This window comes from Kitasatospora sp. NPDC059646 (assembly GCF_042734615.1).
Classification (GTDB): domain Bacteria; phylum Actinomycetota; class Actinomycetes; order Streptomycetales; family Streptomycetaceae; genus Kitasatospora.
This window is the reverse complement of sequence record NZ_JBHWDS010000027.1, coordinates 1-56,759: the sequence shown is the minus strand read 5'-3', so window position 1 is coordinate 56,759 and position 56,759 is coordinate 1. Positions and strand designations below refer to the sequence as shown.

At 75.3% G+C, this 56,759-nt stretch carries 49 protein-coding genes and 1 pseudogene (1 of these 50 running past the window's edge); 24 read left to right on the top strand and 26 right to left on the bottom strand.

Annotated features, from left to right (window positions below; translation table 11 throughout):
• On the top strand, positions 1 to 383 hold the 3' portion of the coding sequence (locus ACFV1L_RS20360; protein ID WP_380367674.1) for a class I SAM-dependent methyltransferase. The gene continues 283 nt to the left of window position 1, outside the view; the window shows 383 of its 666 coding nt (coding positions 284–666); its start codon lies off the left edge, out of view; it ends in the stop codon at positions 381 to 383.
• Between the two features lie 42 nt (positions 384 to 425).
• Here ACFV1L_RS20360 and ACFV1L_RS20355 read toward each other — a convergent pair whose 3' ends face one another.
• Entirely contained in the window at positions 426 to 1,532 is a 1,107-nt protein-coding gene (locus ACFV1L_RS20355; protein WP_380367672.1) for an LLM class flavin-dependent oxidoreductase, read from the bottom strand.
• A 378-nt stretch (positions 1,533 to 1,910) separates the two neighbouring features.
• Between ACFV1L_RS20355 and ACFV1L_RS20350 the strand changes: the two genes are divergently transcribed.
• Entirely contained in the window at positions 1,911 to 2,621 is a 711-nt protein-coding gene (locus tag ACFV1L_RS20350; RefSeq protein WP_380367670.1) for a lytic polysaccharide monooxygenase, read from the top strand.
• 111 nt (positions 2,622 to 2,732) lie between these two features.
• Here ACFV1L_RS20350 and ACFV1L_RS20345 read toward each other — a convergent pair whose 3' ends face one another.
• The 5 genes from ACFV1L_RS20345 to ACFV1L_RS20325 all read right to left on the bottom strand — a co-directional run bounded on the left by ACFV1L_RS20345 (position 2,733) and on the right by ACFV1L_RS20325 (position 7,313).
• Positions 2,733 to 4,175: a cytochrome P450 gene (locus ACFV1L_RS20345; RefSeq protein WP_380367669.1), complete on the bottom strand. Its 1,443-nt coding sequence runs from the start codon at positions 4,173 to 4,175 to the stop codon at positions 2,733 to 2,735.
• 41 nt (positions 4,176 to 4,216) lie between these two features.
• On the bottom strand, positions 4,217 to 4,834 hold the full coding sequence (locus tag ACFV1L_RS20340) for an ATP/GTP-binding protein (RefSeq protein ID WP_380367667.1): 618 nt from the start codon (positions 4,832 to 4,834) through the stop codon (positions 4,217 to 4,219).
• Positions 4,815 to 5,168, bottom strand: a complete 354-nt coding sequence (locus tag ACFV1L_RS20335; protein WP_380367665.1) for a DUF742 domain-containing protein — start codon at positions 5,166 to 5,168, stop codon at positions 4,815 to 4,817. The genes ACFV1L_RS20340 and ACFV1L_RS20335 overlap by 20 nt, the downstream gene beginning before the upstream one ends.
• Positions 5,169 to 5,301: 133 nt before the next feature.
• Positions 5,302 to 5,709 (bottom strand): roadblock/LC7 domain-containing protein, encoded by a 408-nt coding sequence (locus tag ACFV1L_RS20330; protein ID WP_084223303.1) that lies wholly within the window; start codon positions 5,707 to 5,709, stop codon positions 5,302 to 5,304.
• Positions 5,706 to 7,313: an ATP-binding protein gene (locus ACFV1L_RS20325; RefSeq protein ID WP_380367663.1), complete on the bottom strand. Its 1,608-nt coding sequence runs from the start codon at positions 7,311 to 7,313 to the stop codon at positions 5,706 to 5,708. The genes ACFV1L_RS20330 and ACFV1L_RS20325 overlap by 4 nt, the downstream gene beginning before the upstream one ends.
• Positions 7,314 to 7,869: 556 nt before the next feature.
• Here ACFV1L_RS20325 and ACFV1L_RS20320 point away from each other — a divergent pair.
• Complete coding sequence (locus ACFV1L_RS20320; protein WP_380367662.1) at positions 7,870 to 9,477, top strand: CehA/McbA family metallohydrolase; 1,608 nt, start codon at positions 7,870 to 7,872, stop codon at positions 9,475 to 9,477.
• A 38-nt stretch (positions 9,478 to 9,515) separates the two neighbouring features.
• On the opposite strand, the gene tyrS is transcribed toward ACFV1L_RS20320, so the two are convergent.
• Positions 9,516 to 10,925 carry a tyrosine--tRNA ligase gene (tyrS, locus tag ACFV1L_RS20315; protein ID WP_380367661.1) on the bottom strand — a complete coding sequence of 470 codons (1,410 nt, stop codon included), beginning with the start codon at positions 10,923 to 10,925 and terminating at the stop codon, positions 9,516 to 9,518.
• Between the two features lie 430 nt (positions 10,926 to 11,355).
• On the opposite strand from tyrS, the gene ACFV1L_RS20310 reads away from it, so the two are divergent.
• A complete protein-coding gene (locus ACFV1L_RS20310; RefSeq protein ID WP_380367659.1) occupies positions 11,356 to 12,036 on the top strand; it encodes a DUF5995 family protein in 681 nt (226 codons plus the stop codon).
• Between the two features lie 104 nt (positions 12,037 to 12,140).
• On the opposite strand, the gene ACFV1L_RS20305 is transcribed toward ACFV1L_RS20310, so the two are convergent.
• The 6 genes from ACFV1L_RS20305 to ACFV1L_RS20280 all read right to left on the bottom strand — a co-directional run bounded on the left by ACFV1L_RS20305 (position 12,141) and on the right by ACFV1L_RS20280 (position 18,511).
• Positions 12,141 to 13,580 (bottom strand): GuaB1 family IMP dehydrogenase-related protein, encoded by a 1,440-nt coding sequence (locus tag ACFV1L_RS20305; protein WP_380367657.1) that lies wholly within the window; start codon positions 13,578 to 13,580, stop codon positions 12,141 to 12,143.
• Positions 13,581 to 13,783: 203 nt separating this feature from the next.
• Positions 13,784 to 14,413 (bottom strand): hypothetical protein, encoded by a 630-nt coding sequence (locus ACFV1L_RS20300; RefSeq protein WP_380367655.1) that lies wholly within the window; start codon positions 14,411 to 14,413, stop codon positions 13,784 to 13,786.
• Between the two features lie 80 nt (positions 14,414 to 14,493).
• Positions 14,494 to 15,138 carry a response regulator gene (locus ACFV1L_RS20295; protein ID WP_380367654.1) on the bottom strand — a complete coding sequence of 215 codons (645 nt, stop codon included), beginning with the start codon at positions 15,136 to 15,138 and terminating at the stop codon, positions 14,494 to 14,496.
• Positions 15,129 to 16,307, bottom strand: a complete 1,179-nt coding sequence (locus ACFV1L_RS20290; protein WP_380367652.1) for a sensor histidine kinase — start codon at positions 16,305 to 16,307, stop codon at positions 15,129 to 15,131. The genes ACFV1L_RS20295 and ACFV1L_RS20290 overlap by 10 nt, the downstream gene beginning before the upstream one ends.
• A gap of 468 nt (positions 16,308 to 16,775) precedes the next feature.
• Positions 16,776 to 17,471 (bottom strand): DedA family protein, encoded by a 696-nt coding sequence (locus tag ACFV1L_RS20285; protein ID WP_380367729.1) that lies wholly within the window; start codon positions 17,469 to 17,471, stop codon positions 16,776 to 16,778.
• A gap of 206 nt (positions 17,472 to 17,677) precedes the next feature.
• Entirely contained in the window at positions 17,678 to 18,511 is an 834-nt protein-coding gene (locus ACFV1L_RS20280) for a transglycosylase SLT domain-containing protein (protein WP_380367650.1), read from the bottom strand.
• Positions 18,512 to 19,146: 635 nt separating this feature from the next.
• Between ACFV1L_RS20280 and ACFV1L_RS20275 the strand changes: the two genes are divergently transcribed.
• From ACFV1L_RS20275 to ACFV1L_RS20265, 3 genes are all read left to right on the top strand, one after another.
• Positions 19,147 to 20,085, top strand: coding sequence for an AEC family transporter (locus ACFV1L_RS20275; RefSeq protein ID WP_380367649.1), 939 nt, complete (start codon positions 19,147 to 19,149; stop codon positions 20,083 to 20,085).
• A 99-nt stretch (positions 20,086 to 20,184) separates the two neighbouring features.
• Positions 20,185 to 21,684 (top strand): SDR family NAD(P)-dependent oxidoreductase, encoded by a 1,500-nt coding sequence (locus ACFV1L_RS20270; RefSeq protein ID WP_380367647.1) that lies wholly within the window; start codon positions 20,185 to 20,187, stop codon positions 21,682 to 21,684.
• Positions 21,681 to 22,154 carry an NUDIX hydrolase gene (locus ACFV1L_RS20265; RefSeq protein ID WP_380367646.1) on the top strand — a complete coding sequence of 158 codons (474 nt, stop codon included), beginning with the start codon at positions 21,681 to 21,683 and terminating at the stop codon, positions 22,152 to 22,154. The genes ACFV1L_RS20270 and ACFV1L_RS20265 overlap by 4 nt, the downstream gene beginning before the upstream one ends.
• Positions 22,155 to 22,182: 28 nt before the next feature.
• Here ACFV1L_RS20265 and ACFV1L_RS20260 read toward each other — a convergent pair whose 3' ends face one another.
• Positions 22,183 to 22,935 carry a DUF6348 family protein gene (locus ACFV1L_RS20260; RefSeq protein WP_380367644.1) on the bottom strand — a complete coding sequence of 251 codons (753 nt, stop codon included), beginning with the start codon at positions 22,933 to 22,935 and terminating at the stop codon, positions 22,183 to 22,185.
• 178 nt (positions 22,936 to 23,113) lie between these two features.
• On the opposite strand from ACFV1L_RS20260, the gene ACFV1L_RS20255 reads away from it, so the two are divergent.
• Both ACFV1L_RS20255 and ACFV1L_RS20250 read left to right on the top strand, forming a co-directional pair.
• Entirely contained in the window at positions 23,114 to 24,748 is a 1,635-nt protein-coding gene (locus ACFV1L_RS20255) for a hypothetical protein (protein WP_380367642.1), read from the top strand.
• A gap of 255 nt (positions 24,749 to 25,003) precedes the next feature.
• Positions 25,004 to 25,543 carry a hypothetical protein gene (locus ACFV1L_RS20250; protein ID WP_380367641.1) on the top strand — a complete coding sequence of 180 codons (540 nt, stop codon included), beginning with the start codon at positions 25,004 to 25,006 and terminating at the stop codon, positions 25,541 to 25,543.
• Between the two features lie 164 nt (positions 25,544 to 25,707).
• Here ACFV1L_RS20250 and ACFV1L_RS20245 read toward each other — a convergent pair.
• Positions 25,708 to 26,555 (bottom strand): annotated as a pseudogene (locus ACFV1L_RS20245) (IS5 family transposase).
• A 58-nt stretch (positions 26,556 to 26,613) separates the two neighbouring features.
• Between ACFV1L_RS20245 and ACFV1L_RS20240 the strand changes: the two are divergent.
• Positions 26,614 to 27,210 carry an O-methyltransferase gene (locus ACFV1L_RS20240; RefSeq protein ID WP_380367639.1) on the top strand — a complete coding sequence of 199 codons (597 nt, stop codon included), beginning with the start codon at positions 26,614 to 26,616 and terminating at the stop codon, positions 27,208 to 27,210.
• Between the two features lie 7 nt (positions 27,211 to 27,217).
• On the opposite strand, the gene ACFV1L_RS20235 is transcribed toward ACFV1L_RS20240, so the two are convergent.
• A complete protein-coding gene (locus ACFV1L_RS20235; RefSeq protein ID WP_380367638.1) occupies positions 27,218 to 28,303 on the bottom strand; it encodes an LUD domain-containing protein in 1,086 nt (361 codons plus the stop codon).
• 150 nt (positions 28,304 to 28,453) lie between these two features.
• Here ACFV1L_RS20235 and sigJ point away from each other — a divergent pair, with 150 nt between their 5' ends.
• A complete protein-coding gene (sigJ, locus tag ACFV1L_RS20230; RefSeq protein WP_380367636.1) occupies positions 28,454 to 29,392 on the top strand; it encodes an RNA polymerase sigma factor SigJ in 939 nt (312 codons plus the stop codon).
• 4 nt (positions 29,393 to 29,396) lie between these two features.
• Here sigJ and ACFV1L_RS20225 read toward each other — a convergent pair whose 3' ends face one another.
• The 3 genes from ACFV1L_RS20225 to ACFV1L_RS20215 form a co-directional block, all read right to left on the bottom strand.
• Complete coding sequence (locus ACFV1L_RS20225; RefSeq protein WP_380367634.1) at positions 29,397 to 30,629, bottom strand: PP2C family protein-serine/threonine phosphatase; 1,233 nt, start codon at positions 30,627 to 30,629, stop codon at positions 29,397 to 29,399.
• A 133-nt stretch (positions 30,630 to 30,762) separates the two neighbouring features.
• The gene (locus ACFV1L_RS20220) at positions 30,763 to 32,430 is read right to left on the bottom strand and encodes a PP2C family protein-serine/threonine phosphatase (protein ID WP_380367632.1); all 1,668 of its coding nucleotides are present in this window, start codon (positions 32,428 to 32,430) and stop codon (positions 30,763 to 30,765) included.
• Between the two features lie 91 nt (positions 32,431 to 32,521).
• Positions 32,522 to 33,037 (bottom strand): DinB family protein, encoded by a 516-nt coding sequence (locus ACFV1L_RS20215; RefSeq protein WP_380367631.1) that lies wholly within the window; start codon positions 33,035 to 33,037, stop codon positions 32,522 to 32,524.
• A gap of 130 nt (positions 33,038 to 33,167) precedes the next feature.
• Between ACFV1L_RS20215 and ACFV1L_RS20210 the strand changes: the two genes are divergently transcribed.
• From ACFV1L_RS20210 to ACFV1L_RS20170, 9 genes are all read left to right on the top strand, one after another.
• Entirely contained in the window at positions 33,168 to 35,027 is a 1,860-nt protein-coding gene (locus ACFV1L_RS20210; protein WP_380367630.1) for a tetratricopeptide repeat protein, read from the top strand.
• Between the two features lie 456 nt (positions 35,028 to 35,483).
• Positions 35,484 to 37,745, top strand: coding sequence for a hypothetical protein (locus tag ACFV1L_RS20205; protein ID WP_380367628.1), 2,262 nt, complete (start codon positions 35,484 to 35,486; stop codon positions 37,743 to 37,745).
• A 1-nt stretch (position 37,746) separates the two neighbouring features.
• The gene (locus tag ACFV1L_RS20200) at positions 37,747 to 38,982 is read left to right on the top strand and encodes a hypothetical protein (RefSeq protein WP_380367626.1); all 1,236 of its coding nucleotides are present in this window, start codon (positions 37,747 to 37,749) and stop codon (positions 38,980 to 38,982) included.
• Positions 38,979 to 41,591, top strand: a complete 2,613-nt coding sequence (locus ACFV1L_RS20195; protein WP_380367625.1) for a GTPase-associated protein 1-related protein — start codon at positions 38,979 to 38,981, stop codon at positions 41,589 to 41,591. Before ACFV1L_RS20200 ends, ACFV1L_RS20195 begins: the two co-directional genes overlap by 4 nt.
• Before the next feature lie 67 nt (positions 41,592 to 41,658).
• On the top strand, positions 41,659 to 43,248 hold the full coding sequence (locus tag ACFV1L_RS20190; RefSeq protein ID WP_380367623.1) for a hypothetical protein: 1,590 nt from the start codon (positions 41,659 to 41,661) through the stop codon (positions 43,246 to 43,248).
• Positions 43,249 to 43,285: 37 nt separating this feature from the next.
• Positions 43,286 to 43,411 carry a hypothetical protein gene (locus tag ACFV1L_RS20185; protein ID WP_380367621.1) on the top strand — a complete coding sequence of 42 codons (126 nt, stop codon included), beginning with the start codon at positions 43,286 to 43,288 and terminating at the stop codon, positions 43,409 to 43,411.
• Positions 43,412 to 43,504: 93 nt separating this feature from the next.
• Complete coding sequence (locus tag ACFV1L_RS20180; RefSeq protein WP_380367727.1) at positions 43,505 to 44,176, top strand: VWA domain-containing protein; 672 nt, start codon at positions 43,505 to 43,507, stop codon at positions 44,174 to 44,176.
• A 5-nt stretch (positions 44,177 to 44,181) separates the two neighbouring features.
• Positions 44,182 to 45,144, top strand: a complete 963-nt coding sequence (locus ACFV1L_RS20175) for a protein phosphatase 2C domain-containing protein (protein WP_380367620.1) — start codon at positions 44,182 to 44,184, stop codon at positions 45,142 to 45,144.
• A complete protein-coding gene (locus ACFV1L_RS20170) occupies positions 45,141 to 46,481 on the top strand; it encodes a protein kinase (RefSeq protein WP_380367618.1) in 1,341 nt (446 codons plus the stop codon). Before ACFV1L_RS20175 ends, ACFV1L_RS20170 begins: the two co-directional genes overlap by 4 nt.
• Before the next feature lie 18 nt (positions 46,482 to 46,499).
• Here ACFV1L_RS20170 and ACFV1L_RS20165 read toward each other — a convergent pair whose 3' ends face one another.
• Both ACFV1L_RS20165 and ACFV1L_RS20160 read right to left on the bottom strand, forming a co-directional pair.
• Positions 46,500 to 46,841, bottom strand: coding sequence for a hypothetical protein (locus ACFV1L_RS20165; protein WP_380367616.1), 342 nt, complete (start codon positions 46,839 to 46,841; stop codon positions 46,500 to 46,502).
• A 29-nt stretch (positions 46,842 to 46,870) separates the two neighbouring features.
• Positions 46,871 to 48,376 carry a hypothetical protein gene (locus tag ACFV1L_RS20160; RefSeq protein ID WP_380367614.1) on the bottom strand — a complete coding sequence of 502 codons (1,506 nt, stop codon included), beginning with the start codon at positions 48,374 to 48,376 and terminating at the stop codon, positions 46,871 to 46,873.
• Between the two features lie 217 nt (positions 48,377 to 48,593).
• Here ACFV1L_RS20160 and ACFV1L_RS20155 point away from each other — a divergent pair, with 217 nt between their 5' ends.
• Entirely contained in the window at positions 48,594 to 49,022 is a 429-nt protein-coding gene (locus ACFV1L_RS20155; RefSeq protein ID WP_380367612.1) for a DoxX family protein, read from the top strand.
• A gap of 95 nt (positions 49,023 to 49,117) precedes the next feature.
• On the opposite strand, the gene ACFV1L_RS20150 is transcribed toward ACFV1L_RS20155, so the two are convergent.
• Complete coding sequence (locus ACFV1L_RS20150; protein WP_380367610.1) at positions 49,118 to 49,942, bottom strand: SAM-dependent methyltransferase; 825 nt, start codon at positions 49,940 to 49,942, stop codon at positions 49,118 to 49,120.
• Positions 49,943 to 50,344: 402 nt separating this feature from the next.
• Between ACFV1L_RS20150 and ACFV1L_RS20145 the strand changes: the two genes are divergently transcribed.
• The 3 genes from ACFV1L_RS20145 (at position 50,345) to ACFV1L_RS20135 (ending at position 54,398) form a co-directional block, all read left to right on the top strand.
• Positions 50,345 to 50,899, top strand: coding sequence for an RNA polymerase sigma factor (locus tag ACFV1L_RS20145; protein ID WP_380367608.1), 555 nt, complete (start codon positions 50,345 to 50,347; stop codon positions 50,897 to 50,899).
• Positions 50,896 to 51,510, top strand: coding sequence for a hypothetical protein (locus tag ACFV1L_RS20140; protein WP_380367606.1), 615 nt, complete (start codon positions 50,896 to 50,898; stop codon positions 51,508 to 51,510). The genes ACFV1L_RS20145 and ACFV1L_RS20140 overlap by 4 nt, the downstream gene beginning before the upstream one ends.
• Before the next feature lie 197 nt (positions 51,511 to 51,707).
• Positions 51,708 to 54,398, top strand: coding sequence for a glycosyl hydrolase (locus ACFV1L_RS20135; protein WP_380367604.1), 2,691 nt, complete (start codon positions 51,708 to 51,710; stop codon positions 54,396 to 54,398).
• Between the two features lie 57 nt (positions 54,399 to 54,455).
• On the opposite strand, the gene ACFV1L_RS20130 is transcribed toward ACFV1L_RS20135, so the two are convergent.
• The 4 genes from ACFV1L_RS20130 to ACFV1L_RS20115 form a co-directional block, all read right to left on the bottom strand.
• Positions 54,456 to 54,965: an SRPBCC family protein gene (locus tag ACFV1L_RS20130; protein ID WP_380367603.1), complete on the bottom strand. Its 510-nt coding sequence runs from the start codon at positions 54,963 to 54,965 to the stop codon at positions 54,456 to 54,458.
• Between the two features lie 117 nt (positions 54,966 to 55,082).
• Entirely contained in the window at positions 55,083 to 55,844 is a 762-nt protein-coding gene (locus tag ACFV1L_RS20125; protein WP_380367601.1) for a 4'-phosphopantetheinyl transferase, read from the bottom strand.
• Positions 55,845 to 55,904: 60 nt separating this feature from the next.
• The gene (locus ACFV1L_RS20120; protein WP_380367600.1) at positions 55,905 to 56,099 is read right to left on the bottom strand and encodes an acyl-CoA carboxylase subunit epsilon; all 195 of its coding nucleotides are present in this window, start codon (positions 56,097 to 56,099) and stop codon (positions 55,905 to 55,907) included.
• Between the two features lie 55 nt (positions 56,100 to 56,154).
• Positions 56,155 to 56,759 (bottom strand): carboxyl transferase domain-containing protein (locus ACFV1L_RS20115; protein WP_380367598.1); only part of this gene is annotated, 605 nt, incomplete at its 5' end.

Here is a 56,759-nt window from a genome sequence, read left to right as displayed (position 1 = left end):
GCGAGCTGGCGGCCGGGTGCCCGGCGAACCGGGTGACGGTGCACCAGGCGTACGTGGAGGAGTTGGCCACCGACCGGCGGTACGACGTGATCGTCTCCGGGCTGCCGCTGACCAATTTCACGCCCGCGCAGGTGGACCGCATCATGGCCCGCTACCTCGAACTGCTGCACCCGGGCGGCACCTTGACCTGGTTCGCCTACCTGGGCACCCGGCGCGCCCGGGCGCTGGTCGCCACCCGGGCCGAGGTCCACCGGCACGCCGCGGTGGAGCGCGCGCTGGCCGTCCACCTGCGCGGCCGGGCCACCGAGAGCCGGACGGTGCTGGCGAACCTCCCCCCGGCCCGGGTCTGGCAGTTGCACACCGAAGGTCCCGGAACCGCCTAGCCTGTCTTCGAACCCGCGCAGGCAGGGGTTCGAAGACAGGCCCTAGCGAGCGGCGAGCAGGGCGCGGACCCGGGGCACGACCTCCTCGCCGACCCGGTAGGCCTCCTCCAGGTGCGGGTAGCCGGAGAGGACGAACTCCTCGACGCCCAGGGCGTGGTACTCGGCGAGGCGGGCGGCGACCTCGTCGTGCGAGCCGACCAGGGCGGTGCCGGCGCCCTCCCGGACCAGGCCGATCCCGGCCCACAGGTTCGGGGCGACCACCAGGTCCGCGGCGGTGCCGTGGCCGTGCAGGGCGGCCATCCGGGCCTGGCCGGTGGAGTCCATGGCGGCGAACCTGGCCTGGCTGGCCCGGACCGCCTCCGGGTCGATGCCGGCCAGGATCCGGTCGGCCTCGGCCCAGGCCTGCTCGGCGGTGTCCCGGCTGATCACGTGCACCCGCAGCCCGTACCGCAGGGTGCGGCCGTGCGCGGCGGCCAGGGCGCGCAGCCGTCCGATCCGTTCGGCGATCGCCGCCGGCGGTTCGCCCCACAGCAGTTGGACGTCGGCGCGGCGGGCGGCGACCTGCTCGGCGGCGGGCGACGCGCCGCCGAAGTACAGCGGGACGGGATGCTCGACGGCCGGGTCGACCAGGCGGGCGTCCTCCAGGTGCAGGTGGGCGCCGTGCTGGTCGACCCGCTTGCCGTCGAGCAACTCGCGCAGCACGCCCATCAGTTCGTCGGTGCGGGCGTAGCGCTCGTCGTGGCCGAGGTGGTCGCCGTAGGCGCGCTGCTCGGCGGGGTCGCCGCCGGTGACGACGTTCAGCCGGAGCCGGCCGCCGGCGAACCGCCGGAAGGTGTCGGCCTGTTGGGCGATCAGCGTGGGGCTGGCCAGGCCGGCCCGGAAGGCGATCAGGAACCCGATCCGGCTGGTGTGCCGGGCGAGTGCCGCGCCGAGGATCCACGGGTCGACGCAGCCGAGTCCGACCGGGGCGAGCAGCGAGAGGAATCCGGCCTGTTCGGCGGCCGCGGCGACCTGGGCGAGGTAGCCGACGTCGGCGGGTCGCCGGGTGGCGGCGCCGGTGCGGGCCTGGACGGCGGTGACGCCGCCGGGGTCGCGGCCGTCCCCTCCGGTGGGCAGGAACCAGTGGAACACAGGGGCGTGGGCGGGCAAGGGCTCGATCCTCTTCTGCGCAGGGGGCGGGGCACGGCATGGCCGGGTACGCGGGGGCGCCGGCGCGGACGGTCGCGCCACGGGGCCGGGGGTACGGGGTCGCTCAGGACGGGCGACAGGCAGCGGAACACACCCGGAGGAGGTCGATGTGCCCCCGGGTGGTCAGGAAGAGTCGCTGCGGCACGCCCGGAAGCTACCACGTCCGCACCGCTGAACGGGTGGTGAAACGGGTGGCCGTCCTGCGAAACCCCTTGACCGCGCCCGGGACACCGCTATCGTCTCCCTCGGCATCCGGTCTAGACCTATGGCCGCCTCCCCGGCCGCCCCATCGGCCGTCGGGAGGGATCGCCCTGACCCCACATCAGGAAAGGCACGGAAATGAAGGCAAACAGAAAGGTGACCGCCGCGATCGGCGCGCTGGTCGCCCCGCTGCTCGGGCTGACCGTCTCGGCCGGCACCGCCAGCGCCCACGGCTGGGTCACCGACCCGGCGAGCCGGCAGGCGCAGTGCGCCAACGGCGTCGTGGTGTGCGGGCAGATCAAGTACGAGCCGCAGAGCGTCGAGGGCCCGAAGGGCCTGTTCAGTTGCAGCGGCGGCCACTCCGAGTACGCCGAGCTGGACGACGACTCCAAGCCCTGGCAGGTCGCCAACGTGACCTCGACGCAGACCTTCAGCTGGCACCTGACGGCCCGTCACGCCACGGCCAACTGGCAGTACTTCATCGGCAGCCAGCTGATCGCCCAGTTCTCCGGCAACAACGCCCAGCCCCCGGCGGACGTCAGCCACCAGGTGAACTTCGGCAGCTACACCGGCCGCCAGAAGGTCCTCGCGGTGTGGAACGTCTCCGACACCGCCAACGCCTTCTACTCCTGCATCGACGTCAACATCGGCGGCACCGGCGGCGGCAACCCCGGTGGCGGCAACGGCAGTTGCACGGCCGCAGCGTGGGACCCGGCCCGGGTCTACAACGGCGGCGAGACGGTCTCCTACGGCAGCCACAACTGGCGTGCCAAGTGGTGGACCCAGGGCGAGCAGCCCGGCTCCACCGGCCAGTGGGGCGTCTGGGAGGACCTCGGGGCCTGCAAGTAGCCCCGACCGGCCCCGGCCGGGACGAGTGGCCCCGACCGGCCCGGGACGCACGACCGCCCGGCGGCTCCCTGTGGGGGAGGGCCGCCGGGCGGTCGGCGCGTCGACGGGGCGTCAGCCCTTGAGCTTCGTCATCAGGTTGCCCCAGAAGCCGCGGCGCTGCTCCGGCACGGCGCGCGCGGGCGCGGCCGGCGGGACGGCCGCGGCGGGCGGGGGGTAGGCGGCGGCGGGGGTGGAGACCACCGGGGCGCTGGCGGTGGTGGTCCGGTCCTGCGGCTGGAGCGCGCTGCGCGGCGTGAAGCGGGCCGGCAGCTCGGTCAGGTGGCGCGACATCCAGTTGCCGCGCCAGACCAGCTCTTCCTCCGGGATGGAGAGTTGGAGGTCGGGCAGCCGGGTGAGCAGGATGTCGATGCCGGTCTCGGCGATGGCCCGGCCGATCTCCTGGCCCGGGCACTCGTGCGGGCCGCTGCCGAACGCCAGGTGCGAACGGTTGCCGAACAGCGGCTTGTTCAGGTCGGGCCGCACCGCCGGGTCGGCGTTGCCGGCGGCCAGGCCGATCAGCAGCATGTCGCCGGCCTTGATGTGGCGGCCGCCGAGTTCGGTGTCGCCGGTCGCCCAGCGGCCCGGGACCAGCATGAACGGCGGGGAGTCCCACAGGACCTGGTCGAGCGCGTCCGGCAGGGTCATCTGGCCGCCGGACAGGTGGGCGCGGAAGCGGCGGTCGGTGAGGACCATCTTCAGCGTCTCGGAGATCAGGTTGATGGTGGTCTCGTTGGCGGCCAGCAGCACCGAGCGCAGGTGCTGGAGCACCTCGTCCTCGGTGAGGCCGGACTCGTGCTGCATCAGCCGGGTGACCAGGTCCGGGCCGGGCTCGGACCGCTTGCGGTCCATGGTGCGGCGCAGCGACTCGACCACGTACTCGTTGGAGGCGACGGCGGTCTCGGTGCCGCGGACCAGGTCGCGGGCGGCCTCGACCAGCCGCGGGCCGTACTCCTCGGGCATGCCGACGAGCTGGGTCATCACCAGCATCGGCAGGTGCTCGGCGAACTGGGAGACCAGTTCGACCCGGCCGGTGGCGCCGAAGTCGGCGATCAGCTGGTCGGCGAAGCGGGTGACGTAGCGTCGCATGCCGCGCCGGTCGAAGCTGTTGAGGCCGTCGGTGACGGCGGTGCGCAGCCGGCGGTGCTCCTCGCCGTCGACGAACGAGCAGGTCGGCTGCCAGGCGATCACCGGCAGCACCGGGGAGTCGGGGGCGACCCGGCCCTCCTGGAACTCGGTCCACCGCCGGGAGTCGCGGGAGAACCGGGACGGGGTGCGCATCGCGGTGAGGTTGGCGGAGTAGCCGAGCACCAGCCAGGCCGGCAGGTCGCCGTGCAGCAGCACCGGCGCGACCTCGCCGTGCTCGGCGCGCAGCTTCTCGTACAGGCCCGCCGGGTCGGCCTCGGCCTCGGGCCCGAACAGCCGCCGCAGGTCGTCCTGGTCGAGGGGGGTGGCGCCGTGGGCCGGGCAGCCGGGCGGGGGGACGGCGCCGTGGTACGTGCGCTCTTCGGGGATCACGGAGGTCTCCGGGGGAGGAAGGTCGGGGCGGTGAGGGGGCGTCAGCCGACGGGCTGCGCGGCGAGTTCGTACAGGTAGCGCATCAGCGCCATCAGCACGTCTCGGCTGGACTCCCGGGAGCGGGCGTCGCACTCGACGATCGGGACGTGCGGGGGCAGGTCGAGTGCGCCGCGCAGTTCGTCGAGCGGGTAGGCGGGCGACTCGGGGAAGGAGTTGACCGCGACGACGAACGGCACGCCGCGGTCCTCCAGTCGGCCGAGGACGTCGAAGCTGACCTCCAGCCGGCGGGTGTCGACCAGCACGACCGCGCCGAGGGCGCCCTCGAACAGGCCGTTCCACAGGAACCAGAACCGTTCCTGGCCGGGGGTGCCGAAGACGTACAGCACGAGTTCGTCGCTGATGGTGATCCGGCCGAAGTCCATCGCGACGGTGGTGGAGCTCTTGCGTTCCACCCCGGCCAGGTCGTCGATGCCGACGCCGGCCTCGGTCATGGTCTCCTCGGTGGTCAGCGGGCGGATCTCGCTGACCGAGCCGACCAGGGTGGTCTTGCCGACCCCGAAGCCGCCGACGATGACGACCTTGACGGCGGTGGCCACCGTCGCCGGGAGCAGTTCGGCCTCGCGCGGCCCGCGCACCGGCTCAGAGCCGCTGAAGTCCATGGATCACTGCCTCCAACAGGGAAAGGTCGGGAAGGGTGGCCAGCGGGATGGGCGCGCGGGCCTCGATCTTGTGGTCGGCGAGCAGGTCGGCCAGCAGGACGATGACCAGGCTGTTCGGCAGGCTCAGGTAGGCGGAGATCTCGGCGACCGACAGCGGCGAGCCGCAGATCCGCAGGATCGCCGCGTGCTCCGGCTGCATGGTGGGCACCGGCCGGGACCGGGCGACGATCAGCGTGACCAGGTCGAAGGTCGCCGCGGCCTGCTGTCGGTCGCGGCCCCGCGTGATAACGAAGAGCCTCTCCGGGCCGCCCTCTTCCCAGTCCTGGTTGCTCATCCCCGCACCTCGTTGTGGCCGGCGTCCGGTCGGCGCGCCGGCGGCGTTCCGGTTGTCGGACGATCCGTCCGACAGTCCGTCTGACCGGCTGCTAAGCCGCTCATCTGAGGGTCCGTCGGGTGGGATCCCCGACTCACGCGAACTGCTCGCCGGTCCGGGCCGGCGTGGTGAGGTGCTCGCCGATCCGGGCGACCAGGTCGCGCATCCGCTGTCCGACCAGTCCGGCGTCCACGCCCTCGTCGGCGAGGACCGCGAGGTAGGCCCGGGAGCCGGCCGCCATCAGGTAGAAGAAGCCGCCGCCCACCTCGATCACCACCAGCCGCATCCGGCCGTCACCGTGCGGGAACTCGCTGCCGACGGCGTGCGCCAGGCTCTGCAGTCCGGCACAGGCCGCGGCCAGCCGGTCGGCGGTGTCCGGGTCGGTGCCGTGCTGGGCCAGCCGGAGGCCGTCGGCCGACAGGACGATGGCGTGCCGGGCGTGCGGGACACTCTCCGCGAGGTCCCTGAGCATCCAGTCCATGTTGGTCCGTTGCTGAATCACTTCTCGCCTTTCCCTGCTGAATCTTCACTGGCGTGGCGGCCGGTGGACGGGGTGCCCGGTGCCGCGCCGTTCACCCCTTCGGTGAACGCGGCCAGCCACAGGCCGGGCTGGACCGGCTCGGGGGCGGGTGCGGGGGCCTGTCGCGGCCGGGGCGCCGCCGGGGCGCTCGGGCGCAGCGGCGCGGCGTGACGGCGGCGTTGCGGCAGGCCGTTGGCGGTGCGCTCGGTCACCACCGGGTAGTCGTCCTCGGCCGGGGACGGCGCGGGCACGGTGCGCTGGTGCGTCGCGGCGGACGGGAAGGCCGCGGCCGCGGCGAAGCCGCCGGACGGGGTGTGGGTCGCGGCCGCCTCGGCCGGTTCGGTCCACAGCCGGTTCTCCGGCTCGGTGGGGTGCTGCTTGACCGCCATGGGGTGCTCGGTGGCCATCCGGCCGATGCCGTGGGCGCGGCTGGGCGCGGGGGCGGTGGTGATGTACCGCTGCGGGACGATCAGCACGGCGCGCACGCCGCCGTACGCGGACGGGCGCAGCGAGACCTGGAAGCCGTAGGCGCGGGCGAGCCGGCCGACCACGGCCAGGCCGAGGCGGGGGGTCTCGCCGAGGTCGTTGAGGTCGATGCCGGACTGCGCCTCCTCCAGCATCCGTTCGGCGCGGGCCCGGCCCTCCTCGCCGAGGCTGAGGCCGCCGTCCTCGATCTCGATCGCGATGCCGGTCTGCACCTCGACCGCGGTGAGGTGGACGTCGGTCTGCGGGGGCGAGTAGCGGGTGGCGTTGTCGAGCAGTTCGGCCAGCGCGTGGATCAGGGGTTCGACGGCGGGGCCGACGATGGCGACCTCGGAGACCGGGTGCAGTTCGACCCGGCGGAAGTCGAGGATCCGGGAGATGCCGCCGCGCAGCACGCTGTACAGCGGGACGGGCCGGTTCCACTGGCGGCCGGGGCGGGCGCCGCCGAGCACGGCGATGGAGTCGGCGAGGCGGCCGATCAGCGCGTTGCCGTGGTCGAGGATCAGCAGGTCGTCGAAGACCGCGGGCAGGTCGCCGTGCCGGTCCTCCATCTGGCGCAGGTCGACGGCCTGGCGGTGGACGATCGCCTGCACGCGGCGGGCGATGTTCACGAAGGCGCGCTGGGCGGACTCGCGCATCGCCTCCTCGTTGTCGACGGCGTCGAGGGTGGCGCGCAGCACGGCGTGCCGGGCCTCGTGGAAGTCCTCGCCGACCTCGGCCACGTGGCGCTGCTCGTAGGAGCGGAGCACGTCGGTGATGAACTCGCCGCGCTGGAGCCGGTTCACCGCCTCGGGCAGTTCGTTCTTGGCCAGGTCGAGCATGCCGGCCTGCTGGCGGGCGAGGCGCCGGCGCAGTTCCTCCTCCTGCTGGGCGCCGGCCGCGCGGGCCTGGTCCAGGGCCCGGCCGCGGCGGGCCGCTTCGAGGCCGGCCGCCGCCACGGCCGCGGCGCCCACCAGACCGCACAGCAGGATTCCCGAGATCGCCTGCCGGGGCCCGGCGGAGGAGGCGAGGGCCACCGTCGCGCCGATCACGACCGCGGGCAGCAGGCCGACGAGTACGGCTGCGGGCAGCCGGTTTCCTGGCGACGATCCGGGTCGAAGCATCGGTGTCCTCATACGGTCAAAGGGATGGGAACGCGGGGCCGGGCGGTGCGGCGGGGCCCGGGCGCGAAGCAGCATAGCCGGTGCACGACAGCTCCGACGGTTCGTCAGCATCCTTTTCCACCAGCGAAGTTGCCCTGGTGGAGGGAGGTGCCGAACGCGCTGCGGGACGGTTCGACCCTCACGCGCCGGACTCTTAGGCTTGTCGCACCATGCGCCCCACAGCGGCCTCCCGCCCCGGATTCACCCGGACGAGCGGCGGTCGCGGCGATCCTTCGCCCCCGGCCCACGGATGGTGCTAGGGCCCGGCCGCGCGGACGGCAACGACGTGGCCCGTACCCCCCGAGGGAGGAACGGGCCGTGGTGATCATATTACTGACGGCCACTCAGTTCGTCATATTCGCGCAGAATATTCACTCGGCACCCGAAGCACCCGCGCGGGACGTCCGAACGACTTTCACCGATCCTCCGCCCGCTCGTGGGCCGCACCTCACCGCCGGTTCACCGCGCCGGGCAGAAGCCGGTCGACCCGACCCGCCGACCCGACGGAGACCGCGCCATGGCCAGCAGTGATCAACGACCGTCCGAAGCGCCGCCCCTGACCGACCGTCGCACGCTGCTGCGCACCGGGATCGCCACCGGCGCCGCTGCCGCCGTCGCCCTGGCCGGCGCCACCGGTCCGGCGCACGCCGCGGACCCCGCCGGGGCCGCCGAACCCGCCGCAGCGCCCGCGGACGGCGCGGACCGGGTGATCACCCTGACCGGGCAACTGCCGACCGGGGCCCCGGACTTCGTCTACCTGCCGTTCGAAGTCCCGCGCGGGGTACGGGAGATCGCCGTCTCCTACCGGTACGACCGCCCCGCCGTCCCGGCCGGGACGCCCGGAAACGCCTGCGACATCGGCATCTTCGACGAGCGGGGAACCGCGCTGGGCGGCGACGGCTTCCGCGGCTGGTCCGGCGGATTCCGCACAGAGTTCAGCCTTTCCCGGGAGGCCGCCACACCCGGGTACCTGCCCGGCCCGATCAACCCCGGCACCTGGCACGTCGTCCTCGGCCCCTACCAGGTCGCGCCCGCCGGACTGTCCTACACGGTGCAGGTCACCCTCCGGTTCGGCCCGCCCGGACCGGCGTTCACCCCCGCCTACCCGCCCGAGCGGGCCCGCGGTCGCGGCCGGGCCTGGTACCGGGGCGACTGCCACCTGCACACCGTGCACTCCGACGGCCGCCGCCTGCCCGCCGAGGTCGCCGCCGGGGCCCGCGCCGCCGGCCTCGACTTCATCGTCTCCACCGACCACAACACCTCGTCCTCGCACGGCGCCTGGGGACCGCTGGCCGGACCCGACCTGCTGATCGTGGCCGGCGAGGAGGTCACCACCCGCAACGGCCACTGGCTGGCCCTCGGCCTGGAACCCGGCCGGTTCGTGGACTGGCGCTACCGGGCCCGCGACGACCGCTTCCCGCGCTTCGCCCAACAGGTCCGCCGGGCCGGCGGCCTGGTGGTGGCCGCCCATCCCTACTGCCCGTACGTGGCCTGCCAATGGAAGTTCGGCTACCGGGACGCCGACGGCGTCGAGGTCTGGAACGGACCCTGGACGTACGACGACGAGTCCGCCGTCGACACCTGGGACGCCGGCCTGGCCGCCGCCCTGCGCGAGGGCCGCGACTGGCTCCCCGCCCTCGGCAACAGCGACGCGCACAGCGCCCCGCAGGTCATCGGCGCCCCGCACAACGTGGTGCTGGCCGACGACCTCAGCCGCCCCGCGATCCTCGCCGGGCTCCGGGCCGGCCGCAGCTGGCTCGCCGAATCCGCCGACGTGCAGCTGGAGTTCACCGCCGCCGGCCACGGCCGCCGGGCCGGCATCGGCGAGCGCCTGACCGTCCCCGCCGACGCGCCGGTCGACGTCGCGCTCACCGTCTCCGGCATCCCGAACGGCACCGTCCGCCTGATCACCGACGAGGGCCAGCTCCACCAGGAGTCGCTGCCCGCCTCCGGCTCCGGCACCGTCGTGTGGCGCACCACCGCCTCGCTCGCCGCCTACGTCCGCGCCGAGGTCCGCCGCCCCAGGCCCGACGGAACCCCCGGCAAGGGCAACGCCATGGGCCCCGACCTGCCCTGGGGGCCGATGGCGGCGCTCACCAACCCGATCGTGCTGCACGCCTCCTGAGCTGCCGTCGGAAGGACCGCGGGCGGGCGGCGCCGTCGTCAGGTCAGCTCCAGCACCTTCCGGCCGCAGCGCAGGAAGACCCGGCGGGTGGCGTCGGCGCGCGTCAGGCCGTGGGCGCCGAGGAGCACCAGGAGCCGCTCGTCGGCGTCGGTGCGGGTCAGCGGGAGGGTGCACTGCCCGCCGTCGGCGCTCTCCACGACCAGTCGCAGGCCGCCGGCCTCGGCGACCCGGCGGACCTGGCTCAGGCTGGGCAGCTCGCCGCTGACCCGCACCAGCAGTTCGGCCGGCGTCGCCGCGCCGTGCCGGTCCGCTTCGACACCCGGAAGCGGACCGGCCTCGGAGAAGCGGCGCCTGGAGAACCGGGCCCGGAAGGCGTCCCGGGCGGCGAGCGCGGCGGGGACGCCGTGCACGGTGGCGGTGACGGCCGCGGCCAGCAGCGTCTTGACCGCCATCGGGTGGCGACGGCCGTCCGCAGCCTGGGCGAGCAGCAACTCCACCTCCTCGTCGAGGAGTTCGGTGAGCAGGCGGAGGTAGTCCGGCAGCAGCCGGTCCGCGCAGGCCATCAGCCGGCCGAACATCTCCTCGGCGGGGAAGGCCAGTCCGACGTAGTTGTTCTTCGACTTGCTCATCTTGGCGCCGGTGCCGTCGGTGCCCTCGATCAGCCCGGTCGCCAGCACCACCTCCGGCTGCTGCCCGTGCGCGGTCTGCACGCGGCGGCACATCTGCAGGTTCAACAGCTGGTCCAGGCCGCCGAGTTCGATGTCCGCCGCCAACTCGACCGAGTCCAGCGCCATCACCACCGAGTAGACCAGCTCGGCCAGCGTCAGCCCGCTGCCCTCGGCCAGCCTGGTCCGGAAGTCCTCCCGCTGGAGCGCCGCCGAGGCGGGCAGCCGGGACAGCACGCCGAGGAAGTCCGGCAGCTCCATCGACCCCAGCCACTCGCTGTTGAACCGGAACTCGGCCCGCTCGAAGTCGAAGAACGGGCCCACCTGTTGGCGGTAGGTCGCCACGTTGCGCGTGACGTCCTCGGCGGTCAGCGGGGGCCGCTCCGCGCTGCGCCCGGAGGGGTCGCCGATCCGCGCCGTCACGTCCCCCACCAGGAACACCACGCGGTGGCCCATCCGCTGCAGCCGGCTGGCCAGGATCATCGGCACCGCGTGCCCGAGGTGCACCTCAGCGCCGGTCGGATCGATGCCGTACTTCACCGTCAACGCCCGCCCCCGACCGAGCAGTTCGGCCAGCTGCCGGACCCCGGGGAGCACCGCCGCCGCCCGCGCGCCGAGCAGTCCGGCCTGCCGCTCGGGCGCCAGCCCCGACAGGTCGGCACGCTGCCGCCCGGCCAGCACCTCCAGCCACCGGCCGAGCGCCGGCCCCTCCCGCAGCTCGCGGGTCTCGTCGATCAGGTCACTCATCAGCGCGATGCTGCGGTCGAATGCGGTGGCGGCCATGGCCATCCTCTCGGGCGTACGGGAACAACGGACGTCGACACAGCCGCCCGGCACACGGCACCACCGGGGAAACGACGACCGCTCCCGCGCCCAGGCGGGCACAGCACGGGTCGTCCAGGGACATCCGGAGGTCCGGCCGCCGTCACGTCAGGCAGGCCGGAGGGCGGCGGGGACCGCCACTAATATCGCTTCACCACGCGAAACCTCCGGGAACAGGGAGCGGCCGCACCACTCGGCACCGCCGCCGGGCCCATGTTCTCCCAGGGGCCCACGCCCGCGCACCCGGTTTTTCTGCGCGCACCCGCCCGCCACCGCGCACCCACCGGCCGATCCGCCCTCGGTTCCCCCGGATGCGCCTCGCCTTGGCAGCCCCCCGGCCCGCTGCCATCGTTGGGCGCATCATCTTTTTGTCGGATCGTCACCGAGGGAGATGCCCATGACCGCACCGGTGCTGACGGTGGACCAGGTGGTCGACCGGATGGCGGAGCTGGCGGAGGGGTGGCCCGCCGCCGACGGGGTCGCCGTCTTCAACGCGATGTACCTGACCGTGACCCGACTGGTCCGGGACCATCTCGCGGGCACGTACTTCGAGGACCCGGCCGCCATGGCCGAGCTCGACGCCGTGTTCGCCGCCCGCTACCTGGCCGCCGTCGACGACGACCGGGCGGGCCGGCGGCCGGCGGCCTGCTGGCGGCCGCTGTTCGAGCTGCGGGCCGCGCCCGGCGTCCACCCGCTGCAGTTCGCCCTGGCGGGGATGAACGCCCACATCGAGAACGACCTGCCGCTCGCTGTCCTGGAGACCTGCCGGCTGACCGGCCGCACGCCCGAGCAGCTGCACGCCGACTACCTGCGGATCAACGGCCTGCTCGCCGAGGTCGAGGCCCAGGTCCGGGCCGCGCTGCTGCCGCTGCCGCTGCCGGCCGGCGATCCGCTGCTGCACATCGTCGGCGTCTGGAGCATCGACCGCGCCCGCGACGCCGCCTGGGCGTCCGTCCTCGCCCTGTGGGAGCTGCACCGCCTGCCGCCGGCCTTCCGCCTGGTCGCGGACGCCCTGTCCGGATCGGTCGGCATGGTCGGCCGGGCCCTGCTCACCCCGCTCTCGCCCAACTGAGCCCGCCCGGGCCCGGGCCGGCCCCGCCGGGCGCCGACCGGACCCGGGCGGACGGACGGGCGGGCCCCGGCAGGGAGCCCGCCCGTTCGCGGACCGACGGGCCGTCAGGCCCAGCTGGAGTGCAGCGGCTTGCCCTCGGCGTAGCCGGCGGCGCTCTGGATGCCGACGATCGCCTTCCGGTGGAACTCCTCCAGGTCGGCCGCGCCGGCGTAGGTGCAGGAGGAGCGGACGCCGGCCACGATCGAGTCGATCAGGTCCTCGACGCCGGGGCGGGCCGGGTCGACGAACATCCGGGAGTGCGAGATGCCCTCCTCGAACAGCGCCTTGCGGGCCCGGTCGTACGCGGACTCGTCGGCCGTGCGGTTGCGCACCGCGCGGGCCGAGGCCATGCCGAAGCTCTCCTTGTACTGGCGGCCGTCGGCGGTGGTCTGCAGGTCGCCGGGCGACTCGAGGGTGCCGGCGAACCAGGAGCCGATCATCACGTTGGACGCGCCCGCGGCCAGCGCCATCGCCACGTCGCGCGGGTGCCGGACGCCGCCGTCGGCCCACACGTGCTTACCCAGGCGGCGCGCCTCCGCGGCGCACTCCAGGACGGCGGAGAACTGCGGCCGGCCGACGCCGGTCATCATCCGGGTGGTGCACATCGCGCCCGGGCCGACCCCGACCTTGAGGATGTCGGCACCGGCCTCGACCAGGTCGCGCACGCCGGCCGCGGAGACCACGTTGCCCGCGACGACCGGCACCTGCGGGTCGAGGGCGCGCACCGCGCGCAGCGCGGAGATCATCGACTCCTGGTGGCCGTGCGCGGTGTCCACCACCAGCACGTCGGCGCCGGCCTCCAGCAGGGCCTTGGCGCGGCCGGCGACGTCGCCGTTGATGCCGACCGTGGCGGCGATCCGGAGGCGGCCCTCGGCGTCCACGGCGGGGGTGTAGAGGGTGGCGCGCAGCGCGTTCTTGCGGGTCAGGATGCCGGCCAGGGTGCCGTCGGGGGCGACCACGGGGGCGAGCTTGCGGTGCGCCTCGTTGAGGCGGTCGAACGCGGCGCGCGGGTCGATGCCCTCGTCGAGCAGCAGCAGGTCGCGGGACATCACCTCGGACAGGCTGGTGAACCGGTCCACGCCCTGGCAGTCGCCCTCGGTGACCACGCCGACGGGCCGGCCGCCCTCGACCACGACCAGCGCGCCGTGGGCGCGCTTGGGGATCAGCCCGAGCGCGTCGGCGACGGTGTCGCCGGGGGCCAGGGTGAGCGCGGTGTCGTGCACCAGGTGGCGCTGCTTGACCCAGCCGATCACCTCGGCGACGACCTCGATCGGGATGTCCTGCGGGATGGCGACCAGCCCGCCGCGGCGGGCGACGGTCTCCGCCATCCGGCGTCCGGCGATCGCGGTCATGTTGGCGACCACCAGCGGGATGGTGGTGCCGGTGCCGTCGTGCGCGGAGAGGTCGACGCCCTGCCGGGAGCCCACGGCGGAGCGGCTGGGGACCATGAAGACGTCGTCGTACGTCAGGTCGTACGCGGGCTTGAGGTCGTTCAGGAAGCGCATGGAAAAGGCTCTCTGGCTGGGGAGGAACGTTTCACCGGGGAGCGGGTGATGGAGCGGAATACAGCTGTGCCGTACGGCCTCTCGGGCGCGCCGCACCCAACGTTCAATCCTCACCGATTACCCGGCCGGGGGCCAGCCTGCACCGGAATCCTGAAGATCGACACAACCGGACGCAGACCGTTCCGGAACCCGTTCGGAGGAAGCTACAAAGGCGTCCCGGCGAGTCGCCGCCCCTCCGCCAGGAACGCCGTGGTCCCGGAGAGTCCGCCCAGCTCGGTGAGGGTCCGGGCGGCCCCGAACGGGGCGTTCCAGAACGCGCCGGTGCGCGGCGCCGACAGGCCGACGTACGCGTACGGCTCGGGCCGGAACGCGTCGCCGGGCGAGAGGCCGTAGTTCACGCCGTCCACGGTCACCGCCAGGTCGAAGTGCTCGGGCCACAGCACCGGGTCGGCCTGCGCGAACAGCGCGCGCAGCGCGGCGTCGCCGTGCGCGAAGCAGGCGGCGACGGCGTCCGCGCCCTCCGCGTCCAGCTCCAGCGGCTGGTCGACGGCCACGCCCGAGCCGTCCCGGTACAGGCCCGCCGGCCGGCCGGCGGTGATGCCGATGGCGGCGCCGAGCTGCGCGCAGCTCACCCCCGGCAGGTCCAGGGCCCTTCCCGCGCTCAGCAGTTGGGCGCTGCGGACGCGCAGCCGGGGCTCGAAGCGGGTGGCGAAGCCGCCCGGGTAGGCGCGCAGCCGGACGGTGCCGGCCACCCGGTACTGCGGGCCGGCCAGCAGGTGTTCGGCGACCGCGTGCAGCGCGGTGCGGGCCCGGGTGAACCGCTGCGCATCCATACCGCCATCCTCCTGCGGACCGCCGCCCGCGGCCAGGGGCGACGGCGGGCCGCGCGCGGCGGGCGGCGGGCGGCCCGCCCTCAGGCCCCGAGGTAGCGGAGCACCGCCAATACCCGGCGGCTGTAGCCCGCCGTGCGGGGCAGGTCGAGCTTGTCGAACAGCGAGTTGAGGTGCTTCTCGACGGCGCTCAGCGACAGGTGCAGGCGTGCGGCGATCGCGGTGTTGGTGTGGCCCTCGGCGAGGGCCTCCAGCACGTCGCGCTCGCGCGGGGTGAGCCGGGCCAGCGGGTCGGCGTGCTCGGTGCGCACCACCAGTCGGCGCACCACCTCGGGGTCGATCACCGTGCCGCCGGAGCCGACCCGGGCCAGCGCGTCCAGGAACTCCTCCACCTCGGCCACCCGGTCCTTGAGCAGGTAGCCGACCCGCTCCGCGCCGGGCGCCAACAGCTGGGCGGCGTAGCCGCGTTCGATGTGCTGGGAGAGCACCAGCACGCCGATCTCCGGCCGGCTCGCGCGGATCCGCACCGCCGCCCGCACGCCCTCGTCGGTGTGCGTGGGCGGCATCCGGATGTCGACCACCACGACGTCCGGCGGGTCGGCGTCGACCGCGGCGAGCAGGGCCTCGGCGTCGCCGACGGCGGCCGACACCTGGTGGCCCTCCTCGGCGAGCAGCCGGACCAGGCCCTCCCGCAGCAGGGTCGAGTCCTCGGCGACGATCACCCGCATGGCAGCTCCGCAGTGACGACGGTGGGGCCCCCGGCGGGGCTGTGGACGGTCAGCGTGCCGTCGAGGGCGGCGACCCGGCCGCGCAGCCCGGACAGGCCGCCGCCCGCCGGGTCCGCCCCGCCCCGCCCGTCGTCCTCGACCCGGACGGTGAGCCGCTCGGCCGACCGCTCCACCGCGACCTCGACCCGGCCTGCGGCCGAGTGCTTGGCGGCATTGGTGACGCACTCGCTGACCACGAAGTACGCGGCGGTGAGCACCGGCCCGGGCAGCGGCCCCGCCGCCGTGCAGCGCACCCGCAGCGGGACCGGGCAGCGTTCGGCGAGGCCGGCCAGCGCCTCGTCCAGGCCGAGGGTGTCCAGCGCGGACGGGTAGACCCGCCAGGCGACCTCGCGCAGCTCGGTGAGCACCTCGGCGGCTTCCCGGTGGGCCTGGCGCAGCAGTTCGTCGGTGCGCCGCGGGTCGCCGCCGCGCCGGGCCCGGCCGAGCAGCAGGCGCAACGCCACCAGGCGCTGCTGGACGCCGTCGTGCAGGTCGCGTTCGATCCGACGGCGTTCGGCGTCCACGGCGTGCAGCACGGCGGCCCGGCTGTCGGCGAGTTCGGTGATCCGGTGGCGCAGCAGCTCGGCCTCGGACGGTCCGAAGCAGTCGCGGGCCATCCGGGCGTCCAGTGCGGCGAGCGAGGCCAGGCCCTGCACGGCGAGGAACAACAGGACGCCGCCGAGCAGCACTTGGCCCAGCAGGTCGACGGCGCTCAGGGTGCCGCGCAGCACTCCGGCCGCGAGCAGCACCGCCAGGACGAGGCCGAAGCCGATCAGGCCGAGCACCAGTCCGGCCACCAGCCCGGCACCGGTGCGGCGGGCCAGGTAGCGCAGCAGCTTCCGGTCCTCGGCCCGGTAGTGCGCGGGGAACCGGTCGCCGAACCAGGCGGCGCGGCGGGCCCGTTCGACGCCGGCCAGCCGGGCCGCGCCGCCGTACCACGCTTTCCGCGCCCGGGGCCCGACCCGCGGCCACGGCAGCAACGGCCCCAGCAGCACCCCTGCCACCGCCAAGTACGCCGCCCCGACCGGCGCGGTCAGCACGCCCAGCACCCCGCCGACCGCCCGCCGCGGCCGGGAAGCCGGCCCGGCCGCGTGCTCCGCGAGGGCCGGCCCGGCACCGTGGTCCGTCACGCCGGCCCCCCGCCCCGCGCCCGCCGGCCGGACAGCACGGGGCACGGCACACCGGCGCGCAGCCCCGCCCCGCCCCGGGCGGCCCGCCGGCCCACGGGCGGCAGCCCGCTGCCCGTCACCGTCCGCTCCCGGGTGCCGATGCGGGATCCTCCGCCGACACCGCACCGGCCGGAACCGGGCACGGCCCGGCGGTTCGCGGCCTCGGTGCGGCGGCGTGCCCGGCCCCGGGCAGCCGCACGGCCCACCGGCCGAAGCCCACTGCCCGTCACCGTCCGTCCCGCGCACGCTCGTTGGGCCGGCCGAGGTGCCGGGGCGGCGCACCCCGGCGCGCGCCCGGCGGGCGTGGCCCTGCTGCCCGTCGCCTCGCCGCCCCGGCCCGGGACCGCAGGCCGGCCCACGGGCGGCAGTCCGGCGCCCGGCACGGTCCGGTGCCTCGTGGCGGTGTTGCTCTCCCCCATGGGCGGAAGCCTACTGGCCGTCATGATCGGTTCCTGGGGCGGTGGTTCGGCGGGTCCGGCGGTGGCGGGAGTCGCGGCCGCGGAGGCGGACGGCGAGGTAGGCGGCGACGGCGATCAGGGCGAGGACCAGGACGACCTTGGAGAAGATCCCGACGTAGCCCTCGACGACGTCCCAGCGGTCGCCGAGGACGTAGCCGGCCAGCACCAGGACGCTGTTCCAGGCGAGGCTGCCGACGGCGGTGAGGGCGAGGAAGCGGGGCAGGGCCATGCGTTCGACGCCGGCGGGGACCGAGATCAGGCTGCGGAAGATCGGGATCATCCGGCCGAACAGCACCGCCTTGGTGCCGTGCCGGGCGAACCAGGCCTCGGTCCGCTCCAGGTCGGAGACCTTGACCAGCGGCAGGCGGGCCCAGAGGGCGTGCATCCGGTCGCGGCCGAAGACCGCGCCGAGCAGGTAGAGGGCGAGGGCGCCGGCCACCGAGCCGGCGGTGGTCCAGCCGAGCGCGGAGAACAGGCTGAGGGTGCCGCGTCCGGCGGCGAAGCCGGTGAGCGGGAGGATCACCTCGCTCGGCAGCGGCGGGAACAGGTTCTCCAGGGCGATGGCGAGTCCGGCGCCCGGCCCGCCGAGGGTGTCGACCAGGCCGGCCGCCCAGCCCGCGACACCCTCGGTGGGCACCTGTTCGGTCGCCGTCGAAATGAACTGCAGCACGGGATTCCCCTCCGGTCGGACGCTCCCCGGGCCGCTCGCCCGGGGTCGTCACTCATCCTGGAATCCGCAGCTCAGCGGCGGTACGCGGTTTCCCGCCCGACCCGGTTGCGGGTTTCCGCACCCCCTGTGCCCGGGCATGCCTCGGCCCCCGGTGGGATCCGTGGGGATCCGCCGGGGGCCGGGAGTGGCCGGTGGGGCTGTTCCTAGTAGCCGCGCCAGTAGGCGCCGTAGCCGCGGGCGGCGGCCATGTTGTCCATGCTGCCGTAGCGGGCGTCGCAGTAGCGCGAGCTGGCGATCAGGTTGTCCACGGGGTTGCGGATGTCCTTGTGGCCGGGCAGCGCGTAGGCGCGGAAGGTCGGCTCGATCATCTGGGTCAGGCCGATCGAGGGGGTGCCCTTCTTGGCGTTGGAGTCCCAGTTGTTGACGGCGTTCGGGTTGCCGGAGGACTCGGCGATCGCGGCGGCGCGCATCGCCTTGGCGGACGGGACGGGCTTGCCGGCCGCGGCCAGCACGTCACGGGCCTCGGCGATCCAGCCGTCCAGGTTGTTCGCGTAGGTCGGCTTGGCCGGCTCGGGTGCGGGCGCGGGCGCGGGTGCGGGCGCGGGCTCCGGCTGCGGCGCCGGGGCGGGTGCGGGCTCGGGCTGCGGCTGCGGCTGCGGCTGCTCGGCCGGCTGCGGCTGCGGCTGCTGCTCCTGCGGCTGCTGGGCCGGCTGCTGCTCCTGCGGCTGCGCGGCGGGCTGCTGCTCCTGCGGCTGCGCGGCGGGCTGCTGGTCCTGCTGGACGGGCTGGCGGTCCTCGCTGCGGGAGGCCGCGGCGTCGCCGCCGTGCTCGGCGTTCCGGCCGTCGGTGGCGACCGCGGCGCTCTCGGCGCGGCCGTGCGACGGGCCGGCGATCGCCTGGGTCGCGGGCAGCAGGGCGCCGACCGCGATGGCGCCGGCCAGGCCCACGCCGAGGAAGGCGTCCGGCATCCGGTGGTGGCCCATCCGGATCTGGCGGATCTGCGGAAGTCGGCCCAGGTTGTGCTTGATGCGTCGCATGTCGAGTACCTCCGAGAGTCGTGTTCCAGGTCACGCCGAACCCGGGTCGGGCAAGGGGGGACCGCCGCAGCACTGCGGGGTGTCCATCGGCCCGGGACGGCCGGCCCGGCGGCTCGTGCTCACCGGGGACGCTGCGCCGCGCGGGTCACGCGGCCTGCTGCGCCGTGAAGCCCCGTGAGCACTCGGAACGGCTCGGGGCACAACCACGAGATTGCCGGAGCCCCAATCCGGCGGCAAACAACCCGAGATGGGGCGGACCGGGCACCTCGACGGGCCTGCTTCCCTTGCGCGCCAAGGGATTCCGCCCGCCGCCGGGGCCGCTTCCGGCCGCCGCCTATGAGGGACCTCACAGCTCGCTCCCAGGAAGCGCCAACCCCGCCCGGTGCCAGGGAATTTGGGCCCGGGCCCAGACGCAGCAAGGCCTCCGGGCCGGCCCGGCGCCGTCTGCGGCCCGCGGCGTCCCGGCCGGCCCTGTGACCCCGGCCACCGGCGGCCCGCTGTGACCGGGCTCTCCCCCCGGCCACCCACCGCAGCCGCCCCGCCACCCGCCGGGACCGGCATGTGACCGGGGCCACCGCCCGACCCCGCCGAACGACCGTTCGGGCACGCCTGGTTGACTGCGGCGGGAGGTCAGGGTGGAAGCGTTGGTCGCGGCGTTCGCGCCGATCTGGGTGCTGACGGCGGTCGGGTGGCTCGCCGCGCGGACCGGGCTGCTGGGCGCGGACGCCGAGTCGGTGCTCGGCCGGTTCGTGTTCCACGTGGCGATGCCGGCCGCCCTGTTCACGGTGGTCGCCCGCACCGATCTCGCCGGGTTCGCCAACACCTCGATGCTGGCGTTCGCGGCCGGGACGCTGGTCGCCTCGCTGCTGGGCCTGCTGGCGGGCCGCCGCCTGTTTCGGCGCACGCCCGCCGAGCGGACCGTGGCGGTGATGGCGGCGGGCTACGTGAACTCCGGCAACCTCGGCATCCCGGTGGCGGCACAGGTGCTCGGCGACGCCTCCTTCGTCGCGCCGGTGCTGCTGTTCCAGGTGCTGCTGGTCACCCCCGTGATGCTGGCGCTGCTGGACTCCGCGACCGGCTCCGCGGCGCGCCCGGCCGAGCGGCTGCGGCGGCTGGCGCTGCTGCCGCTGCGCAACCCGGTGATCCTCGGGGCGGGCCTGGGCGCGGTGTTCTCGGCGGCGGGCCGGCGGCTGCCCGGCCCGCTGGCGCACTCGGTGGAGCTGCTGGGCGGCGCGGCCGTGCCCGCCGCGCTGGTCACCCTCGGGCTGTCCCTGCACACCCCGCCGGGCGCGGCGGCCCGGCGCCCGGACCGCGCCGAGCTGGCCGTCACGGTGCTGCTGAAGACCGCCGTCCAGCCGCTGGCGGCGCTGGCCGTGGGTGCGCTGCTGGACCTGCCGGGCCCGCAGCTGCTGGCGGTGGTGCTGCTGTCGGCGCTGCCGACCGCGCAGAACGTGTACGTGTACGCGCGGCTGTACGGGGCGGCGCCGGCGCTGGCCCGGTCCTCGGTGCTGGTGTCCACGGTGCTGTCGATGCTGACGCTGTCGGCCGTCGCCTGGGCGCTGGGCGGGCGTTGACCCGCCGGGCCTGTGCGCCGGGTCACAGGCTTCGCCCCGGCCGGGCCCGCTCACGTAGAGTTCGGCGGTACCCATGGGGAGATTGAGGAAGCATCCGCAGTGACGAACGCGCAGACCGAGCCGGGCGCCGCCCCGGTCGAGGACGACATCGACTACGGCAAGGGCATCGACCCCGAACGCCTGGAGCTGTGCCTCAGCGTGATCGCCGAGCTGGACGAGATCCATGTGGACCACCCGGACGCGATCCGGGTCCGGATGGCCGTCGGCGGGATCTTCCGCACCCTCAAGCAGCGCCGCCGCCAGGAGACCCGGGCCCGGAAGACCGCCAACGACCGCGCGGTGACCGCCCGGACCGCGACCGGCGCGCCGGGCCGGATCGACGACGAGACGGCCGGCGTGTTCGGCCTGACCACGGAGACCACCACCGAGCTGGCGGGCATCCTGGAGCGGGCCCGCTCCTGCTACATGTGCAAGCAGCGGTACACCGAGGTGGACGCGTTCTACCACCAGCTGTGCCGCAACTGCGCGAAGCTCAGCCGGGAGCGCCGGCACGCCCGCACCGACCTGACCGGCAGGCGGGCGCTGCTGACCGGCGGCCGGGCCAAGATCGGCATGTACATCGCGCTGTGCCTGCTGCGGGACGGCGCGCACACCACCATCACCACCCGCTTCCCGAACGACGCGATCCGCCGCTTCTCGGCGATGCCGGACAGCGCCGACTGGATCCACCGCCTGAAGGTGGTCGGCATCGACCTGCGCGACCCGGCGCAGGTGATGGCGCTGGCCGACGAGGTCGCCGCGGACGGCCCGCTGGACATCCTGATCAACAACGCCGCGCAGACCGTGCGCCGCTCCCCCGCCGCGTACCGGGAGCTGATCGCCGCCGAGTCGGCGCCGCTGCCCGCCGGGGTGCTGCCCGCGTCCACGGTGATCGGCCGGTTCGGGTCGGGCGCGGTGGACGTGCCCGCGCTGCCCGGGCAGAGCCGCGGCGAGCAGCCCGCGGTGAGCGCCGAGGAGGTCACCTCGCTGGCGCTGGTGACGGGTTCGGCGTCGCCGGAGCGGATCGCGGCGGGCACCGCGATCGACGCGGGCGGCCTGGTGCCGGACCTGGCGGACACCAACAGCTGGGTGCAGACCGTCTCCGAGGTCGGCCCGATCGAGCTGCTGGAGGTGCAACTGTGCAACTCCACCGCCCCGTTCATCCTGATCAGCCAGCTGCGCCCGGCGCTGGCCGCGTCCAAGGCGCGCCGCAAGTACGTGGTGAACGTGTCCGCGATGGAGGGCGTGTTCGACCGCGGCTACAAGGGCGCGGGCCACCCGCACACCAACATGGCGAAGGCCGCGCTGAACATGCTGACCCGCACCAGCGCGCAGGAGATGTTCGAGACCGACGGCATCCTGATGACCGCGGTGGACACCGGCTGGATCACCGACGAGCGCCCGCACCCGGACAAGATGCGCCTGCACGAGGAGGGCTTCCACGCCCCGCTCGACCTGGTGGACGGCGCGGCCCGGGTCTACGACCCGATCGTCCGCGGCGAACTGGGCGAGGACCTGTACGGTTGCTTCCTCAAGGACTACCAGAAGGGCAAGTGGTGACGGACGCTCAACTCCCGGCGGGGCCGCACCCGTTGCCGCCGATGGTCGGCGCGGGCGTGATCGTGCCGACCGGGGACGGCCGGGTGCTGATCGGGCGGCGCACCACGGCCGGCGAGTCGCCGAGCTGGAGCCTGCCCGGCGGCAAGGTCGACCACCCCGGCGAGTCGTTCGAGCAGGCCGCGGCCCGGGAACTGGCCGAGGAGACCGGCATCGTGCTGCCCGCCGAGGAGATGCGGGTGCTGGCCGTGCTGCTCGACCACGAACTGGGCCGCACCCGGGTGACGGCGGCGGTGCTGGCCCCGCCGAGCCTGGCCGAGGCGCTGGTCACCGAGCCGCACGCCTGCGCCGGCTGGGAGCGCGTCGCGGTGGACGCGCTCCCCGAGCCGATGTTCTACCCGTCCGCGCAGGTGCTGGCCGCCTGGCTGCCCGACTACCGGGCCCCGGGCGGCACTTCGCACTACCGCCTCTGACGCCCCGTCGGCGGTGCGCCGCCGCGGTTCACCGATCCCGGCGGACCAGCAGGACGAAGGTCCGGGCGTAGGCGTCGCCGTCGGCGACCCGCGGCCAGTCCAGGGCGGCGAGGGCCGCGGACGCGGCGGGGTGCGGTTCGCCGTTCACCCGGACCTCGGCGGTCTCCTCGCCGCCGCCGCTGCCGAACAGCGCCTTGACGCCGACGAGTTGGTCCCGTCCGAGGTCGCCGGCGAGCGCCGGGGCGAGGGCCGGCGGCAGCGGGTTGCGCACCAGCCAGTCCTGCACGGCGTGGTAGCGGTCGCCGGTGCCCCAGCCGACCATGCCGCCGTGGATGGCGTGCCAGCCGGGCATGCCGTCGGGGTCGCGCGGGTCGAGGTGGCCGGCGAACCGGCCGTTGTGGGCGACGAGTTCGATCAGCGACACACCGGTGGTGGCGGCCCACACCTCGACACCGCGGCGCACCGGGTCGTGGTCGCCGCCGCCGATGCCGACCACGCAGTCCGGGACGGCGGTCTCCGGGCGGTCCCGGTCGGCCAGGAACACCAGATCGAAATGGTGCGGATGCGTATTGTGCGGTTTTCCGAGCCGGACCGCGAGGGCCCCGGGCCCGCGCACCTCCGGCTCGTCCCCGCCCTCGACCCGCCACACCTCGCCGTGCAGCGCCGACAGTTCGTCTGCCACCGCACCCAGGACGACCTGCGCGGACGGACGTTCAGCGCTGTGCGCGGCGGCCTCCGGGCCGGTCCCGGACCGGCCGCGCCACCATGATCCCCATGCCATGCGCACACCGTAACGAGGTACCGGTTTGCCCACAATGCGCGGAACACTTGGTTTGCCTGGTGGTCGGAGGGGTGCGGTATGTGTATCGTCGCAATGCGCGATCAGGGACTTACGGGGACAGCAGCTGGGGGCGGCAATGGCTGTGCAACTACCATCGGGACTCAACGGGCTCATCGGCATGCTGGGCGTTCGCTTCCCCGGTGCCAATGAAGACGAACTGAACCGGCTGGCCGACCAGTTGGACAAGTTCTCCAGCGCTCTGGACTCGGCCCAGATGACGGCGGACAAAGCACTGACGATGCTTCACGCGGTCTACAAGGGCGCGTCCGCGGACCGCCTCTCGGAGCTGTGGAGCACCATCACCAAGTACTCCAAGGTGATCGTCGAGGTCTGCCAGACGATGGCCAAGGTGCTGCGCGCGGCGGCCGTGGTGGTCGAGGCGGCGAAGACCGGGTCGATCGTCCAGCTGTTCTCGATCCAGGCGAGCCTGGCGGCGGCCTCCTCGACCGGCCCGTGGAGCACCGCGGCGGTGCTCCGGCTCGGCCGCGAGCTGATGAAGCAGCTGCTGAACCAGGCGGTCAGCCGGCTCGCCCAGACGCTGCTGAAGCCGATCGAGGACATGCTCGTCAAGGCGGCGCAGGAGATCGTGCCGACCCCGTCCAACAGCTCCAACGGCCAGGGCTTCGACATCGACCTGGCCCAACTCGCCACCTGCGCCGCCGATCTGCGCCGCGGCGCGGACGACATCGAGTCGCACGGCATGGACTTCAGGCGGATCGCGTCCGGCCTGAAGGTCGGCGAGTCCGGCGACCCGTTCGGCAACCTGGCGATCCAGATCGCCGAGAAGATCCTCCAGACCATCGTCGAGGACGTGCTCAAGCGGATCGTCGGCTCGTTCCGGGACACCGCCGGCAAGATGGACAAGCTGGCCGGCAACCTGAACGAGAACGAGGACAGCAACCGGATGACGCTGAACGGGATCGCCTCCACGGTGTCGAACCCGTACAGCCCGAACCTCCCGACCGGCACCGGGCTCAACTCGGTCGGCCCGACCGGCAGCGGCCGCTCGGCGGACGCCGGGCTGGGCGCGTTCGCCGCCCTCATGCCCAAGCTCGGACCGGTCGGCAGCGGCTCGTCGCGCGGCGGCTCCGGCGGCAACGGCATCAACACGCTGGGCCTCAAGAGCCCGAACCTGGGCGCCATCGGCGGCTCCGGCGGCGGCCACGGCGGAGGCGGCGGCGGTGGCGGCGGCTCCGAGTCGGGCGGCTCCGGCGGCGTCGGCGGCGGGGCGGGCTTCGCCACCCGGCTCGCGGTGCCCGGCGGCAGCGGCTCCAAGAACGGCAGCATGCGCCTGGGCACCAGCCTGGAGGGCGACCACGGCGGCGGCGGATCGGCCTCCGGCGGCGGTGGCGGTGGCGGCGGTGGAACCGGCACCAGCACCGCCGGTGTCGGCGCCCGCCCGATGGGCGGCGGCATGATGGGCATGGGCGGCATGCACATGGCCGGCGGCTACGGCCCGGTCGGCGGCAGCGGCATCCGCGGCGCGCAGCGCCGCGGCGGCGGCCCGGTCGGCGGCGGCAACGGCGGCAGCGGCAACAGCAACGGCGAGAACGGGGACAACCCCGCGGACGGCGTCATCGCCGACCCGAGCGCGGCGGCCGGCTACGCCGCGATGCAGCTCGGCCGGGTCACCCCGGTCCGCCGCGAACCCGCCGCCGAGCGCGACGACCGCTACGACGGCGAGTTCGACGACGACTTCGACGCCGACCTCTCCGACCTCCCGGAGTTCACCGAGTTCAGCGACCCCGCCTGACCTCGACCACCCGATGGGCCCCGCTCGCCCGGTGCGGCGAGCGGGGCCCGTCGGCGTTCCCGCCCGGTCGGCCTGACGCCCCGTCGGGTCGGCCGGTGGGGCCGACTGCTCGTCAACTTCCGTTTCTTCCGTACTACTTCCCTTGAATTGACCGTGAACGGTAAACTTTGCGCCCATGGTGGTATGGACCACGAACGAAGGCGGTAGTTAGGGTCGTCTCGGCCCGCACCCTGGAACCTGCGACGGGACATGTTCGTGACCGACACTCTGACGGCACCCGACGCCGACGGCGCCCGCTACGAGGCCGACCGGCTCGACGCGACCGCCGCCTGGGTGGCCCGGCACCGTCCGCCCGGCAGCGGCGCACTCGCCGAACTCGGCGCCCGCGACGGAGCGCTGACCGGGCGTCTGCTGCGGGCCGGCTACACCGTGCACGCCGCCGAGCCGGACCCGGCGTTGCGGCAGCGGCTGCGCTCCGCGTTCGGCCGCCGCACCCGCCTGCGGCTGAGCGCGGCGGACCTCTCCGCCCCGCCGCCGGTCCGCCGCCGCTTCGGGGCGGTACTGCTGATCGAGGCCCTGCATGCCGGCCAGGACCTGGAGTTGCTGCACGCCCTGCCGACCGACCTGCTGTTCGTCGCGCTCGCCCCGTCCGCGCTGGACGGCAGGCTGCGGCCGTGGATGTCCGCGCAGCAGGGCTGGCTGCTGGTCGAGGAGATCGATCTCGCGGCTCCGCGGGCCGCCACCCGCCGCCCGGCCCCGGGCAGCCGGGGCGTGCTGCTGCGCCGCTCCACCTGACCGGCAGTCCGGCCCCGGTCCCCGCCGGGAAGGCCCAGGGCCTGTCTTCACACCCCCGCCCGCCCCACAACGCGCCCCCAGCCCCGGCGGCCGAGAGCACGCACCGAACGCCGCGGGGCCGCGGCGCGGGTTCGAAGACACGCCCTAGGAGTCGTCTTCAAAGGTCAGATCCAGAGCAGGATCGAGGCGATGGTGACGGTGGCCTGGTAGGACTCGTGGGTCTTGTCGTAGCGGGTGGCCAGGCCGCGCCACTGCTTGAGCCGGTTGAAGCAGCGCTCGACGACGTTGCGCAGGCGGTAGGCCGTCCGGTCGAACACGGGCGGGCGGCCGCCGCGTCGGCCCCGGTTCAGCCGGCCCAGGGCCTGGTCGGCGCGTTCGGGGATGGTGTGGCGGATGCCGCGTCTGCGCAGTTAGGCGCGGATCCGGCGGGAGCTGTAGCCCTTGTCGGCGATCACGTGGTCGGGTCGGGTGCGCGGGCACCCGGGCCCGATTCGCGGGACGCGGATCGACTCCAGGACCGCCTCGAAGCGGGTGCAGTCGTTGGTGTTGCCGCCGGTCAGGACGAAGCCGAGCGGGCGGCCCCGTCCGTCGCAGGCCAGGTGGACCTTGGTGCTCAGTCCTCCGCGGGATCGGCCGAGGGCGTGATCTGTCGTTTCGTCCCCGCCGACTGCCCCTTTTTTCCGCCGGCGGCGTGCTGGTGGGCGCGGACGACGGTGGAGTCGACCGACACGAGCCAGTCGATGTCGCCGACCGCGTCCTTCTCGGCCTGGACCTGCCGGAGCATCCGGGAGAACGTCCCGTCCAGCGCCCACCGGCGAAACCGCGTGTACAGCGTCTGCCAGGACCCGTAGCGCTCGGGCACGTCCCGCCAGGCCGAACCGGTTCGCAGCTTCCACACGATCCCGTTCAACACCACCCGGTCGTCCGACCGGGGACGCCCTGCGGTTCCCGAACTCGGCAGGAACCGCGAGAGCACGGCCCACTCGGCGTCCGACAGTTCATGACGACGTATCACGCCGCCATGATCTCACCGCTTGATCATCTTTGAAGACGCCCCCTAGGCTGACCCCGTGTCGATCTCCGGAACAGCCGCCTACCGCCGCCTCGACTCCCTGCCCGAACCGGTGCGCCGGGCCGTGGAGTTGGCCGAGCGCCTGGGCTTCGGGCAATCCTGCCGCCCGGAGCAGGGCCGGCTGCTCCGGGCGCTGGCGGCGGGCGCCCCGGGCCGGATCGGCGAGACCGGCACGGGGTGCGGGGTGGGCCTGGGCTGGCTGCTGGCGGGGCGGCGGCCGGGGGTGCGGGTGGTGAGCGTCGAGCGGGAGGCCGAACGCGTCGCGGCCGTCCGGGAGTTGTTCGCCGACGTCGCCGACCTGGAGGTCGTGCACGGCGATTGGACGGAGATCCGGCGGCACGGCCCGTTCGACCTGCTGGTGCTGGACGGCGGCGGCAACGGCAAAAAGGCGCCGCCCGCCGACCCGGACCTGCTGCTGAACCCGGCCGGCACCCTGGTCGTCGACGACCTGACACCGCTCACCGCCTGGCCGCCGACCCACCTGGGCCGACCGGACACCGGGCGCACCGTCTGGTACGAGCACCCGTCGCTGCTCACCACCGAGGTCCGGCTCGCCCCGGACCTCGCCACCCTGCTGGCCACCCGGCGCCCCTGACGGCCGGTCAGTAGCCGATGGCCTCCCGCAGCAGCAGCACGGTGGCCCGGCTGAACCGGGTCGGCGCGTGGAAGACCACCAGCTGGTTGACGGCGCTCGGCACGCCGTAGGCGGCCTCGGTGCGCTCGCTCTCCAGCGGCAGGGCGTGCTCCTCCAGCCGGCGCAGCGCGGCGGGCAGGTCGGGGACGACCTTCTGCGCGCCGACGATCCAGATCACCCGGGCGGCGCCGCCGGTGGTGGCGGGCAGCTGGCTGCCGCTGCCGGAGGCGAGCACCACGGAGCCGGTCTCGGTGACGGCGACGACGCTGCCGACGACCACGTCGGGGGTGCCGAGCAGCTGCCGGATCCCGTCGGCCTCGGTCTCCCGGTCCATGGCCAGGACGCGGGGCTTGACGGCGCGGGAGTAGCGGTCGTCGGCGAGGTCCTCGTCGATGCCGGAGAGCCGCAGGGTCTCGCTGGAGTAGGCGTACACGCTGTCCTTCTCGTCGACGAGTTCGCCGACCCGGGCGCGGGCGGCCGCGGCGTCCGCGAGGATCTCGACCGCGAAGCCGCGGGCGGCGAGCGCGTCGGCGGCGCGCTCCAGGCGGTCCGCGGCGGCCGGCTCGGTGTGCCGCGCGGCGGGCTGCCCGGGGTGCCGTTCGGCGGTCGGCCCGTCCTGGCCGGGCGCGGAGCCGCCGAGCGGGGTGGTGTCGAGGTAGCGGAGTTCGTAGACCCGCTCGGCGAACCGCCAGCCGTCCGGGGTGCGGCGGTAGGTGTCGTGGTAGATGGCGTAGTTGAGGCCTTCGATGCCGTTGCGGGTGCGGGCGATCTCGTGCATGTGGGCGCGGCCGGTGGCGGTGTCGCCGTCGATCGCTATCGCGCCGGGGTGGGTGTTCTGGACGAAGAACACCCACTGCTCCTGGAGCTTCTCGCCACCGAGCCGGATCTGCTCGGGGCCGGTCAGTTCGACCGGGACGTTGGGCATCCGCAGCACGCCGTCCGCGGTGAACAGGGCGGCGAGCCGGGCGCGGTCGCGCATCATCACGGCGTCGGTGAACTCGGCCTGCAGCGCCTCGATCTCGACGCGGTCGGCGATCGCCTGGAACGTGGTCATCGGATTCTCCGTTCGTCTTCCGGCCGGTGCCGGTACCGGTACGACCGGACGGCCGCGCGGAATGTGAGGCGGCGGCCGACGTCACGTTCCGGCCCGCTGTCCGGTCGTACCGGTCGGGACCCCGATCACCGACCGAGGAGACGAAGCACGATGGACCTTCCGCAGCAGCACGACGGCCCGGACGACCCGGTCATGGGCGAGCGCCGCCGGTTGACCAACCTGGCGTACCGGCTGCTGGGTTCGCTGGCCGACGCCGAGGACGTGGTGCAGGAGACGTACGCCCGCTGGTACGCGCAGTCGGAGCGGCAGCGGGCGGAGATCCGGTCGCCCGGCGGGTGGCTGACCACGGTGGCGGGCCGGATCTGCCTGAACCTGCTGGGCTCCGCCCGGGTGCGCCGGGAGCGCTACGTGGGCGAGTGGATCCCCGAGCCGCTGCCCGCGCACCGCGAGGCGGGCGGCGGTGCGGCGGCCGACCCGGCGGACCGGATCACCCTGGACGAGTCGGTGCACATGGCGTTCCTGGTGGTGCTGGAGTCGATGACCCCGGCGGAGCGGGTGGCGTTCGTGCTGCACGACGTGTTCCAGTACCCGTTCGCGGAGGTCGCGGAGGTCCTCGGCCGGTCGGCCGCCGCCTGCCGCCAGTTGGCCGCCTCGGCGCGCCGCCGGATCCGCGCCTCGGGGGCCCCGGTGAGCCCGCCGAGCACCCAGGCGGGCGTGGTGCGGGAGTTCAAGCGGGCCTGGGAGGCGAAGGACGTCCGGTCGCTGATGGACCTGCTCGACCCGGAGGCCACGGTGATCGCCGACGGCGGGGGCCTGGTCGGCGCCCTGCTGGAGCCGCTCACCGGCCGGGAGAACATCGTCCGGGCCTATCTGGACACCGCGCGCTTCGTGCCGGCGACGACGTTCCTGGAGCGCACCGTGAACGGCCAGCCCGGCCTGATCGCCCGGGTGGACGGCGTCACCTCCACGGTGTTCGCGTTCCGGGTCGTCGACGGCCGGATCACCCACATCTGGGGGGTGCGCAACCCGGAGAAGCTCCGTCCGTGGACCGAGGCCGACGGCAACGACCCGGCACCCGGGGGGGCCTGACGCCTCACCAGGAGCCGGTCCGGGACATCGCGAGGCTGTCGAGCAGCGGCGGCGTGGCGGTCTGCCACTCGATCATCATGATGGTGGCGTCGTCGGTGAGCCGGTCGTCCTGGTGTTCCAGGATGGCGTGCATCAGCCGGCGCAGCGCCTCCGGGGCGGGCTCGCCGGCGGCGGTGGCGCGGATCACGAAGTCGGTGAACCGGGACAGGCCGAAGAACTCGTGGTTGGCTCCCTTCGCGTCCACCACGCCGTCGGTGTAGATGAGCAGCCGGTCGCCGGGCTGGAGGGAGACGGTGCGGACGGTGCGGGGCCGGTCGGCCAGGTGGGAGAGTCCGAGCGGCAGTTCGCCCGGCCCGGCGAGCGCGTCGGTGACCACCTGGTCGGCGCGGATCAGCAGGGGCGGCGGGTGTCCGCAGTTCGCCCAGTGCAGGGTGCCGGTGGCGAGGTCGAGGCGCAGGAACACGCCGGTGGCGAACCGGTCCGGGTACCAGTCGTGCATGGCCCGGTCGATGGTGGCGACCAGTTCGGGCAGGTCGGCGCCGTTGCGGCGGGCGTTGCGGCAGGCCCCGAGGGCGAGGGCGGCGGTGAGGCCGGACGCCAGGTCGTGGCCCATCGCGTCCAGCACTGCGGCGTGCAGCACCCCGTCGGCGAGCGAGTGCTCGAACGCGTCGCCGCCGAGCTGGTAGGCGGGTTCCAGCACGGCGGTGGAGATGGCCCGCTCGGTGCAGACGGTGCGCGGCGGCAGGAAGGCGCGGAGCATCTCGGCGGGCAGCGTCATGGTGTCGGCCCGGGTGCCGTGGGCGTAGCTGTCGCTGGTGTCCCGTTTCGAGGTGATCATCATGGCCAGCAGGGCGGTGAGCAGCCGGCAGCGGCGGATCGTCTCCCGGTCCAGGGCGGCGGTGCGCAGGCCCAGCACGCCGAGCCGTTCGGCGCCGTCCACCAGCGGGAACCAGGCGACCAGGCCGGCCCCGCCGTCGTCGGTGACCCGCATCGAGCCGGTGCGGAAGGCCCAGCCGGCCAGTGTGTGGTCGATCGGCAGGTCGATGCCGTCGCCCATCGCCACCAGCCGGTGCTGCTGGATGTCGGCCAGGTAGACGGTGCTGGCGCCGAGGCCCAGCGCGCGGGTGTACTCCTCGGCGATCCGCGGCGCCTCGCGCGGGTCGAGCGTGCGGCCGGTCACCAGGAACCGTTCCAGCAGTTGCTCGCCGTGGTTCAACGGCAGGGTCTCGTCGGGCATCCCCCCAGCCCACCCCGGATCCGCCCGCCCGGCCCGGCGACACGGCCTGCGGACGGCGGGAAGTCCGCCGAACGGCCCCGCCCCCGCGCGCGGGGCGCGGCGGGCGGGCTGCCTGCTGGACGCCGCCCGGGGCTCAGCGGGCGACGTGCAGCACGCAGATGTCGTCGCGGCGCTGCTGCGGGGCGACCAGGGCCTCCTGCACGCCGTCCAGGAAGCGCTCGCGGCCGACGGACTCGGTGGCGACCCGGGCGAGCCGGTCCAGGCCCTTGTCGAGGCTCTCGCCGGGGGACTCGATCAGGCCGTCGGTGTAGAGCAGCAGGTGGTCGCCGGGCAGCAGGCGCAGCGTGGACTGCACGTAGTCGGGGGAGGTGGTCGCACCCAGCAGGATGCCGCCGGGGGCGGGCAGGTAGCGGGGCGTGCCGTCGCGCAGCAGCAGGGGCGGCGGGTGACCGGCCTGGACCCAGTCGAGGGTCGAGGTGGCCGGATGGTAGCGCGCCATGATTATGGTGGCGGTGCCGAAGTTCCGGTCCGAGCTGTGCAGCAGCAGCGTGTTGAGGCGGGCGAGGATGGTCGGCAGCGAGCTGCCGGTGACGGCCATGCCCTTGGCGGTGAAGCGGAGTTGGGCCATGGTGGCGACCGCGCCGAGGCCGTGGCCGGCCACGTCGCCGATCACCAGCAGGGCGCTGCCGTCCGGGAGTTCGATGGCGCTGTACCAGTCGCCGCCGACGTTGAGGCCCGCCTGGAGCGGGTGGTAGGCGATGTCGACGGTGAGGCCGGCCAGCCGCAGCGACTGTTCGGGCAGCGGCAGCAGGGCGTGCTGGAGGTCGGCGGCGAGCTCGCGTTCGGCGGCCAGTTGGCTGCGCTGGACGAGGGCGGCCCGCTCGTGTTCGAGCAGTTGCTGTTCGGCGTGCGCGACGGCGGTGCGGTCCTGGAAGAAGCCGTGCACCTCGACGGGGGTGCCGTGCCCGTCGGTCTCGCCCTCGGCGACGAGCCGCACGTGCCGCAGCCGCCCGTCCGGGGTGGTGAGGCGGAAGGCGTGGTCGACGGCCTCGCCGGTGCCGAGCAGGCCCCGCACGGCCCGGTCGAGGGCGGGGGCGTCCTCGGGGAGCGCGTGCCGGGGGAGGTCGGGGAGGGCGATCGGGCCGAGCGGGCGGGACCGGCCGAAGATCGTGTAGACCTGCTCGGACCAGATGGTCTCGTTCCGCGTGAGGTCCCAGTCGGCCCAACCGAGCTGCGCCAGCCGCTGCATGGCGGTCAGTCGGCGCCGGTCGCGCTCGCCGCTGTCCAGCCGGACCCAGGAGACGGTCAGCCCCTGGCTCGACGGCGCGGCCCGCACCGCGAACCGGGACAGCCGCGGCACGCCCTCCGACTCCTCCGCGTACTCGAACGGTTCGCTCTCGTAGCGGACGCCGGTGGCCAGCGCGTCCAGGTAGCCCTGCCACAGCTCGCTGCCGGCCACGCCCGGGTAGGCCTCCAGGATGCGCAGCCCGACGAGTTCGCGGCCGCGGCGCCCGGCGACGTCGACCGCGTCGGGCGAGGCGGCCGCGATCCGGAAGTCGGCGACCCGGCCGTCCGGCCCGGTCTCGGGCACCAGGAAGGTCACCGATCCGGGCAGGCCGTCCAGCACCTCCTGGACGGCGGCGGTCGGGCCCTCACCGCCGCGGTTCGCCGGGCGGCCGGACGCCGCGCGGGCGGCCGGCGGGCGGGGGTACGGGTGGCGGCCGGACGACGACGCCCGGCCGGCCTCCGGACCGTCGCCGGGGCCCGGCCCGAAAACTGCCACGTCTCCACGGTCGGTCATGGGGACGAGCATGTCACGCCCGGACGCCGACCCGGCACTCCGCCGGTCGGAGACCGGTGACGCCGGCCCGCCGCACCGCCCGGGAGCGGGCCTACGCGCCGGTCCGGCCGTCCAGCAGTTCGCGCACGATGTCCAGGTGGCCGTTGTGCCGGGCGGTCTCCTCGATCAGGTGCAGCAGGATCCACCGCAGGTCGACGTGCCGCCCGTCCCGGACCGGGCGCTCGGCCTTCGCGTCCAGGTCGTGTTCGGCGACCAGCCGCCGGAGCCGCTCGGCCTGCTCCTCGTACTCGGCGAGCAGCTGCTCCAGCGGGACGTCGACGGCGGTCCGCATCTCCGGGTCCGGGTCGTCGTCGGTGGCGTCGGCCAGCGGGCCGGTGAGCTCCTGCCCGAGGAACACCGCCTCCAGCCACCAGTGTTCGACCCACCGCAGGTGGCTGATCAGCCCGCACACCGTCATCAGCGGCGAGCCGGGCAGCGGCGAGCGGCGGGCGTCCTCCGCCGAGAGGCCCTCGCACTTGGCCCGCGCGGTGGCCCGGGCGTAGTCGAGGAAGGTGGTCAGTTGCGTGCGCTCGTCCCAGCTGGGAGGCGTGTCGGTTCGCTCGGTCATCGCGCGCAGTCTGCCCGACGCCGGCCGCACCGTCGACCGGATTTCGCCGCCGCTGCCGGTACGGTGGACCGGCCGGGCCCTCCACTGCTGTGCAGCTTTCCGCGCGTGGCCCGCAGGGGGAGGTCCGGCCGTGGAGCCGTCGGAGCAGCAGCACGTCACCAACACGGTCAGCGGCGGCACGGTCGACGGCCTGGTGGTCCAGGCCGGGATCGTGCACGTCCACGTCTCGGAGCAGCCGGCGCCCCGGGGGCCGGTGGGCGTGCCCCTGCGCTCCCTCGCCGATCCGACGGCGTTGAACGTCCGCCGGGCCATCGCCGTCGACCGCGGCGACGGCGGCGGACTGCCCGTCTACGTGCCCCGGGCGCACGACGAGGCGCTGCGCGCGGTGGTGCGGCAGGCCGCCGAGGGCGTGAGCGGCACGGCCGTCCTGGTCGGCGGCTCGTCGACGGGCAAGACCCGGGCGTGCTGGGAGTCGCTGCGGGAGCTGCCGTCGCACTGGCGGGTGTGGCATCCGCTGACACTCCGTCGGCTGCTCGCGGCGCTGCGGACGCCCGGCGCGCTCGCGCCCTGCACGGTGGTGTGGCTCGACGAGGCGCAGTCGTACCTGCTCCAGCCCGCCGACCCGCTGGGCGAGGAGGCCGCGGTGGCGCTGCGCGAGCTGCTGACCGTGCCGGAGCACGGCCCGCTCCTCGTCCTGGGCACGCTGTGGCCCGAGTACTGGCAGCTCCTCGACGAGGACCGCCACCGGGGCGCGCGGGCCGTGTTCGAGGGCCGCGGCATCCGGGTGCCGGACGCCTTCACCCGGCAGGACCTGGCCGAACTCGAGCGGGTCGCCGGAGCGGACCCGCGGCTCGCCGAGGCGGCGGCGAAGGCCCGGGACGGCGAGGTCGTCCAGTACCTGGCGGGTGCGCCCGCACTGGTGGAGCGGTACGAGACCGCCCCGTCCGCCGCCCGCGCGCTGATCGACGCGGCGATGGACCTGCGGCGCCTGGGCCACGGCGTGGACCTGCCGTGGCCGCTGCTGGCCGCCGCCGCTCCCGCCTACCTCACCCGCAGCCGGCTGGCGGCGGCCGCACCCGAACAGTGGCAGGAGGCCGTGGTCGTCGCCACCCGGCCGTGCCGGGGCGCCCCCGGCCCGCTCACCGCGGTCCCCTCCCCCGGCACGGACGGCGCGCTCCCGCCGGACCGGCCGTGGTTCCGGCTGGCCGACTACCTGGAGCAGCACGGACGCAGCACCCGCGCCCAGGAGGTTCCGGGCGCCCGATTCTGGGAGGCCGCGGCGGAGCACTGCGCATCCCCCGGCGACGCCGTCGCCCTCGGCCGGGCCGCCCTGGCGCGCCTGCGGCTGCGGCACGCGGAGCTGCTCCACCGGACGGCGTACCGGGCGGGCGCCCGCGCCGCGCTCCACGGCCTCGCCGCGATCCGGGAGCGGACCGGCCACCCGGAGGAGGCGGAACGCCTCGCCCGGGAGGCGGCGGACCAGCGCGACATGACGGTCTTCCAGCTGCTGGCGCGGATGCGCGAGCAGGCCGGAGCACTTCAGGAGGCGGCGCGGCTGTACCGGGCGAACGCCGATGCCGGCAGCGAGTTCGCCCCCTGGGACCTCGCCTGGCTGGAGGAACGCAACGGCAACCCCTCCGCGATGGACCGGCAGCTCTCCCGGGCGCTCGCCGCGAAGAACTTCGACGCCCAGCTCGTCGTTCCGTGGCTCCGCATGGGCCGGGACAAGCACCCCCTGTTGGACGACCTCGTCCACGACGCCGCCACCCGGGGAAGCGCCGTCGCCCTGTGGGCCCTCACCTCGGCCCACTGGCGCCCGGCCGTCCCGGAGCCGGAGCAGTCCGAGGAGGCCTGCCGCCGCGCCGCCGACGCCGGACACAGCCGGGCCCTGGAGGCGCTGGCCGAACGGCGGTCCGCCGACCCGCACTGGGCCAGGCTGCTGCGCTACGGCCTGGAACCGGACGGCCGGACCTCTCCGCCCTGGGACTGACCGCGGTCCCTTCGGGACCCGGTCGGCCCCGCTGCGCGTCCCCGCACCCCGGACGGTCGGACTCGGCCGGCGGCTCCGGGACGACCGGGTGACCGGGTGACCGCAGAAGTCGCGCGGTAGCGAGCCCGTCGGCAGGCACTTGGACAGTCGACCCGCCTTCCCCGGCCGTCGGAGCGCCGGACGGTCTCGAACCCCCGGGGCCGCGACCGGTCTGCGGGCCCCCGACCGGTCTGCGGGCCGCGGCCGGGCCCGACTCGGGCCGGTGGGAAGCGGATCCACCCGGTGGTCGGGCCGCCGCGGCTGCCCGCCCGTCCGGGCGCGGAGATTTTCCCGGGAGCTTCCGTCATCGGCGGACAGGAGCTGTACGGGTCTGCTCAAATGGTTCCCTCGATCGGCCCGGCCGCCCGCGGTCCGGCCCTCTTCGTGCGGGGGACCACGTTGGCAGCGAGGGCATTGGTGCACGGCGCACCGGCGCTCCTTCCGGTGATACCGGCCGTCCGGGACTTCCCCGGCTGGCAGGGCGGGTTGGCGTCGTTGGGGGTCGCCCATCCGGCGCGGGCGCTGCTGCCGCCGGGCCGGATCGACGCGCCGCCGGAGTTCCGGGTGCTGGACGGCCTGTGGTTCCCGGTGCGCGGCCACCGCTGGCGCCGGGCGGACGACGGCTACCTGGCCGAACTCGCCGCCGAGTGGCGACAGTCGGCGGATCCCCGGGCCGCCGCCGTGCTCGCCCTGCTGCGCCGGGCGGCACAGGCGCTGGAGCTGGACCCGATGGCGCTGCGGCGTCTGACGCTCTATCAGGTGTCCGAACGGGCGGCCGCGGAGGGCGGTCCGGCCGAGGAGGCGCTGCGCCGCCTCGGGGTGCATCCGGCGGAGGCGGCCGAGCTGGCCGCCGCGACGGCGTACCGGCCGCGGGTGGACCGGGCGGCCGCCGAGGGGCTGTGGGACGCCTGGGCGGAACGCCGACTGGACGAGACGGGCGCGCTGCTGGCCCGGCTGCCCGGCGCGCCCAGCGGCGACCAGGTGCTCGACGCGGTGCGCCACCACCACCGGAGCGAACTCGCGGGCCGGGACGCGCTGTTGCGCGAGGCGGCGGCGTCCGCCCGGCGCGGTGAGCGGGTCACCGCGGTGCGGTGCTGCCTGCGCGCGGCCCGGCTGGACCGGGCGGACCGGCGGCCGCTGCTGGAGCTGGTCCGGATCGCCGAGCACGACCGGGAACCGCCCCGCGGCCCCCGCTTACGGGCCGAACCGTCCGGCGCGGGCGTCGAGTTGGCCTGGACTCCGGTCTCCCGTCGATCCCCGGGCGGCGAGCCGGTCGGGTACCAGGTGCTCCGGCTGGACGCGACGGACCGGCCGCCCGGCGCCCGGCCCGCCGAGCCGGTCCCGCTCGGCCCCGTCGACCGGCCCGAACTGCGGGACTCCACCGTCCCGTTCGGCCACCGGGTGCGGTACGCGGTGGTGCCGGTCGCGGCCGGCCGCCCGGTCGGCGGCGCCGTGCTCGGCCCGCCCGTGGTGCTGGCCCCGCCCCCGGCGGACCTGCGGCTGGTCCCGGGCCGGAACGCGGTCGCGCTGTCCTGGACGGCTCCCGCTCCCGCCGAGGAGGTCCGGGTGGTGCGCACCGCCCCGGACGGCCCGGCCCGCGCCGAGTGGACGCAGCCGGCCGCCGCCGGAGCGCTGGTGGACCGCGGCGTCGATGCGGGCGTGCACCGGTACGCGCTGGCCGCCGGGTACCGGGCCGCCGACGGCGCCCGGGTCTGGTCGGCCGAGGTGGCGGCGGCCACCGTGGTGGAGCAGTACCCGGAGCAGGTCGCCCGGGTGCGGCTGGCTCCGGGACCGGACGGGACGGTGGCGGTGGAGTGGCCCGCGCCCGCGCACGGCCGGTCGGCACTGGTCGCCTGGCCCGATGGCGTGCCGCTGCCGCCGCCCGGCGAGGAGCTGCCGGACGCCGCCCGGCCGGAGGCGGCTGCGGCCGAGCCGGTCGGGGGCGGCCTGCTGCGGGCCGAACTCGCGGTCGTGCCACGCGCCTTGAACCGCTGCCTGCTGGTCACCGCGCTGGGCGGCCGGGCCGTCGCCGGGCCGGGCGTGGTGGTCGACGCGGTCGGCGGCGTCGAGCGGGCGACCGCCGAGCGGACGCCGGACGGCCGGGTCCGGTTGGCGTTCGCCTGGCCCGATCCGGCCGTGCAGACCGAGGTCCGGTGGTCGCAGGGCGGCGAGCAGGACCATCGCCTGGTGGCCCGCAGCAGCTACCTGCGGGAGGGCCTGGTGCTGCCCGTCGACCGGCGGCCCTGCACCGTCGTCCTCACCCCGGTCGGCCGGGCCTCGGCCGACCTGGTGCTGAGCACGCCCGTCGAACTCGCCGTCCCCGCGCGGCTGCGGATCGCCTGGCGGCTGGAGCGGCCGCCCCGGCTGGGCCGCCGCCGGCCGTGGCAGCTGCGCCTGCGCACCGAGCTTCCGGCCGCCCCGGACGGCGAACTCCACTGGCCGTGCCCGGACTTCTCGCTGGTCGCCGCCGCCGGGGCGGTCCGCCCGCTGCGGCCCGAGCAGGGCGAGGAGCTGCTCCGGGTGCCCGGCGCCGAGCTCGCCGACGGACTCCCCCACCTGGCCGAGCTCGATCCGCACCGGATCGCCCGGCCCGCCGTGCTGCGCGGCTTCCTGGTCGGCCCGCACGCCGGGGCGGCCGAACTGCAGGATCCCGACCCCGACTCGCTGGTGGTGCGTTGAGATGACGGACGTGGTCTGCCCGTACTGCTTCACCCGGGACCGGTCGTCCCGGCTGCTGTTCCGCTGCCTGGCACAGGGCTCCCGGGTCCGCGGCGCCGCGCCGTGCGGCGCCGAGTACGACGAGGTGTGGGCGGCGTTCGCCAACCACGGCGGCAGCCGGCACACGGCGATGCGCGGGCCGCTGTTCGCGCCGGCCCACCGGATCGGCCGGCCGCCGCGGCTGCGCGAGGAGTGCCCGAACTGCGGGGTGGCGACGCCCGTCCGGGTCTGCCGGACCTGCCACAGCGACCTGCCGAACGACTACGGCGACCAGCCGACCCGGATCATCGCCCTGGTCGGCCCGAAGACGGCCGGCAAGAGCACCGCGATGACCGTGCTGCTGCACGAGCTGCGCGGCGCGGCGGGCCGCCCGTTCCGGGCCACCCTGACGCCGATGGGCGCGGCCACCCAGAGCCGGTTCAAGGAGCTGGAGGACGACCTCTACGACGGCCTGCGGCTGCCCGCCCCGACCCAGAGCGCCGCGATGAGCTTCAACGATCCGCTGATCTTCCGGCTCAGCCTGGAGCGCGACGGCCTGGCCCGCCGGGGCAGCCGGGCCACCACGCTGGTGTTCTTCGACGCGGCCGGCGAGAACCTCGCCAGCGCCGAGGCGATGGACCGCTACACCGCCTACCTGGCCGCCGCCGACGGCATCATCCTGATGGTCGACCCGCTCCAACTGCGCTCCGTCCGCGAGTCCTTGGCGGACCTCGGCCGACGCCTGCCGGACCTGGAGGCCCCGCCGGACCAGATCGCCGCCGACCTGGCCGCCCAGCTGCGCGGCCACCGCCGGCGCGACCGGCACGGCCTGGTGTCCACCCCGCTCGCGGTCGCCCTCACCAAGAGCGACGAGCTGCTCGGGCAGCTGCACCCCGGCTCGCCGATCGCCCGCGCCGCCCGGCACGACGGCGGCGAGCTCGACGAGGCGGACCGGATCGCCGTGCACGACGAGGTCCGGGCCCTGCTCGCGCAGTGGGACGGCGGCGCGCTGCACGCCCAACTCTCCGCCGACTTCCGGACGTTCTCGCTGTTCGCGCTCTCCGCGCTGGGCGCGCCGCCGCCGGACGACGCACCGGCCGACGCGCCGAGACAGGGCCCGCAGCCGCTGCGGGTCGCCGACCCGCTGCTGTGGCTGCTGGGCCGGCACGGCGTGCTGAAGGTCCGGCGGCCGAAATCCGGAGCACAGGAGGCACAATGACGCTCCGTCAGCTCCACTACACGTCCGCGCCGCCCGGACCGGACGGCTCCGGCTTCCGGTTCACCTCGGTCAGCGACGGCGTCGGCCCCGAGGTGCTCCGGCTGGCCGAGCCGGTGCTCGGCTACGAGCCGCCGCGGGACGCGCCGCTGCGCCCCGCCGAGGCCGAGCTCGCCGAGTTCCCGGTGGCGTTCGCGCACACCCGGCTGCCCGACGGCAGCTCCCTGGTCAGCCGCACGGTGTACACCGGCGTGGACTACACCGGCCGCTACGGCAACTTCCACGCGCACGCGGTGCACCTGGCGCCCGGCGAGTTCCTCCCCCACCCCGAGCGGCCCGCGGAGCAGCTGCGGCCGATCGAGGTGTGGGAGTCGCCGTCCTGGCGGCAGGACGCCCCGGTCGGCCAGGCGCCTCCCGACCTTCCCTTCCTGAAGCAGGGGTTCACCTTCGGCCGGGAGGTGCTGTGCCGGTTCGCCGCGGAGCGCGCGGAGCAGCTGGCGCCGTTCCTGGCGGACGTCCGCGCGCTGTTCGCGGACCCGCCCGGCCCGCAACTCGTCCTGGTGGAGCGCGACCCGCGGGCGGTGGCCCACTGGGTGGCGCTGGCCACCGGGGCGCTGCCCGCCCGGCACGCCGCCGAGCTGACCTTCACCACGTACACCCGCCGCCCGTACCGCTGCGGGCAGTCCATCGTCGGGATCCGGCCGGACGCCGAATTCTCGTTCGGTCCGGTCGAGTTGCAGCACCACTACCGGGTCCGGCACGGCCTCGGCGGGCCGTCCAGCCCGGTCGCCGGCGACCCGTGGGCGGAGCTGGCCGCGGCCGTCTGGCTGGCCGGCCGGGTCGAGCTGTTCGCCCGGGCGGCCGGCCCCGAGGGCGGGTTCGCCACCGGCCGGCTGGCCGCGCTGGCGCTCGCCGCGGGCGTCCCGGTCGGCGCGGCGGCGGCCCGGGCGGCCGCCGAGTGGGCGTGCGCCCGGCCGACCGACCCGGCGTTCGCCGGTTCCCCGGGCCGGCAGGACGAGTTCTGGGACGGCCTGACCGCCGGTCTGCTCGCCGCGGACGCCGTCGGACCGGACGGGCTGCGCCGCCTCGCCGGTGCGCTGCACACCGCCGGCCTCGGCGCCCGGGCCGTCGCCGCCCTGACCGCGACCGCGCTCCGGGCCGCCGTCCTCGACCCGTCCGACGAACTCGCCGCGCCCGCGCTGCCCGCCGACCCGGAGGCCCGGCGCGAGCTGGCCGACTCCCTGGCGCCCGCGCTGCGGGCCCGGATCGGCGACCCGGCGACCGACCCGGCCCGCCTGCTCGGCCTTGTGGAACTGGCCGGCCGGCTGGGCGTCGACCCGCAGGCGCCCGCCGGGTCGCTCGCCGAGCGCCTCACCGCCACCCTGACCGGCGCCGACCCGCAGCGGGCCGACCGGACCCGGCGGCTGCTCGACGCGCCCGGCGGCGCGGAGCTGCGCGCCGCCGTCCTGGACCGGCTGAACGACCTGGCCCGGGAGGACGACCCGGCGCCGTTGGCCGCCGTCGTCGGCTCCCGCCTCCGGTTCGACCGCGCGGAGCTGACGGACCGTCCGCACCTGGCGGCGGTCCGGCGGGCCGGCCGGGACCACGCCGGGCTGTCCGGCACCCGGCTGCTCACCGCGCTGCTGAACGACGCGCTGAGCGACGGCACCGCGCCGTCCGCCGGTGCCGGCGGGGACCGCCCGGAGGGCGATCCGCTGCTGCTGCGCACCGTGTTCCGGCTCGGCTGGCCGGACTCCCCGCCGACCGTCCTCGACGCCCGCGAGGTGCTGCGCGTGTGCCGGCACCCCCGGTTCCCGCCCGACCTGCTGCCCCGCTCCGGCCTCGGCACCGGCCTGGCCCGCGCCGCGCTGGGCGCCGCCGCGGACGACCCGCACGCCGCCTCCCTCGCCGGGGAACTCCTGGCCGGCTTCGCCGACCGCGGCCTGCCGCCCCGCGAACGCGCCGCCCTGGAGGCCCTGCACCTGGCCGGCGAGCTCCGGGCCGGCCGGGTGGACCGCGGCTTCACCCGGCTCGCCCTCGAACTCGCCCTGCGCGCCGCCCCGTTGGAGGCCGCCGTCGCCACCCGGCTGACCGGCGCCCTCGCCTACCTGCTGCTCGGCGGCCACAGCGGCCTGGCCCGCGGACGCGCCCCCGGCGTCGCCGAGGTGCTGCTGCTCGACGAGGTCGGGACCCTCGCCCGCAGCGGAGACCCGGCGGCCCTGGCCGCCTACCGGACGCGGGCGGCCGGCCCGGTCCTGCGCCGCGACCTCGCCAACGACTCGCGCTACCCCGCGGCCTGCTTCGTCGCCTGGTCCTCCTTCCCCGACATCACCCCCGGCTGGGAGCGCACCCGCACCGACCTCCTCGACCAGGTCCTCCGGCCCACCCTGCGGGCCCTCCCCGCCGACGCCCGCGACCGGATCGGCTCCCTGGTCGCCGCCACCCCGTTCCGGCCCCCCGGCGACCTCGCCTGGTCCACCCTCTGGGCGGACTGGCACCGGGGGCGCGGCCCCGGACTGGTCGGCCGCCTCTTCGGCCGCGCCCGCCCGGGCCCGCCCCGCCGCGGCGCGAACGAGCTGACGCCCGATCAGGACGACCGGGGGAAGCGGTGACCCGGCCCGGGGCCGGCCCGCGCCCCGCCGTCGCCCCGACGTCCCTTCGCCCCGACAGGAGACAGCCGTGATCCAGGTCGGCCAGGTGGTGCAGTGGGCCGGAATCGCACTCGGCGGGTTCGTCTCGGTGACGGCCGCGCTGACGGTGCTGCGGACCGGCCCGGAGTTCTACGGCGTCGCGGCGCTGACGGCGGGACGGGCGCTCGGCCCCTGGCAGGCCGGGCGGGACGACGCTCGGGTGCCGTTGCCGGGCGGGGCGGGCGAGCCCGCGCACCGGTCGTACTGGTGGCGGCAGGTGTGGGTGGACGCCGGGCACGCGCTGCTCGCCGGGGTCGCGGAGGCCTGGGAGCGGCTCACCGAGGACTGGCTCGCGGAGCGGGCCTGGCGGATGATGCTGGGCCGCAGCGCCAAGGGCGGCCCGGTCCGCAACGGCCTGGGCCGCAAGCTGGCCCGCCTGGTGGGCGCGGGCGTCGCCCTGGGGGCGGTCCTCGGCGCGCTGCTCGCGGCGGCCGTCGTGCTGGTGCTGGCCGTGCTGTTCGCCCTGCTGCTGGGCGCGGCCTGCCTCGGCGCGGGGGCGCTCGCCGGGGTGCTGAACGGTCTGGGCCGGATCCTGCCGAGGCTCCGGGGGATCCGGCCCCGGTGCCCGTACCCGGGCTGCTGGGAGGCCGTTCCGCTGCCGGTGTACCGGTGTCCGAACTGCCCGCGCACCCACCGGGCGCTGCGGCCAGGCCGGTACGGGGTGCTGCGCCGGGTGTGCCAGTGCGGCTCCCGGGTGCCGCTGGGCCTGTTCGGCGGCCGGCCCGAACTGGAGGCGTACTGTCCGCACTGCGACCGGCAGTTGCCGGGCGTGCTGGGGCGCGCGCCGCTGGTGCACCTGCCGCTGCTGGGCGCGGACTCGGCGGGCAAGACGATGTTCCTGATGGCGGCCGTCCGAGGGCTGCAGGCGCTCGCGGCACCGGGCGTCTCGGTCGGGTTCGGGACGGCCGAGGACCGCGACCGGTACGAGCACGCGGAGCGCCAACTGGACGGCGGGGCCTGGGTGAACTCCACCGCGGACCCGCTGCCGCAGGCCTTCCTGCTGGTGGTGTCCCGGGGGCGCAGGCGCCGCCTGGTGTACCTGTACGACCCGATGGGCGAGACCGTCCGCAACGAGGCGTCGCTGCGCGACCAGCGCTACCTGGCACACGCGGACGCGCTGGTGCTGGTGTGCGACGTGCTCGCGGAGCCGGAGGTCCGCCGGTCGCTGACGCCCGCCGACGCGGCGCTCGCCGGTGCGGCCCGCCCGGCCCGCGAGGGGCCGGGCGACACGGCGGGGCGGCTGGTCGGCGAGTTCGGGCCGCGGCCGCGGCGGCGGCGCACGCCGGTGGCCGTGGTGGTGACCAAGCGGGACGTGCTGGACGGCCTGTCGGCGCTGCCCGTCGCGCCGCGCGGCGACGTCCGGGAGTGGCTGGGCCGGATCGGCCTGGCCCACCTGGTGCAGCTGCTCGCCAACGAGTTCGGCGGCCACCGGGCCTGGGCGGTGAGCGCCCGGGCGGCGACCGCGCCGGGCGCGGGGCCGGAGGAGTCCCGGCTGGCCGCCGAGCCGCTGCTGTGGCTGCTGGCCCGGCGCGGCCTGCGCCTGGGCGACCGACCCCGGACGATCGGAGGAAAGGCATGACGGCCCGCCAACCCACCCACGTCATCGGGGTGCTGCGGTGAGACTGCCCGCACACGTCGTACGGCAGCGCCGGGTGGTGGCGGCGCTGTTCGCCGTCGCCGCCACCGCGGCGGGTCTCGGCGCGATCGGCGCGCTGTGGCTGCTCGGCACCGGACTGCGCTGAGCGGCCGGTCCATTCGTTCCGGGCGCCGCGTCCGCGCCGGCCCGGACCTACACCAGGGAGCGAGACACCATGAGTGACATGCCCGGCGGGCCGATGGCCACCCGCCCGGTCCACTTCTTCTGGATTCTGGACTGCTCGTACTCGATGGAGCTGGAAGGGAAGATCGCCAGTCTGAACTACGCCATCCAGGAGGCGCTGCCGGAGATGCGGTCGGTCGCGGACGACAACCCGTCCGCCGACCTGCTGGTCCGGGTGCTGACCTTCTCGTCCACGGCGCGCTGGCTCCAGCCCACCCCGACGCCGATCAACGACTTCCGCTGGCAGCCGGTGCAGACCGACGGCGCGACCAACCTCGGCGAGGCGCTGAAGCTGGTGGCCCGCGAGCTGGAGGTGCCGCCGATGCCGGTGCGCGCCTTGAAGCCGGTGCTGGCGCTGGTCTCGGACGGGCAGCCGACCGACGACTGGCGGGCGGGGCTGCGCGCGGTGGACGCCACCCCGTGGGGGCGGCGGGCGGTGCGGGTGGCGATCGCCATCGGCAAGGACGCCGACCGAGCGCAGCTGAAGGAGTTCCTCGGCAACCCGGAGCTCGAACCGCTGGACGCGGACTCCCCGAAGCGACTGGCGGCGGCGATCCGCTGGGCGTCCACGGTGGCGCTGAAGGCCGCCTCGACGCCGCTCGCCCAGGCCGACTCGGCGGAGGGCGGGTACGGCCCGTACGCGCCGCCGCCGGTGGCCGCGGACGACGATGACGACGAGGTCTGGTGAGCCCGGTGGAACCTGACGACCCGTCGGACGGCGCCGGGGGCGGCCCGGGCGACGGCTGGCGGCTGACGGACCGGCAGGTCCGGGGCCCGCACAAGGCCCGCTGCCAGGACCGGACCGCCGCCGAGGAGCTGCCGGGCCCGGACGGTGACCTGGCGGGCGTGCTGCTCGCGGTGGCCGACGGCCACGGCTCGGCCGCGCACGGCCGCAGCCACCTGGGCGCGGAGTTCGCGGTCGCGGTGTTCCTGCGGCTGGCCCGCCGGTTCGCGGCGGCCGCGCTGTCCGGGCGGGTGCCGCTGCCGGCGCTGCGTGCCGAGGCGCAGCAGCGGCTGCCGTGGAACCTGGTCCGGGAGTGGGAGGACCGGTGCGCCGCGCACCTGCGCGCGGAGCCGCTGGAGGGCTTCCCGGAGCCGCCGCCGGGCCCGCTGCGGGACCGCTCCCAGCTGGTGCCGTACGGCACGACGCTGCTCGGCGCGGCGCTGCTGCCGGGCCTGCTGGTGGCCTGGCAGCTGGGCGACGGCGACCTGGCGCTGGTGGACCGTTCGAGCGGCGCGGTGCTGCTGCCGCTCGCCCCGGCCGCGCCCGAACTCGGCGACGAGACCGACTCGTTGTGCAGCAAGGACGCCGCCCGGCTGGTCCGGACGCACTGGTCGCCGATCGTCGGCGCGGCCGAGCCGCCGGGCCTGCTGCTGCTGTCCACCGACGGCCTGTCGAAGAGTTTCGCGGAGCCGTCGGGCTTCGAGGCCTTCGCCGCCGGCCTGTACCGGCGGCTGCTGGACGACGGCCACGCGGCGGTCGTCGGGCAGCTCGGCGGCTGGCTGGAGCGGGCGGCCTCGTTCTCGGGCGACGACACCTCGGTGGCGCTCGCCTGGTACGACGACCCGCACCGGCCGGCCGGCCGGCAGAACCCCGACGCGCCGGACGGCGTGCACCGCCCGGACCCGAACGCCACCCCGGAGGAATCGTCATGAGCAACGGGATGCTCGATCCCGGAACCGTCCTGCGCACCGAGGACGGCGACGCCGTCACGGTGGTCGAACTGCTCGGCGCGGGCGGCCAGGGGGAGGTGTACCGGGCCCGCACGGGCCGCGGCGAGCACGCGCTGAAGTGGTACTTCCCGGCGTCCGGCACCGAGCAGCAGCGCCGGATCGTCGAGGACCTGGTCTCCCGGGACTTCGACGATCCGCGGTTCCTGTGGCCGGAGCAGCTGGTGGAGGACGCGCCGGGCGGCGCGTTCGGCTACCTGATGGGGCTGCGGCCGGACCGGTTCAGGAGCCTGCCGCAGCTGTTCCGCCGTCAGGTGCCGTTCACGGTCCGGTCCTTGCTGCGGGCGTCGGTGCACATGGTGGAGGGCTACAAGGCGCTGCACTCGCAGGGCGTCGCCTACCGGGACATCTCCTGGGGCAACGTGTTCATCGACCCGGCCGACGGCTCGATCCTGATCTGCGACAACGACAACGCCGTCCCGGAGACGGCGGCGGCCGGGATCAGCGGCACGATGAAGTTCATGGCCCCGGAGCTGATCCGCCGCGACCCGGGGGCGCGGCCGTCCACCCAGACCGACCTGCACGCGCTGGCGGTGCTGCTGTTCATGGTGCTGATGAACCACCATCCGCTGGAGGGGCGGCTGGCGCTGGCCGTCCGCTGCCTGGACGAGGCCGCCGAGCGGCGGCTGTACGGGGAGCGGCCGGTGTTCGTCTTCGACCCGGCGGACGCCTCCAACCGGCCCGACGAGGACGAGCAGCCCGGGGTGCGGGCGAACTGGTCGGTGACGCCGCCGGTGCTGCGCCGGCTGTTCGAGCAGAGCTTCACCGAGGGGCTGCACGAGCCGGGCCGCCGGGTCCGCGAGTCGCAGTGGCGGGACGCGCTCGGCCAGGTGCTGGACACGGTGGTCGACTGCGCGTCCTGCGGGCGGGCCAACATGACCGAGCCGACCAGCACGCGGGCCCGGGCCTGCTGGAGCTGCGGCGCCCCACTGGTGCTGCCGGCCCGGCTGGTGGTGACCACGGCCGGTCCGCGGGTGACCCGCACCGTGCGGCTGGGCCGCACCGCCCGGCTGTTCCGGCACCACCTGGTCGCGGAGCCGCCCCGGCACGACTTCACCGACGGTGCGGTGATCGCCCGGATCGGCGAGAACCCGAACCGGCCCGGGCAGTTCGGCCTCACCAACGAGACTGCCCGGGAGTGGACCGGCCGCCGCACCGACGGCCGGATGCTGCAGGTGCCGCCGCAGCGGACGGTGCCGCTGCTGGACGGGCTGCGCCTCGACCTCGGCGACGGCGTCGAGGCCGAGGTGCACACCGACTGACGGCCGGTCGGCGGCCCGTCACAGGCCGAGGGCGCGCAGCAGGCCCTCGGCCGCGGTGGCCGCCGCGCCGCCGGCGGTGACGCCCCGGACGATCAGCTCCAGCCAGCCGCGCAGCCGGCCCGGCTCGGCGTCCCGGCCCTCGTCCTCGGCGCGGGCCAGCTCGCCGTGCACCGCGTCGGCGGTGGGCGCCAGCTCGGGCGCCTCCTGCTGCACCAACCGGGCGAGCTGGGCGGCGAGTTCGCGCACGGCGGGGGTCTGGTCGGCGGCCGGGCCGGCGCAGTTGTGCTGGACGTTGCCGGTGCCGCCGATCACCGACTGGGTGATCGGGGCGTTGAAGGTGAACTGGTCGCCACCGGACACGGGGGCACTCCCTGGGGTCGTGGGTTCGGTCAAGGACTGGGTGCGGCAGCGGGGTTGGGCCCGCCGGCGCTGCTGCCGCCGCCGGGCGGGGCGACGTAGTTGTTCTGCACGTTGCCGACGCCGCCGATCACGGCGTTCTGGATCGCACCGTTGAAGATGGTGGTCTGGGTCTGGAAGATCTGCTGCTGCTGTTGGGCGGTCAGGTCGGCGGTGTCGATGCGGTGCGCCGCCAGGAACTGCTCGGTGGCGTCGAGCACGGCCTGCACCATCAGCTTGAAGTAGGTGGAGGAGTCCCGGCGTTCGGCGAACTCCATGTACGGCCAGAACGAGGCCCGCTCGCGCAGGCTGTTGGTGGTGCCGTAGTCGATGGTGCCGTAGTTCTTGCGGATCTCCCGGCGGGTGCGCTCCAGCCGCCGGGCCTTGCCGGCGGCGTCCGCGGCCCGTCCGAGCAGGGCGCCCACCGAGCCGAACAGCAGGCCCGGGGTGGCGCGCGCGGCGTCCGCGAGGGCCCGCGCCCGAAGCCGGACGGGGCCGGCCAGCTGACGGTCCGGCAGGTCGAACCGGGGGCCGAGCGGCGGCAGGACGTACGCGTTGACGTTCCAGGTCAGCGAGGTGCGGGTGAGCTGGGCGCGCAGGTGCATGGAGACCACCACCCGGCCGCCGTCGCCGATCATCCGCAGGCACAGGTAGGTCTCCAGGCCGGTGGTGGGGTTGGCGGCGCCGGCCTTCACCCACTGGCTGTCGACCACCGTCAGCGGCCGCCCGGTCGGGTCGGGCAGCGCCCAGGGCAGGTTGGCCAGGAAGGTGCCGCGGGCGTACAGCCGGTTGCGCACCGAGATGCCGTCCAGGCCGCTGTCCTTGATGATCCAGCGGGCGACCTGGTCGTGGATGTCGGCGGCGTTGAACGGCACCGGGGTGAGCGGGTTGCCCGCCGAGTCCCTGGCCGGCCGGGCAATGTTGATCGGCGCCCAGACCTGCTCGTAGATCCGCCAGCCGCTGCCGACGAACGGGTTCACGCCCGCCACGTCCTCGTGGTAGACCACCAGGTTGGCGCGCTTGAGCAGCTCCAACTGCCGTTCCAGTTCGGGTTCCACGGGCGGCGCCTGCCCGGCCGCGGCGCCCGCGCCCTCGCCGAGCTCCCGGGCGATCCGCCAGGACGTCCACAGCTCCCGGTACACCACCACCAGCGCGGCGAGCACGACCGCCGGCAGCCCGGCGGCGGCCGCCGCCGCCAGCGCACCATGACCGGTCGTCAGGCTCCGGGCCGCCAGCAGCAGCAGGGCCGGCAGGAGCGCCAGCAGCCCCGCCAGCACCCGGTCCCGGCGCAGCACCCGCGCCTCGGCCTGCCGGGCGTGCCGGACCACCGCGACGACGTTCACCCCGACCGGCAGTCCGGCCGCCCGGATCCCGTCCTCCGCGTACTCGGCGAGCACCTCGCGCGCGAACCGCGGATCCAGCTGGGCCGTCCGGCACATCCGCCGACTGACCAGATCCGTACGGTACTTGGGCAGCGCGGGCAGCGGCCCGATCGGCATCCACCCTCCCCCGGTGAGACGCGCCGCGCGACGCCGCGCGTGGGGGCGAGTGTATGCCCGGCGTGCCCGGACCGGCAGCGCTTCGGCGGATTCCGCACCCGGCCCGGGCCCGGCGGGCGGGGGCCGCCCCGAACTCCGTCCCCGGGGACCGATGAGTCCTCGCCGCCGCGGTCGTCGAACCGGTGGGAGCGACCACCGACCACCGGGGAGACCGGACATGTCCAGCACCACCACCGCAGCCGCCGCTTCCGCCTCCGCCCCCGTCGCGCCCGGCAGGGCCGTCGCCCGTACGGTCCTGGCGCTGCGGATCCTGCTCGCCCTGTTCTTCGGCCTGGCCAGTGCGCTGCCGAAGCTGCTCGCGCTGCCCGCCGCCGCCGCCGTCTTCGACGCCATCGGCGCGGGCGACTGGTTCATGTACGCCACCGGGCTGGTGGAACTGGCCGGAGCCGTCGGCCTGCTGCTGCGCCGGCTGGCCGGGCCGGCCGCGACGGCGCTGATCGTGTTCCTGCTGTGCGCGTTCGTCACCCAGCTCACCGCCCTGCACGGCGAGAACGCGGGGACGCCGTTCCTGTTCATGGTGCCGCTGGCCGTCGTCGCCCGGCACCGGCGCGCCGGGACGGCCGCGTTCCTCCGCTCCGGCCGCTGACCGGTGACGGTCCGTCAATCGCGGGGGCTCCCGGCGCACGGGTGCTTTCGGCTGTGCGCGCCCTCCTCGGGCGCGGGCCCGCCTGCCGGTGCCGGTCAGCCGAGTCGGGCGACTCCGCCGTAGCAGCCCGCCTGCGCGTCGGTGACGGCCGCGGCGCCGGCCTCCGGACGCCAGCGCGGACTGGCGACGACACCGGGGTCGAGCAGCCGCCAGTCGCCGAACAGCGAGGTGACCTCCGCCCGGCTGCGCGCCTGCAGGTCGGTGCCGGAGCTGCGGTAGACGTTCTCCATCCGGGCGGTGGCCTCGGGGTCGAAGTCGGCGGTGAAGTGCGTGATGACCAGGTAACTGCCGGGCACGAGCCGCGAGGTGAACGCCTCGACCACGTCGAGGGCGCTCTCGCCGGGACGGTCGGCGACGAAGTGCAGCAGCGCGACCATGCTGAGCGCCACCGGCCGGTCGAGGTCGAGCGTCTCGGCGGCGGCGTCCAGGATGGTCCCGGCGTCGCGGACGTCGCCCTGGACGTACGCGGTGCGGCCCTGGGCGGTGCCCTGCAGCAGCGCCTCGGCGTGGGTGAGCACGATCGGGTCGTTGTCGGCGTAGACCACCCGGGCCCCGGCGTGGACGCCCTGGGCGACCTCGTGCAGGTTGGGAGAGGTGGGGATGCCGGTGCCGATGTCCAGGAACTGGTCGACGCCGAGTTCGGCGATGGTCCGGGTGGCGCGGCGCATGAAGGCGCGGTTGGCGTGCGCGGCGAGCCGGGCGTTGGGGAAGGCGTCGAGCGCCCGGCCGGCGGCCTCGCGGTCGGCGGGGAAGTTGGTCACGCCGCCCAGGTAGTAGTCGTACATGCGGGCCGAATGGGCCTGGTGGATGTTGAGGTTGATGCCGATCTGCGGCGTCTGGTGAGCGGTGTCGTCAGCCATCGCGTCCCCCCTGGTCGCTGGACGTCCTTCGGCTCCGGCACACCTCGGGCGCGGATGCGGCGCCCCCTTGCCCGGAACCGATCGGATCATGCCCCGGAAACGACCGGCCAACCACGAGGGCCTGCGGCCGTCCGCAGGGCCGGCCCTCGCCCGCCGGGACCGGACCCCGGCGGGGCCCGTCGACCGGAGCCGGTCGTACCTGCCACCCCGACTGTCCGACCGGCCGACACTTCTGCGCGCCGAATGTTCGCAGATTTCCGTTTCCACCACGGGCCGCCCTCATACGCTGAAATGGTGATGCGAGGGGACAGCGGCCCCTCGTCAGGGCATCGGCGTGTGACGTGACGGGGACGCCGGTCGCGGTCCGATCGGCGCGGGAGGTCCCCACTCCCGCCGGGAGGGATGACGGTGGACCCCGAGTACGGGTTGATGGCACCGCAGCGGCGTGACCAGCTGACCTTCGACGCGTTCTGCGAGACGCACGAACGCGCGTGGCTCGCGACGGCGCGGGCTTCCCGGCTGTCCGACGAGCAGGCCCGCGCGGTGGTCGACACGGTCCGCGACCAGCTCTGGGGGGACTGGCAGTTGCTGCTGCGGGAGCCGGTCCCGGCGGCCTCCGCGTGGCGGGTGCTCAAGGACCGGATCGCGCAGGCGGACCCGGCGGCGGCCGCCGCCGACGGCGAGCACGGACCCCCGGAGCCGTGGCGGGCGGCCATCGGCGCCGTGATCGACCGGATGCGCCTGACCCTCGAGTCCGCGCCGGACCTGCACGGCGTCGACGAGGCGATCCGGTCGCTGCCCGAACGCCAGCAGGACGTGGTGATGCTCCGCTTCGCACTGGACCTGCCCGAGGAGACGGTGGCCGACTACCTGGACTCGACGGTGGCCACCGTGCGCTCCCAGGCGCGCCACGCCAGAACCCGCCTCGGCGAGAAGCTCGGCCGGAGGAACGCGTGAACGGTTCGTCCCCGACGGCGAAGGCGGCGCCGGAGCACGCCCTCGGCCCGGCGCCCGCTCCGCTGCGGCTGGCGCACCGTCAGGCCCGGCACGAACTGGCCCTGCTGTGCTCGCTGGTCCTGGCGAACCCGGCGTCGGCGGCCTCGCTGGCCCGACTGGTGGACAGCGAGGTGGAACGGCCGGACGGCGCCCTGGTGCTGGGCGTCCTGCTGCACCTGGCCGACTACCAGGAGGGGGCGCGCTTCTGGTGGGAGTTCGCGGCGGGCGGCGGCAGCCACCTGGCCGCCTCCTGCCTGTGGTTCTGGCACCAGTCCCGGGGCGAGCCCCGGGACGCCCGGTTCTGGCGCCTGCAGGCCGAGTCGCTGGCCGAACTCCCGCAGCCCGACTGGCGGCTGGCCTCGCCGGACCGGCCGCTGGTGTCGCGCGCCGTCCGCGCCGAGTTCCTCGCCCTGTGCAAGCAGGGGATGGTCCCCCGGCTGCCCCCGCGGCTCGCCGCCGTCCTCAAGTCCCTTCCGGTGGAGGACGACGACGGCGACTGGCCCGAGATCCCGCACTGGAGTCCGGACGTCGTCCACCGCCTGCGCAGCGCCGCCGAGGAGCCGCCCCGCTGACGGCCGGACGCACAGTCGAGTCCCGGGTCCTGGCGCCGGCGCCGGGCGGTGACGGCCCGTCAGCCACTGGAAGGCTTTTAACTAGTCTTTATGCGCGTCCTCCTTCCTCCGCGGCGGCGGAGCGGCGAGGCTTTCGCTCTGTCTCCGCCGGAACGCGCGACCGCGCCGCCGGCGCTGTATGGGGAGGACCCACCACCGTGCCCAACAGGCAACGCCGACGGCTCCTGCTTCCCGCCGTCACCCTGACCGCGCTCGGGCTGGCCACCACTCAGGCCCTCGCCGCACCGGTCGACCCGCCGCGCCCGCACCAGGCCCGGCACCTGGCCGACATCGGCGCGAAGCACGCCGCCAAGATCAAGGACGCCGGCGGCCGGACGTTCGGCGCCAACGCCGACGCGCCCGGCGAGGACGACGGCGACGAGGCGGAGAACTCCGCCGAGGGCACCGCCCAGTACACCGAGGCCCGCACCGCCCCCGGCGTGGTCGCCCCGGGCGCGTACGGCGCGGCCTGGGCGCAGCTCCGATCGATGCCGCACACCGGCGGCGACTGGGACCACGTCACCGACCGGCCGTACAACTCGGACGATCCGCGCTACCGCGACGTCAATTCCAACTCCAGCGGCGGTTCGGGCTACGTGACGGGCCGGATCACCGGCATCGCCGCCGACCGCGACGGCTACGTGTACGCGGGCGGCGCCAACGGCGGCGTGTTCCGCTCCCGCACCGGCGGCGGCCAGTGGCAGTCCATCTCGGACCGGCTGCCGTCGCTGTCCACCGGCACCCTGGACCTCGACGCGTCCGGGCGGCTCTGGTACGCCACCGGTGAGTCGAACACCGGCGCGACCTCGTACGTCGGCACCGGCGTGTACGTGCTGGCCGACCCGCAGCACGGGGAGTTCCAGCCCGGCATGCGGGTCGGCGGCGCCGAACTGGAGTCGACGATCATCCACGCGCTGCGCTTCGGCGGCGGCAAGGTGTGGGCGGCGACCGGCCGGGGCGTGTGGAGCCACTCGACCGCCACCCTGTCCGGGCCGTGGACGCTGGAGTTCGCGCCCAACCCCGAGTACCTGCCCGGCGGTTCGAAGGCCGCCGACCCGGCGGCGCCGTACAAGAACATCGCCAACGACATCGCTATCGACCCCCAGGACCCGAACCGGGTGGTGCTGGCGGTCGGCTGGCGCGGCGGCGACGCCTACAACGGCTTCTACAGCAAGGCCGCGGACGGCAGTTGGCAGCGTGTCGGCGAGCTGGGCGACCTGCCGGCCGACGCCGCGAACGTCGGCAACGTGACCTTCGCCGCCTCGGCCGACGGCTCGCGCTACTACGCGATCGACCAGTCGCCGCTGCTCACGGCGACCGACCCGGACAGCGGCCTGAAGGGCATCTACGTCTCCAAGTCCGGTTCCCCGTTCGGACCGTGGACGCTGATCGCCGACAAGGACAAGCTGAAGGACTCCGGTTCCGCGCTCCAGGACGAGGGCTACCAGCCCGGCATCCAGTCCTGGTACAACCAGTTCCTCCAGGTCGACCCCGCCGACCCGGAGCACGTGTACGCCGGCCTCGAAGAGGTCGTGGAGACGAAGAACGGCGGCGCCTCCTGGACCGTCCCCGGCCCGTACTGGAACTTCGGCTTCTCCTGCTGGAGCATCGACCCGGCCAAGCAGACCGGCGACTGCTCGCAGACCACGCACTCCGACCAGCACGCCGTCGCCGTCGGCAGCTACCGGGGCCGGCCGACCGTGTACGTCGGCAACGACGGCGGCATCTACCGCCGCCCGGTGAACGGCGCGGCCGACGCCTCCGGCCACGCCACCGACTGGACGTCGCTGGCCGACGGCACCATGGACACCCTGCAGTACTACTCCGTCGGCGTCGGCAAGGACCCGGCGGACCGCTCCGGCCGCGGCGTCGTCGTCAGCGGCGGCCTGCAGGACAACGGCGAATCGATCCTGCGGGCCCGCGACAGGGTGATGGGCTCGAACTTCGGCGGCGACGGCGCCGACACCCTGGTGGACCCGGCCAACGGCTGCCACATCGCCGAGGAGTACGTCTACCTGGACGTCTGGGTCACCCAGAACTGCGCGGTCAACGACGGCAGTTGGCAGAGCGACCCCAGCCGGGCCAGCTCCTACGAGGTCGCCCCGCCGGACCACGAGACCTCCGCCGCCCGGTTCATCGCGCCGCTCACCACCGACCCGAAGGACGTCGACACCTGGGTCGCCGGCGGACGGCACGTGTGGGTGCAGCACCGCGGCTGGGCGATCCGCAGCGGCGACGAGTGGACCAGCGCCTACGACCTCGGCGCCGGGCACGTCGCCACCGCCGTCGCCACCGTGGACGGCACGGTGTACGCCGGCTGGTGCGGGCCCTGCAACAACCAGGGCTTCAGCCGCGGCATCGCCGTCGGCAGGTCCGACGGCACCGGCTGGCACCAGCTCGCCCTGCCCGTCGACGGCACCCTGCCCAACCGGTACGTCTCCTCCTTCGCCGTCGACGAGAACGACGCGCAGCACGTCCTGGTCGCCTTCAACGGCTTCTCCCGGACGTGGACCGAGGGCCCCGGCGCCGGCGTCGGCCACCTCTTCGAGACCCGCGACGGCGGCGGCAGCTGGACCGACATCTCGGCCAACCTGCCCGACGTGCCCGCCACTTCGGTCAGGATCCTGCCGAACGGCGGCCTCGCCCTCGGCACCGACCTCGCCGCGTTCTACCGCGCCCCCGGCGACACCGACTGGCGGGTCCTCGGCCGCAACCTGCCCACCACGGCGGTGCAGCAGCTGCGGACCGGCCCCGACGGCCGGCTCTACGCCGCCACCTTCGGCCGCGGCATCTGGTCCTTCGACCTGCGCCGCCTCGGCCACGGCCGCCACGACGAGCTCGCCGACTGACCGGACACCGCACCCCGCCGGGACGGAGCGCCGCCGGCGGGGTGCGGGGGCCGGACGTCAGGCCTGCACGGCCTGCTCGCCGATGCCCCGGAGGACCGCCTCGATGCCGTTGCGGAGGCTGCTGAGCCGGGCGTCGAGGACGGCCTCCTCCTGCTCCGGGTGGCTCTCCACGAAGGCGTGGATCGGGGTGCGCAGGTTGCCCAGGCGCATGCCGTGGCGCAGCCGGGTGCCGTCGCCGTCGGGGGTCAGCTCGTAGTGCCAGCGGGCGAAGGCGTCGCCCTGCGCGGTGGCGGTGTCCGGCAGGACCGACCAGGCGAAGCGGTGCGGCGGGGTGAACTCGGTGATCCGGTTGACGGTCCGCCAGCGCTGCCCGTCCGGGCGGGCGTTGTGCCCGGCGAAGTGGGCGCCGACGGCGGGCCCGTCCGCGCCCTCCAGCCACTCGGTGCGCTGGAGTTCCGGGCTGAAGCGGGGAGAGGTGGAGATGTCCGCCACCAGCTCCCAGACGCGCGGCGGCGGGGCGGGGATCGTCACCTCGACCACCACACCGGGTTCGTCGGAGAGTCGCACTGTTGCCTCGTTCCTGTGTCGTGTCGATCGTTGCGGCTTGCGCCGGGGGCCGCCGGGGCCCGGTCGCCCTGCAAGGGTGTCACCGGGCCGCGGCGGACGGGGAATTCGGGGCGGGCGCTACGGCCCCGGGGTGCGGACCTCGACCGCCGAGGCGACCACCCCCCGGGCGATCCGCCAGCGGCCGGCGGCGGTCGGCAGCGGACCGGGCACGGTGACGGTGGCGCGGAAGCCGCCGGCGGGGTCGGGTCCGGGGTCCACGGACAGGCGCACCCGGGCCTCCAGGAAGTCGAGTTCGCGGCGGGCCAGCGGGTACCAGGCCTTGAAGATCGCCTCCTTCACGCTGAACAGCACCCGCCCCCAGCACACGTCCGGCCGGAGCAGGGCCAGCGCGGCGAGGTGGTCGCGCTCCGCCGGGTCGGCGACCATCTCCAGCACTCCGTCGGCGAGCGGCGCGTGGGGTTCGGCGTCGACCCCGAGCCCGGCCGTGCCGTCGGCCCGGCGGGCGACCGCCGCGGCCCGGTAGCCGGTGCAGTGCGTCATCGACCCCACCACTCCCCGGGGCCAGCGCGGCTCCCCGCGCGGACCGGGCAGCAGCGCCACCGGCGGCTCGCCGAGCGCCTCCAGCGCCTGTCTGGCGCGGACCCGCACCTCGCCGAACTCCCGGCGCCGCTTGTCGCCCGCGTGTGCCATCGCCCTGATCTCGGCCGGGTGCAGGCCGGCCCGCCAGTCGCCGCCGCGGGCGCCGAACGATTCGACGGCCACGACGTGCGGGGGCAGCAGGGAGGCCAGCAGTAGTGCCGGCGCCGGCGGCAACTCCGGGGCGGGCCCGCTCCCGAGGGTGAACGTCTCTTCGGGGAGGGTTCGTTGACGTGGCGTCACCGGTTCTGTCCTTGCTCTCGCGGGAACGCCGGGCCGGGCGCGGCCGGCGGTGGAGCGGCGTCAGCGCCAGCTGACGGGGCTGCGGTACTGGACGAGCCGCTCGGGCCGGCGCCAGCGGGACCGCAGGCGGCCTCCGCTGTGCGCGAAGCGCGGCTCGGGGGCCTGCCGGGCGGCGGCCGCACGGGCCATCAGCACGGCGGTCACCACGGCGAGTTCCTCCTCGGTGGGGTTGCCGTGTTCGATGCGCAGGTCCATCGGGGCTCCCTGGGGTTCGGCCGGCTCCCCGCCTCCCGGCGGGGCAGCGGCGGGGTCATTGCGGCGGGTTGCCGTGCTTGCGGCTGGGCAGGTCGGCGTGCTTGGTGCGGAGCATGGCGAGCGAGGAGGCGAGGACGGCGCGGGTCTCGGCGGGGTCGATGACGTCGTCGACGAGGCCGCGTTCGGCCGCGTAGTACGGGTGCATCAGTTCGGACTTGTACTCCTTGATCTTCTGCGCGCGCATCGCCTCCGGGTCGTCGGCCCCGTTGATGTCCCGCCGGAAGATCACGTTCGCGGCGCCCTCCGCGCCCATCACCGCGATCTCGTTGGTCGGCCACGCGAACGACAGGTCCGCCCCGATCGACCGCGAGTCCATCACGATGTACGCGCCGCCGTACGCCTTGCGCAGGATCAGCTGGATCCGCGGCACCGTCGCGTTGCAGTACGCGTACAGCAGCTTCGCCCCGTGCCGGATGATCCCGTCGTGCTCCTGGTCCACACCCGGCAGGAAGCCCGGCACGTCCAGCATCGTCACCAGCGGAATGTTGAACGCGTCGCACATCTGCACGAACCGCGCCGACTTCTCCGACGCGTTGATGTCCAGCACCCCCGCCAGCGACTGCGGCTGGTTGGCGATGATGCCCACCACGTGCCCGTCCA

Bases quoted from the DNA above. Each gene is read 5' to 3' on its own strand.
- ACFV1L_RS20350 (WP_380367670.1), top strand. From the start codon at position 1,911: ATGAAGGCAAACAGAAAGGTGACCGCCGCGATCGGCGCGCTGGTCGCC.
- ACFV1L_RS20340 (WP_380367667.1), bottom strand. From the start codon at position 4,834: ATGGACTTCAGCGGCTCTGAGCCGGTGCGCGGGCCGCGCGAGGCCGAA.
- ACFV1L_RS20335 (WP_380367665.1), bottom strand. From the start codon at position 5,168: ATGAGCAACCAGGACTGGGAAGAGGGCGGCCCGGAGAGGCTCTTCGTT.
- ACFV1L_RS20325 (WP_380367663.1), bottom strand. From the start codon at position 7,313: ATGCTTCGACCCGGATCGTCGCCAGGAAACCGGCTGCCCGCAGCCGTA.
- ACFV1L_RS20320 (WP_380367662.1), top strand. From the start codon at position 7,870: ATGGCCAGCAGTGATCAACGACCGTCCGAAGCGCCGCCCCTGACCGAC.
- tyrS (WP_380367661.1), bottom strand. From the start codon at position 10,925: ATGGCCGCCACCGCATTCGACCGCAGCATCGCGCTGATGAGTGACCTG.
- ACFV1L_RS20310 (WP_380367659.1), top strand. From the start codon at position 11,356: ATGCCCATGACCGCACCGGTGCTGACGGTGGACCAGGTGGTCGACCGG.
- ACFV1L_RS20305 (WP_380367657.1), bottom strand. From the start codon at position 13,580: ATGCGCTTCCTGAACGACCTCAAGCCCGCGTACGACCTGACGTACGAC.
- ACFV1L_RS20300 (WP_380367655.1), bottom strand. From the start codon at position 14,413: ATGGATGCGCAGCGGTTCACCCGGGCCCGCACCGCGCTGCACGCGGTC.
- ACFV1L_RS20295 (WP_380367654.1), bottom strand. From the start codon at position 15,138: ATGCGGGTGATCGTCGCCGAGGACTCGACCCTGCTGCGGGAGGGCCTG.
- ACFV1L_RS20280 (WP_380367650.1), bottom strand. From the start codon at position 18,511: ATGCGACGCATCAAGCACAACCTGGGCCGACTTCCGCAGATCCGCCAG.
- ACFV1L_RS20260 (WP_380367644.1), bottom strand. From the start codon at position 22,935: ATGGCATGGGGATCATGGTGGCGCGGCCGGTCCGGGACCGGCCCGGAG.
- ACFV1L_RS20255 (WP_380367642.1), top strand. From the start codon at position 23,114: ATGCTGGGCGTTCGCTTCCCCGGTGCCAATGAAGACGAACTGAACCGG.
- ACFV1L_RS20235 (WP_380367638.1), bottom strand. From the start codon at position 28,303: ATGACCACGTTCCAGGCGATCGCCGACCGCGTCGAGATCGAGGCGCTG.
- sigJ (WP_380367636.1), top strand. From the start codon at position 28,454: ATGGACCTTCCGCAGCAGCACGACGGCCCGGACGACCCGGTCATGGGC.
- ACFV1L_RS20225 (WP_380367634.1), bottom strand. From the start codon at position 30,629: ATGCCCGACGAGACCCTGCCGTTGAACCACGGCGAGCAACTGCTGGAA.
- ACFV1L_RS20220 (WP_380367632.1), bottom strand. From the start codon at position 32,430: ATGACCGACCGTGGAGACGTGGCAGTTTTCGGGCCGGGCCCCGGCGAC.
- ACFV1L_RS20215 (WP_380367631.1), bottom strand. From the start codon at position 33,037: ATGACCGAGCGAACCGACACGCCTCCCAGCTGGGACGAGCGCACGCAA.
- ACFV1L_RS20200 (WP_380367626.1), top strand. From the start codon at position 37,747: ATGACGGACGTGGTCTGCCCGTACTGCTTCACCCGGGACCGGTCGTCC.
- ACFV1L_RS20195 (WP_380367625.1), top strand. From the start codon at position 38,979: ATGACGCTCCGTCAGCTCCACTACACGTCCGCGCCGCCCGGACCGGAC.
- ACFV1L_RS20180 (WP_380367727.1), top strand. From the start codon at position 43,505: ATGGCCACCCGCCCGGTCCACTTCTTCTGGATTCTGGACTGCTCGTAC.
- ACFV1L_RS20170 (WP_380367618.1), top strand. From the start codon at position 45,141: ATGAGCAACGGGATGCTCGATCCCGGAACCGTCCTGCGCACCGAGGAC.
- ACFV1L_RS20160 (WP_380367614.1), bottom strand. From the start codon at position 48,376: ATGCCGATCGGGCCGCTGCCCGCGCTGCCCAAGTACCGTACGGATCTG.
- ACFV1L_RS20155 (WP_380367612.1), top strand. From the start codon at position 48,594: ATGTCCAGCACCACCACCGCAGCCGCCGCTTCCGCCTCCGCCCCCGTC.
- ACFV1L_RS20150 (WP_380367610.1), bottom strand. From the start codon at position 49,942: ATGGCTGACGACACCGCTCACCAGACGCCGCAGATCGGCATCAACCTC.
- ACFV1L_RS20145 (WP_380367608.1), top strand. From the start codon at position 50,345: ATGACGGTGGACCCCGAGTACGGGTTGATGGCACCGCAGCGGCGTGAC.
- ACFV1L_RS20120 (WP_380367600.1), bottom strand. From the start codon at position 56,099: ATGGACCTGCGCATCGAACACGGCAACCCCACCGAGGAGGAACTCGCC.